Annotated in this window: 52 protein-coding genes and 1 tRNA gene (1 of these 53 running past the window's edge); 31 read left to right on the top strand and 22 right to left on the bottom strand. The window is 59.0% G+C overall.

Annotation, left to right across the window (positions count from 1 at the left end; all coding sequences use genetic code 11):
- The 3 genes from QSJ36_RS12045 to purN form a co-directional block, all read right to left on the bottom strand.
- On the bottom strand, positions 1-3,765 hold the 5' portion of the coding sequence (locus tag QSJ36_RS12045) for an autotransporter-associated beta strand repeat-containing protein (protein WP_285468730.1). Its footprint begins 5,412 nt before the window's first position; 3,765 of the gene's 9,177 nt are visible here — the first part of the coding sequence; the start codon lies at positions 3,763-3,765; its stop codon lies beyond the left edge, outside the window.
- A 306-nt stretch (positions 3,766-4,071) separates the two neighbouring features.
- Positions 4,072-4,905, bottom strand: a complete 834-nt coding sequence (locus tag QSJ36_RS12040; RefSeq protein ID WP_102728383.1) for an FKBP-type peptidyl-prolyl cis-trans isomerase N-terminal domain-containing protein — start codon at positions 4,903-4,905, stop codon at positions 4,072-4,074.
- 140 nt (positions 4,906-5,045) lie between these two features.
- Positions 5,046-5,633 (bottom strand): phosphoribosylglycinamide formyltransferase, encoded by a 588-nt coding sequence (gene purN / locus QSJ36_RS12035; RefSeq protein WP_102726386.1) that lies wholly within the window; start codon positions 5,631-5,633, stop codon positions 5,046-5,048.
- A gap of 81 nt (positions 5,634-5,714) precedes the next feature.
- Between purN and QSJ36_RS12030 the strand changes: the two genes are divergently transcribed.
- The 5 genes from QSJ36_RS12030 to QSJ36_RS12010 all read left to right on the top strand — a co-directional run bounded on the left by QSJ36_RS12030 (position 5,715) and on the right by QSJ36_RS12010 (position 11,030).
- Positions 5,715-6,824, top strand: a complete 1,110-nt coding sequence (locus QSJ36_RS12030; protein WP_285468729.1) for an aminopeptidase — start codon at positions 5,715-5,717, stop codon at positions 6,822-6,824.
- The gene (yaeI, locus tag QSJ36_RS12025; protein ID WP_102722754.1) at positions 6,821-7,675 is read left to right on the top strand and encodes a phosphodiesterase YaeI; all 855 of its coding nucleotides are present in this window, start codon (positions 6,821-6,823) and stop codon (positions 7,673-7,675) included. Before QSJ36_RS12030 ends, yaeI begins: the two co-directional genes overlap by 4 nt.
- Positions 7,676-7,693: 18 nt before the next feature.
- Positions 7,694-9,421 carry a cation:proton antiporter gene (locus QSJ36_RS12020; protein ID WP_022396032.1) on the top strand — a complete coding sequence of 576 codons (1,728 nt, stop codon included), beginning with the start codon at positions 7,694-7,696 and terminating at the stop codon, positions 9,419-9,421.
- Positions 9,422-9,424: 3 nt separating this feature from the next.
- Entirely contained in the window at positions 9,425-10,099 is a 675-nt protein-coding gene (locus tag QSJ36_RS12015; RefSeq protein WP_253232372.1) for a TatD family hydrolase, read from the top strand.
- Between the two features lie 94 nt (positions 10,100-10,193).
- Positions 10,194-11,030 carry a hypothetical protein gene (locus QSJ36_RS12010; protein ID WP_285468728.1) on the top strand — a complete coding sequence of 279 codons (837 nt, stop codon included), beginning with the start codon at positions 10,194-10,196 and terminating at the stop codon, positions 11,028-11,030.
- A 100-nt stretch (positions 11,031-11,130) separates the two neighbouring features.
- Here the strand turns inward: QSJ36_RS12010 and QSJ36_RS12005 are convergent, their stop codons facing one another.
- A complete protein-coding gene (locus QSJ36_RS12005; protein WP_022396029.1) occupies positions 11,131-11,931 on the bottom strand; it encodes a LamG-like jellyroll fold domain-containing protein in 801 nt (266 codons plus the stop codon).
- Between the two features lie 361 nt (positions 11,932-12,292).
- Positions 12,293-12,838 carry a GNAT family N-acetyltransferase gene (locus QSJ36_RS12000; RefSeq protein ID WP_285468727.1) on the bottom strand — a complete coding sequence of 182 codons (546 nt, stop codon included), beginning with the start codon at positions 12,836-12,838 and terminating at the stop codon, positions 12,293-12,295.
- Positions 12,839-13,038: 200 nt separating this feature from the next.
- On the opposite strand from QSJ36_RS12000, the gene QSJ36_RS11995 reads away from it, so the two are divergent.
- From QSJ36_RS11995 to yidC, 17 genes are all read left to right on the top strand, one after another.
- Positions 13,039-14,019: a hypothetical protein gene (locus QSJ36_RS11995; protein WP_285468726.1), complete on the top strand. Its 981-nt coding sequence runs from the start codon at positions 13,039-13,041 to the stop codon at positions 14,017-14,019.
- A gap of 23 nt (positions 14,020-14,042) precedes the next feature.
- Positions 14,043-14,291 (top strand): hypothetical protein, encoded by a 249-nt coding sequence (locus tag QSJ36_RS11990; RefSeq protein WP_102728378.1) that lies wholly within the window; start codon positions 14,043-14,045, stop codon positions 14,289-14,291.
- Positions 14,288-14,872 carry a hypothetical protein gene (locus QSJ36_RS11985; protein ID WP_102728377.1) on the top strand — a complete coding sequence of 195 codons (585 nt, stop codon included), beginning with the start codon at positions 14,288-14,290 and terminating at the stop codon, positions 14,870-14,872. Before QSJ36_RS11990 ends, QSJ36_RS11985 begins: the two co-directional genes overlap by 4 nt.
- 130 nt (positions 14,873-15,002) lie before the next feature.
- On the top strand, positions 15,003-15,824 hold the full coding sequence (locus QSJ36_RS11980; protein WP_285468725.1) for a hypothetical protein: 822 nt from the start codon (positions 15,003-15,005) through the stop codon (positions 15,822-15,824).
- An 87-nt stretch (positions 15,825-15,911) separates the two neighbouring features.
- Complete coding sequence (gene trxB, locus QSJ36_RS11975) at positions 15,912-16,841, top strand: thioredoxin-disulfide reductase (RefSeq protein ID WP_285468724.1); 930 nt, start codon at positions 15,912-15,914, stop codon at positions 16,839-16,841.
- Positions 16,842-16,910: 69 nt separating this feature from the next.
- Entirely contained in the window at positions 16,911-18,290 is a 1,380-nt protein-coding gene (locus QSJ36_RS11970; protein WP_102722766.1) for an L-serine ammonia-lyase, read from the top strand.
- Positions 18,291-18,391: 101 nt separating this feature from the next.
- Positions 18,392-19,081 carry a hypothetical protein gene (locus QSJ36_RS11965; RefSeq protein WP_102722767.1) on the top strand — a complete coding sequence of 230 codons (690 nt, stop codon included), beginning with the start codon at positions 18,392-18,394 and terminating at the stop codon, positions 19,079-19,081.
- 155 nt (positions 19,082-19,236) lie between these two features.
- A complete protein-coding gene (locus QSJ36_RS11960; protein ID WP_022396022.1) occupies positions 19,237-20,247 on the top strand; it encodes an aspartate-semialdehyde dehydrogenase in 1,011 nt (336 codons plus the stop codon).
- A gap of 37 nt (positions 20,248-20,284) precedes the next feature.
- Positions 20,285-21,181, top strand: a complete 897-nt coding sequence (locus QSJ36_RS11955) for a polyprenyl synthetase family protein (protein ID WP_022396021.1) — start codon at positions 20,285-20,287, stop codon at positions 21,179-21,181.
- 15 nt (positions 21,182-21,196) lie between these two features.
- On the top strand, positions 21,197-22,060 hold the full coding sequence (gene nadC, locus QSJ36_RS11950; protein ID WP_022396020.1) for a carboxylating nicotinate-nucleotide diphosphorylase: 864 nt from the start codon (positions 21,197-21,199) through the stop codon (positions 22,058-22,060).
- Between the two features lie 20 nt (positions 22,061-22,080).
- Positions 22,081-22,719 carry a pyridoxamine 5'-phosphate oxidase gene (gene pdxH, locus QSJ36_RS11945; protein WP_022396019.1) on the top strand — a complete coding sequence of 213 codons (639 nt, stop codon included), beginning with the start codon at positions 22,081-22,083 and terminating at the stop codon, positions 22,717-22,719.
- The gene (locus tag QSJ36_RS11940; protein WP_022396018.1) at positions 22,716-23,552 is read left to right on the top strand and encodes a D-hexose-6-phosphate mutarotase; all 837 of its coding nucleotides are present in this window, start codon (positions 22,716-22,718) and stop codon (positions 23,550-23,552) included. The genes pdxH and QSJ36_RS11940 overlap by 4 nt, the downstream gene beginning before the upstream one ends.
- 283 nt (positions 23,553-23,835) lie before the next feature.
- Complete coding sequence (locus tag QSJ36_RS11935) at positions 23,836-25,947, top strand: glutamine synthetase III (RefSeq protein WP_102722798.1); 2,112 nt, start codon at positions 23,836-23,838, stop codon at positions 25,945-25,947.
- Positions 25,948-26,157: 210 nt separating this feature from the next.
- Positions 26,158-26,343, top strand: coding sequence for a 50S ribosomal protein L34 (gene rpmH, locus QSJ36_RS11930; RefSeq protein ID WP_012420297.1), 186 nt, complete (start codon positions 26,158-26,160; stop codon positions 26,341-26,343).
- A 62-nt stretch (positions 26,344-26,405) separates the two neighbouring features.
- Entirely contained in the window at positions 26,406-26,777 is a 372-nt protein-coding gene (gene rnpA, locus QSJ36_RS11925; RefSeq protein ID WP_180970901.1) for a ribonuclease P protein component, read from the top strand.
- Entirely contained in the window at positions 26,774-27,022 is a 249-nt protein-coding gene (gene yidD / locus QSJ36_RS11920; RefSeq protein WP_022396015.1) for a membrane protein insertion efficiency factor YidD, read from the top strand. The genes rnpA and yidD overlap by 4 nt, the downstream gene beginning before the upstream one ends.
- Positions 27,023-27,076: 54 nt before the next feature.
- Positions 27,077-28,972: a membrane protein insertase YidC gene (gene yidC, locus QSJ36_RS11915; protein ID WP_285468723.1), complete on the top strand. Its 1,896-nt coding sequence runs from the start codon at positions 27,077-27,079 to the stop codon at positions 28,970-28,972.
- A gap of 866 nt (positions 28,973-29,838) precedes the next feature.
- Here yidC and ispF read toward each other — a convergent pair.
- The 6 genes from ispF to QSJ36_RS11885 are packed head-to-tail and all read right to left on the bottom strand — an operon-like array spanning position 29,839 to position 36,688.
- Positions 29,839-30,348: a 2-C-methyl-D-erythritol 2,4-cyclodiphosphate synthase gene (gene ispF, locus QSJ36_RS11910; RefSeq protein ID WP_102728374.1), complete on the bottom strand. Its 510-nt coding sequence runs from the start codon at positions 30,346-30,348 to the stop codon at positions 29,839-29,841.
- A gap of 26 nt (positions 30,349-30,374) precedes the next feature.
- Positions 30,375-31,139: an inositol monophosphatase family protein gene (locus tag QSJ36_RS11905; RefSeq protein WP_285468722.1), complete on the bottom strand. Its 765-nt coding sequence runs from the start codon at positions 31,137-31,139 to the stop codon at positions 30,375-30,377.
- A gap of 30 nt (positions 31,140-31,169) precedes the next feature.
- The gene (locus tag QSJ36_RS11900; protein WP_285468721.1) at positions 31,170-32,960 is read right to left on the bottom strand and encodes a transglycosylase domain-containing protein; all 1,791 of its coding nucleotides are present in this window, start codon (positions 32,958-32,960) and stop codon (positions 31,170-31,172) included.
- 24 nt (positions 32,961-32,984) lie between these two features.
- Complete coding sequence (locus QSJ36_RS11895) at positions 32,985-35,417, bottom strand: tetratricopeptide repeat protein (protein ID WP_285468720.1); 2,433 nt, start codon at positions 35,415-35,417, stop codon at positions 32,985-32,987.
- Positions 35,414-35,860 (bottom strand): biopolymer transporter ExbD, encoded by a 447-nt coding sequence (locus QSJ36_RS11890; protein ID WP_022396008.1) that lies wholly within the window; start codon positions 35,858-35,860, stop codon positions 35,414-35,416. Before QSJ36_RS11890 ends, QSJ36_RS11895 begins: the two co-directional genes overlap by 4 nt.
- Before the next feature lie 36 nt (positions 35,861-35,896).
- A complete protein-coding gene (locus tag QSJ36_RS11885) occupies positions 35,897-36,688 on the bottom strand; it encodes a MotA/TolQ/ExbB proton channel family protein (protein ID WP_022396007.1) in 792 nt (263 codons plus the stop codon).
- A gap of 112 nt (positions 36,689-36,800) precedes the next feature.
- Here QSJ36_RS11885 and QSJ36_RS11880 point away from each other — a divergent pair, with 112 nt between their 5' ends.
- A complete protein-coding gene (locus QSJ36_RS11880) occupies positions 36,801-38,369 on the top strand; it encodes an excinuclease ABC subunit UvrC (protein ID WP_257228106.1) in 1,569 nt (522 codons plus the stop codon).
- 6 nt (positions 38,370-38,375) lie between these two features.
- On the top strand, positions 38,376-38,813 hold the full coding sequence (locus tag QSJ36_RS11875; RefSeq protein WP_022396005.1) for a 23S rRNA (pseudouridine(1915)-N(3))-methyltransferase RlmH: 438 nt from the start codon (positions 38,376-38,378) through the stop codon (positions 38,811-38,813).
- Between the two features lie 4 nt (positions 38,814-38,817).
- On the opposite strand, the gene QSJ36_RS11870 is transcribed toward QSJ36_RS11875, so the two are convergent.
- From QSJ36_RS11870 to rplM, 3 genes are all read right to left on the bottom strand, one after another.
- Positions 38,818-39,252 (bottom strand): hypothetical protein, encoded by a 435-nt coding sequence (locus QSJ36_RS11870; RefSeq protein WP_102726367.1) that lies wholly within the window; start codon positions 39,250-39,252, stop codon positions 38,818-38,820.
- Positions 39,253-39,369: 117 nt separating this feature from the next.
- A complete protein-coding gene (gene rpsI / locus QSJ36_RS11865) occupies positions 39,370-39,765 on the bottom strand; it encodes a 30S ribosomal protein S9 (protein WP_022396003.1) in 396 nt (131 codons plus the stop codon).
- Between the two features lie 15 nt (positions 39,766-39,780).
- Complete coding sequence (rplM, locus tag QSJ36_RS11860; protein ID WP_022396002.1) at positions 39,781-40,209, bottom strand: 50S ribosomal protein L13; 429 nt, start codon at positions 40,207-40,209, stop codon at positions 39,781-39,783.
- A 584-nt stretch (positions 40,210-40,793) separates the two neighbouring features.
- Here rplM and infA point away from each other — a divergent pair.
- The 3 genes from infA (at position 40,794) to radC (ending at position 43,322) form a co-directional block, all read left to right on the top strand.
- Complete coding sequence (gene infA, locus QSJ36_RS11855; protein WP_031930865.1) at positions 40,794-40,994, top strand: translation initiation factor IF-1; 201 nt, start codon at positions 40,794-40,796, stop codon at positions 40,992-40,994.
- A 95-nt stretch (positions 40,995-41,089) separates the two neighbouring features.
- Positions 41,090-42,580: an NAD(P)H-hydrate dehydratase gene (locus QSJ36_RS11850; RefSeq protein ID WP_285468719.1), complete on the top strand. Its 1,491-nt coding sequence runs from the start codon at positions 41,090-41,092 to the stop codon at positions 42,578-42,580.
- 1 nt (position 42,581) lies between these two features.
- Positions 42,582-43,322: a DNA repair protein RadC gene (gene radC / locus QSJ36_RS11845; RefSeq protein WP_102726468.1), complete on the top strand. Its 741-nt coding sequence runs from the start codon at positions 42,582-42,584 to the stop codon at positions 43,320-43,322.
- A gap of 87 nt (positions 43,323-43,409) precedes the next feature.
- Here radC and QSJ36_RS11840 read toward each other — a convergent pair.
- From QSJ36_RS11840 to QSJ36_RS11825, 4 genes are all read right to left on the bottom strand, one after another.
- Positions 43,410-43,502: transfer RNA gene (locus tag QSJ36_RS11840), tRNA-Ser, on the bottom strand.
- 82 nt (positions 43,503-43,584) lie between these two features.
- Positions 43,585-43,791: a hypothetical protein gene (locus tag QSJ36_RS11835; protein WP_146018184.1), complete on the bottom strand. Its 207-nt coding sequence runs from the start codon at positions 43,789-43,791 to the stop codon at positions 43,585-43,587.
- A 73-nt stretch (positions 43,792-43,864) separates the two neighbouring features.
- Positions 43,865-44,680, bottom strand: a complete 816-nt coding sequence (locus tag QSJ36_RS11830) for a hypothetical protein (RefSeq protein ID WP_022395968.1) — start codon at positions 44,678-44,680, stop codon at positions 43,865-43,867.
- Positions 44,681-44,727: 47 nt separating this feature from the next.
- Positions 44,728-45,477 (bottom strand): hypothetical protein, encoded by a 750-nt coding sequence (locus tag QSJ36_RS11825; protein WP_102722916.1) that lies wholly within the window; start codon positions 45,475-45,477, stop codon positions 44,728-44,730.
- 246 nt (positions 45,478-45,723) lie between these two features.
- Here QSJ36_RS11825 and dnaX point away from each other — a divergent pair, with 246 nt between their 5' ends.
- From dnaX to QSJ36_RS11810, 3 genes are read left to right on the top strand one after another with little or no spacing between them, the layout of a single operon-like run.
- Positions 45,724-47,937, top strand: a complete 2,214-nt coding sequence (gene dnaX, locus QSJ36_RS11820; protein WP_285468718.1) for a DNA polymerase III subunit gamma/tau — start codon at positions 45,724-45,726, stop codon at positions 47,935-47,937.
- A gap of 34 nt (positions 47,938-47,971) precedes the next feature.
- Complete coding sequence (locus tag QSJ36_RS11815) at positions 47,972-48,286, top strand: YbaB/EbfC family nucleoid-associated protein (protein WP_215443634.1); 315 nt, start codon at positions 47,972-47,974, stop codon at positions 48,284-48,286.
- Positions 48,287-48,298: 12 nt separating this feature from the next.
- The gene (locus QSJ36_RS11810) at positions 48,299-49,339 is read left to right on the top strand and encodes an endonuclease/exonuclease/phosphatase family protein (protein WP_022395972.1); all 1,041 of its coding nucleotides are present in this window, start codon (positions 48,299-48,301) and stop codon (positions 49,337-49,339) included.
- Positions 49,340-49,450: 111 nt separating this feature from the next.
- Here QSJ36_RS11810 and QSJ36_RS11805 read toward each other — a convergent pair whose 3' ends face one another.
- The 3 genes from QSJ36_RS11805 to pyrF form a co-directional block, all read right to left on the bottom strand.
- Entirely contained in the window at positions 49,451-51,142 is a 1,692-nt protein-coding gene (locus tag QSJ36_RS11805; RefSeq protein ID WP_285468717.1) for a putative manganese-dependent inorganic diphosphatase, read from the bottom strand.
- A gap of 21 nt (positions 51,143-51,163) precedes the next feature.
- Positions 51,164-51,937: a TonB family protein gene (locus tag QSJ36_RS11800; RefSeq protein ID WP_285468716.1), complete on the bottom strand. Its 774-nt coding sequence runs from the start codon at positions 51,935-51,937 to the stop codon at positions 51,164-51,166.
- A 125-nt stretch (positions 51,938-52,062) separates the two neighbouring features.
- Positions 52,063-52,848: an orotidine-5'-phosphate decarboxylase gene (pyrF, locus tag QSJ36_RS11795; protein WP_257997002.1), complete on the bottom strand. Its 786-nt coding sequence runs from the start codon at positions 52,846-52,848 to the stop codon at positions 52,063-52,065.
- Between the two features lie 121 nt (positions 52,849-52,969).
- On the opposite strand from pyrF, the gene QSJ36_RS11790 reads away from it, so the two are divergent.
- Positions 52,970-54,838, top strand: a complete 1,869-nt coding sequence (locus tag QSJ36_RS11790; RefSeq protein WP_285468715.1) for an OPT family oligopeptide transporter — start codon at positions 52,970-52,972, stop codon at positions 54,836-54,838.
- A 70-nt stretch (positions 54,839-54,908) separates the two neighbouring features.
- Here QSJ36_RS11790 and QSJ36_RS11785 read toward each other — a convergent pair whose 3' ends face one another.
- Positions 54,909-57,422 (bottom strand): alpha-N-acetylglucosaminidase, encoded by a 2,514-nt coding sequence (locus QSJ36_RS11785; RefSeq protein ID WP_285468714.1) that lies wholly within the window; start codon positions 57,420-57,422, stop codon positions 54,909-54,911.
- Positions 57,423-57,671: the final 249 nt, after the last annotated feature.

The following is a 57,671-nucleotide window of genomic DNA, read 5'->3' as shown; positions in this document are numbered from 1 at the left end:
GTTGTATTCATTACGGCCGATGAAACTTCCAGCCGTCAGGGAAGCGCCGGAATCCAGCGTCCAGGAAGCAGCCGCATTCGCACCCGCCATCAAAGTATAGCTTCCCGTGATATTGACATCACCCTGTAAAACCGTTGTGCCGGCAGCAGATATCAGAGAACCGGCGCCGGTGATCGTGTTTCCGTAAGTTCCGGCGGAAAGCGTCAGGGTAGTTCCCGCGCCCACATCATATTTGACGCCAGTCAGCGCGGCCGTCGTCGTGCCGGAGGCATTCCCGCTCAGCTTCAGCGTACCCGTGGAATTGGCATTCAGGCGCGTGCCCAGGCCGTTCCACGTGCCCGTGGTCAGCTCCAGAATGGAATTGCCCTGGAGGAGAACCGTGCTTGTGCCCAGCGCGCCGGCATTGCCGACGACGAGCTTGCTGCCGTTATACAATACGGTGTTTCCGCTATAGGAGTTGGCATTGTTGATGGTCAGGGAAGCTCCGTCCAGCAGATTCAGCGTCGTATCCCCGGTAATGGAGCCGTCACCAGCAAAAATGAAATCCGTGCCGGAAACATTAATTTTACCCGGAGCAACATTCCCGACGATCGTTACAGTCTTGTTCACGTCCGCACCATCGGAGAAATACACGGTCTGTCCATCGGCGTAAGCCGTGGGAGTGCCGTCAAGGTCCCAGGCGGTATTGGAGGTGTCCGTGTTCCAGTTGCCGCTCTTCCATCTCAGCAGGCCGTCCTTGTCGGACAGGGAGACGTACAGCGTATCATCGCTGACGGTGAATGTAGCCTTGTAAAGTTCAGCCGCGGAGCCGCCGAGCGTGAACATGGACGTATCCGTCATGCCCGTTCCGTGCAGGAGGGCATATTCCGTATTGGCGGTGACGGAGGAAAGGCCTATCTGGAGAGCCGTAGCGCCGGTGCCCGCCACTGAATTGACGGTTAATGCCGCGGTATCCGTACTCAGGGCTCCAAAGCTCAGGGAGCCTCCGTTCAGGGTCAGAGCAGCCGCCAAAGTAGCGGTGCCCCCGTCAAGATTGATGGTTCCCAGCGTAGAGCCGGCATCCAGGGAATAACCGTCTGCGGAAGTCACGGCTACGGTCAGGCCGCCGTTGATAAGAAGGGTCCCCTGCCCGATGACGCTGGAGTCCTTCACGGTCAGCGCGCCTTCCCTCAATTCCACCGTGCCGGTGAAACCAGGAACGGCGGCGGTTTCACCTTCCGCGGGAACCGGAACCTTGGCAGCTCCATTGAGCACCAGGGTGCCGGCGCCGATCTTCGTGAGCTTGCCGCTGCCGGTCAGGCCGGTATTAAAGGTAATGGTTCTTCCGGTTGTCTTGTCCCCGGCGTCCAGGGTATCCACATAACTTCCGTTGGAAGCCGCCAGCGTGATATAGGAGGGAGTGAACTCGTTATTGTAGGTCACGGACCAGTTGGCCGTGGCTCCCAGCGTTCCCATGCCGAGCGTAATTTCACTGCCGCTGGCAAAGTTAACGATGTTGCCGCCAAAGTTGACGCGGGCCGTTCCGGCCGTTGCGCTTCCCAACTGGAATCTCCCGCGGAATACTCCATTGCCATTGGCCCAGAAGTCCAGGCCGCCCAGGTTGGCCGTGCCGCTGGAAGCAAGGAAGGTCCCCGTTCCGCTGTACCCGAGGTTCAGCGCAGCGGAGCCGGTAAGAAGCCCCCCGTTAAGAGTAAGGGTGCTGCCGTTGTCCACGATAAAGCTGCGGCCGGTTCCGTGGTCGCTGTTGGTGCCCGTGACATTCAACTCGGCGCCGGTGTTGATGGAAAGGGTCCCGTTCTTGAGGAGCCGCACGTTCGTAGCGTTGACGACGGAACCGGAGTTGACCTGAATGGAACTGCTCGCCCAGTTGCTCGACATGCTGAGGGTTCCGATGGTGGCCTGCGAATTGGTGAGGGTGAAGCCCCCGATGCAGTAATTGACGGCCAAGCCGCCCAGGTTAACCGTATTGTTCAGGAAGGTTACACGGGGACCGTAACCGCCGGAAGCCTGGTCCAGCTGCATGGTTCCTGCATAGTCAACGTTGCCGGAGATATTCAGGTTGAGGTTTTCACTGCGGCGGAAGGTGATTGAACTATCCTGGGTGACGCCCGCTCCTCCTACGATGTCGGAGGCGATCGTGACCGTATCCGCGGCATTGTGGTTCATCAGGACGTACATGCCGCCTTCAACGACGATGCGGTCCGAAGGACGAATCGTTCCCGCTCCGGGGCGAATGATGAAATTGGCGCCGTTGCCGATATGCAGGGTTGCTCCGTTGAGCGTGTCCGCCGCAGGCTGGCTGGCCGTATTGGCGGCGTAATTGCCATATACGGTGATGTCCTTCAGCGTGGATCCAGGAGAAAGGGTGACGCTCCCGTCCGTATTGCCGAGCCAGACGGAAAGGGAGGAGTTCGTCCCGCCCATGACGGTGGAGGAGAAGGACTCCATGAGATGCGTGGCGTCTCCCAGCGTCAGGGAAGCGTTGTTCCCCAGCGTGAAGGTATTGCCCGTGCCGAAGGTGATGGAAGAAGCGATCGCTGCGGTCTTCCCTTCGGAAACGAGGAGGCCCGCATTATTGCCGAGCGTGAAGGTTCCCCCCGTAATGGCGGCGTCCCCAAGCGTAAGCGTCGCCTGGCTGCCGAGGGAAAGGGCTTCCGCCTGAAGGGAATCCCCGGCTCCCATGTTCAAGGTGTAGTTCGTCCCGTCCTGGAACGTTACGGTACCGGCGATAATGTTGCCGGTCAACGCAATGGTTTTAACCCCTTCCGCAGCCGTGAAAATAACGGAGTCATTGTTCAGGAAGGAAGTATCCGTCTTGCCTCCATCTCCACTCTTGTACCAGCCCGTTCCAGTGTTGCTCCAGGTACCGGTAGTGGAATTCCAGACAAGCGTTTCCATATTGTAGCCTGTTCCCTGATACTGCACGGACATGCCGGAACCGTTGGAGACAAGCACGAAATTGCCGGCTCCCAGCTGGTCGGCGGAATCGACTCTCGTCAATGCCTCATAGGTGTCCTCCCCGGTTTGCTTCCAAATAAGAAGGGAATCCAGGGAAGCCCCCAGATCAGCCCCGGTGGACATGAAATAGCGGGTCAGCAGGGCATCGTCCACCAGCTCGCGGTTGGTAACCGTCAGCGCTTCCATGGCGCCCGCAACCACTACCTCTACATTCCACGTCCGGTCATTCTTGGTCACTGTAGTGGTATTTGACAGGTTGATCATCCCGTCAAGCCCGATGTGCCAGTAGTGGCTGCCGGAACCGGTACCGTTGTCAAAGTTGAGATTGCCTCCCGGAGTGGTCAGGTTCAGCGTGCCGTCCACATAAATATTAGCGTGCCCCTCTGCCTCCATGCTCTTGATCTGGTTGCTGAAGGTGGTGGAAAGAGTGGATCCGGCGCCTACGTAAACACTGCCGCCCCATTGTCCCAGGCTAACGGACACATTGCTGTTCCCCGTCACGGAGATGCCGCCGCCATCCGAAGTGTTGGGAGGAGTGCCCGTAACCGTAACGTCTACATCATTAAAAATCAAATGCGGGCCCTTATTCTCCTGGCGGGAGGGGGCGGCGTCCCCTTCCCAGTTGCCCGCCGTATCTACGGCATCGCCTTCCCCTGCCCCCGTCCACGTAAAATCAGGACCGCCAAACGCGGGAGCCTGCCAGAAATCCGCCGATGTGGCGGCATGGGAGTAAGAGTAAAAACCGGAGAAGGAAACCAGGGATGCAAGAAGGGCGGAACGCAAAGAAGGGGGGAGATGAAGTCTCATATTGTATCAATGATATTATGACCAGTAATACCCGGATTTATAATCCGTTGGCAAGCCTATTTTCGTTAATGACTCTTCTTAAGCAAATCATGAAGGGGAATAAAACAGGCTTCTTTAAACTATCTCTCCATCCATTTCAAAAATTATTAATGCAATACTTTTAATACAAGCAAGATATGGAAGTTTAAAGAAGAAGAAGGATTATAAATTCCCAGATTGACCGTTCACCCTCCTGATGAAGGCGGTACCTGCAAAAACAAAAAGGCCGTCCCCTCACGGGAACGGCCCTGGCTTGGAAATCTTACCTTATTGCTGCTGGGCGCCGCTCTGCTTGAGCATCTCCTGGAGCTGTTCCGGGGAAATGCTCATGGGACCGCCCTGGGGAGCCGGGGCTTCCGAAATGCCGTCCAGTTCCAGATCAAAGATGAGCGGGGAATTGGGCTCGATCGGAGCGCCGGGGGTGTTTTCACCGTAGGCCAGCTCGGAAGGGATGTACACGATCCACTTGGAGCCGACGGGCATGGTGGTCAGCGCCTCGGCAAAGCCGGGGATGACCTGGAGGGGAAGTTCCACGGATTTGCCCTTGGTGTCGTCAAACACGGTGCCGTCCAGCAGCGTGCCCTTGTACTTCACCTTGAACATGGGGTTCTTGAACTTCTTCTCGTCAAATTTTTCTTCGCCGCCCTTGTTCACCACCTTGTACTGGAGGCCGGATTTCGTGGTGGTCACGCCTGCCTTCTTGCCGTTTTCCTCCATGAACTTCTTGCTGGCTTCCAGATTGGACTTGGCCTTGGCGGAGATGCGTTCGTCAATCTGCTTCTGGAACGCGTCCAGGGCGGGTTTCAGCTGTTCCTGGTCCTTGGCGGGCTTGCGGACCATGCCGTCCTTGATGCCCTGAAGGAAGGATTCCTGGTCCAGGTCGTCAAAGGTAAGGGTGGGAATGGAGCCGAGCTGCTGTCCGCTCTGGAAACCCAGAAAATAGCCCAGGTCCTTTTTCATCTGTTCGGGAGACACAGTAATTTCTTTCTCTTGTTTGGGTTGGTCGGCCGCCGGAGCTTCGGCAGCCTTTTCTTGCGCGCCCGCCACACCCGCCAGAAGGGCGGAAACGGCAAACAGGGCGATGGAAGGGTTCATCTTCATGGTTGTTTTTTATCCTTTGTTTGAAAAGAGGACTCCTTTTTAACGGATTCCGTTCACAGAACAAGACAAGAGAATCAGTCATCCTGTCATCCGTTCCTCCAGGAGCGGCGGAACGTCCTCCGGTCAAAAGACGCAGCGGGTTATGCAAGCGTTTCCAGAACGCGGGCGATCATGGCGGGATAAAGGGCATGCTCCTGCACCTGAATGCGGGCGTGCAGGCTTTCCGGCGTATCCCCCGGCAGCACGGGCACGCGCGCCTGCCCCAGGATGGGGCCCGTGTCCATGCCGTCATCCACGTAGTGAACGGTGCAGCCGCTTTCCGCCGCGCCGGCCTTCACGGCCTGCTCCCAGGCATGAAGGCCGGGGAAGGAAGGAAGGAGAGAAGGATGAATGTTCAGAATGCGGGAAGGGAATTCCTTCAGCAGCGGATGCTTCACCAGGCGCATGAATCCGGCCAGGCAAACGCAGTCCACGCCGTATTCCTTCAGGCGCGCGGCGACGGCGGCCTGGGACGCCTCCGGGAATTTGGTTTTAAATCCCCCGCAGTCGATCACCTCCGCCGGGATGCCCCAGGAACGGGCGCGTTCCAGAATGTAGGCGTCCGGATTGTCAGACATCACCACGGCAATTTCCGCCCGGAGGGAGCCGGACCGGATGGCGTCATAAATGGACTGGCAGTTGGAACCGGAACCGGAACCGAGTATTCCTAATTTGGGCAACTTGGACATCCGGGGGATGAAACCACAGTTTTTTGCCCGTGGCAAGTCTCCGGCTTGACAAAAAGGCCCCGGTATTCGCCTAATAAAGGCATGAGAGACACCCGTTTTCAGGCCCTGGCGGCCCAGCTTGCAGGGTATTCCACCACCCTGCGTCCCGGAGACCGGGTTCTGCTGGAATTAACGGATATTCCGGAGGAAATGGGAATAGCCCTTATCCGGGAGGTACGCGCCGCAGGCGCAATGCCCTTCCTTCGCCTGAACCAGTCCCGGCTGAACCGGGAAATGCTCTCCGGAGCCACGGAGGAGCAATACGGCATCATCGGCCGCCACCGCCTGGCGGAAATGGAGGAGATGGACGCCTATATAGAAATACGCGGCGGCGGGAACGCCTTTGAGCTGTCCGCCGTTCCCCAGAAGAATATGGCCGTTGCCATGAAGGCCCTGAACCCCGTCTCCCAGAGGCGCATCCGCTACACGCGCTGGTGCGGGCTGCGCTGGCCGTCAGAGGGAATGGCCCAGCAGGCCGCCATGAGCACGGAAAAGTTTGAGGATTTCTATTTCCGCACCTGCCTGATGGATTACGGCGCCCTGCGCCCCGCCATGCAGAAGCTGGCCGCCATGATGGAGGCGGCGGAACACGTGCGCATCACCGGACCGGGAACGGACATTTCCTTTTCCATCAAGGGGCTGCCCGCCATCCCGTGCGCGGGGGAATGCAACCTGCCGGACGGGGAGGTGTTCACCGCACCCGTCATTGACAGCGCCAACGGCCGCATTTCCTTCAACACCCCGAGCCTGTTCCAGGGCATTCCCTTTGACAACATCAGCCTGACGCTGGAAAACGGCCTGGTGGTGCATGCGGAGGCGGGGGACAAGACCGCGGAGCTCAACTCCATTCTGGATACGGACCCCGGCGCGCGGCGGCTGGGGGAATTCGCCTTTGGCGTCAATCCGGCCATCACCCGCCCCATGCGCAACATCCTGTTTGACGAGAAAATCTCCGGCTCCTTCCACCTGACGCCGGGACAGGCCTACCACGTGGCGGACAACGGCAACCAGTCCCGCATCCACTGGGACATGGTATGCATCCAGACGGCAGCAGCCGGCGGAGGCGATATTTACCTGGACGGCGTCCTGGTGCGCCGCAACGGCTTGTTCACCATGCCGGAACTGGCTATTCTCAATCCCGCCCAATCATGACTACGGACTCCACCCCCTCCAAAAAACGCTCCCTGCTCCGCAAACTCCTGTACGCAGCCGCGGCAGTCATTCTGCTGGGGTCCCTACTGGCCTCCTACATGAACTGGGAGGCCAACCATCTGGAATTCAGTGAAAACACCGCTCCAGCGGGCTGCGTTCCGGGACTTTCCGGACTGCGCATCCTGGTGCTGTCAGACGTCCACACCAATCTTCCCCTGCTGGAAAAAGCGGCGGCCATGGCGGAACAGGCCAGGCCGGACATGATCGTGTTCCTGGGAGACCTGTACACGGATTTTCTGCGGGCCACCCACGCAGGAGACTACATCACGCAGATGAAACGGCTCTCTTCCATCGCCCCGGCCTACGCGTGCCTGGGCAACCATGACATGGCCCTGGTGGACAACGTGGAGCGCATCCTGAAGGAAGGCGGTTTCACCCTGCTGAGGAATTCCGCAGCCTTCGTCACCATCCCCAGGCTGGGGAACGCGGAATTCAAGCTGGTGGGACTGGGAGACCTGCGCGAGGGGGACTTCTTTCCGGACCGGTGCATGAGTCCGCGGGAATTGGGGGAAGAATCCGTGATGCCCACCATCGTCCTGAGCCACAACCCCAAGGGGAGGGAATTGCTGGGCGGCTATCACTGGAACCTGATGCTCTCCGGCCATACGCACGGCGGCCAGATCAAACTGCCCTTCTTTTCCACCCCCCTGCTGACGTCGGAGGGGGAAACGATGTACTCCGGCTTCCATCCTTATGAAGACAAGCAGGTCTTCGTCACCCGCGGCATAGGCTACATAGGGCCGGGACGCTTCAACTGCCCGCCGGAAATCAACCTCATCACCATTCCATAGCCCCTTTTCCCGACCGCCATGGTTCTCTCTCTGCTGGCTTCCGGAGGCCCCAACGCCGCGCCTCCCTTCTTCACCCTGCTCACCGTCGTCTTCATGGGCATCATTGCGATTGCCCTCATTCTGGCCCATTTCCGGCAGTCCCTGCTGGCGGGCTACTTCATCTGCGGGGTGATTCTGGCCAACTGCGGCATCCTGGACCACATCCCCAATTCCGACGTCAGCATCCAGGCCCTTTCCGAGGTGGGCATCATCCTGCTCATGTTCACGCTGGGCCTGGAATTTTCCATTGACGAGCTCAAGCACCTGCGGAAAACGGCCCTGGTCGGCGGCGGCATTCAGATGTTCATCTGTACCGCCGCCTTCGGCCTGGGGCTCCATTACGCCACGGGCATGGATATGAGCCATTCCCTGACAGTCGGGGCCATCATGGGCCTTTCCTCCACGGCGGTGGCGCTGAAATCCTTCCAGGAATTCGGCCTGAGCGGCACCTCCGGGGCAAAAATGGCGGTAGGCATCGCCCTGTTCCAGGACATTGCCGCCATCATGCTGGTAGCGATCATGCCGCAGATCTTCGCCGCCACGCCCGACTCCTGGGAAACCGCTCTCAACATCGGCATGGCCGTCCTGCGGGGACTCGTCTTCCTGGGGGCCGCATGGCTGATCGGCCACTACCTGCTCCCGCGCATCATGCTGGCCGTGGCCCGGACCAAGAGCCGGGAGCTCTTCACCCTGATGGTCTTCGCCATCTGTTCCGGCATCGCCATGCTCGCCAGCCTGCTGGGCCTGAGCATTGCGCTGGGGGCCTTCACCGCCGGGCTTTTCGTCAGCAGCTCCTACTACAGCCACCGCGTCCTCAGTGAAGTGCTCCCCTTCAAGGACCTTTTCCTGACCATCTTCTTCGTTTCCGCCGGGCTGCTGATTGACATTGACGACCTGTGGGAGCACATCGGCCATGTGGCGACCTTCGCCGCCTTTGTCCTCGCGATCAAATTCGTGGCCTGCATCGTGGCCGCAAGCTTCCTGAAAATCCCCGGTCGCATGGGCATCATGGCCTCCACCGCGCTGACCAACGTGGGGGAATTCTCCCTGGTGCTCATTCCCTTCATGCAGGAAATCACCCCCATTCCGGCGCTGGTGACCACCAATGTGTACGCCATTGCCGCCGTCTCCATGGGCATGACGCCCCTGCTGATGAAGGCGGCGCGGAAGCTCACCCCCCTGCTGGTGCGCATTCCGGGCCTGAAGACAAAAAGGGAACGCCTCAGCGTGGAAACCATGATCACGCGCGTGGAGGGAATCAAGAACCACGCCATCATCTGCGGCTACGGCCCCGTAGGCAGGCGGCTGCATGAAAGCCTGTCCCAGTACGGCATCCCCTGCATCATCATCGACCTGAACGCGGACACCGTCAAGACCCTGCTCAATGACGGCCATCTGGCCTTCCTGGGGGACATCCAGCACCAGATCACCATGGACCTGGCGGGAATCCGCACCGCGCGGCTGATCGCCTTCACGTTCCCGGACCCCGCCCCGGCCCTGTCCACCTACATGCAGATCAAGGGCGCCAACGCGAACATCACGGTGATAGCCCGCGCCAAATTCCGTTCGGAAGTGGCTTCCCTGCATCATGCGGGCATCGCCAACGTCATCCATGATGAAATGGAAACGGGCGCCGCCGCGGTGCGCCTGGCGAAGCTGAGCTTTGATATTATTGAACCCGCAGACGCGCCCACGCTGTCCCATTAAACAATGACGAATCTTCCGGACGCCCACACCCACCCCGCTCCTGCCGCACCCGGCACGGCGCCGCGCTTCATCTGCGGCACCTCCCCGGCGGACTGGGAGCAGGTGGCCCTTCTGGCGGAACGGGATAAAAACGTCACGCCTTTCTTCGGCATTCATCCCTGGCGCCTGAACCCGGCTGCATGGAAGGAGGAAATGCGCCTGCTGGAATCCTTCCTGAAAAAATTCCCCCGTGCGGGCATTGGGGAAACGGGGCTGGACAAGTGCCGCCGCGGCATTCCGGGGCTGCCCCTACAGCGGGAAGCGCTGAAACAGCACCTGGAGCTGGCCGCGCGCCTGAACCGCCCCGCCGCCCTGCACTGCTGCCGCGCGTGGGGCACGCTGGCAGGAATGCTGAAGGAATATCCCCGGCTGAAAGCCGTGCTGCACGGCTGGACGGGTGCCCTGAACCCCGGCGCGCAGCTCCTTTCCGGCAACTGGCTTCTCTCCGTGGGGCCTCGTGAAATGGATCGCCCGGGCCTCCTTTCTTCCATCCCGCTCCATCGGCTGGCGCTGGAATCGGACGAACACCCGGAGGCCTTGCCGGAGCTTTACCGGAACGCCGCGCAAGCCCTCTCCATGAAAGAGGAAGAACTGGCCGCCCTGGTTGCGGACAATATGGAGAGAATCTCCGCCCGCTAGCCGCCGGAAGGCGCAACGCCCTGCCGGAACGCGGGTGGCAGGAAACAGCGGCTTTTTTCCTTGGCAGGCTCCTGCCGCCGGCTATCATGCGGGCATGGGCCTTTTTCAGGATCAAACCAGTTCTCTGTCGGAAATCAAGCGGCTTGCCGCCCTCGTCATGGATCCCTCGCGCAGGGATGAAATCGGTCCGGACCAGTGGCCCCTGGCCATGATCGCCTATGGGCTGGTCACCTGCAATGAAATGGGCAGGGAAGAAGAAGGCGTCACCATTTACAACATCTTCCAGTCCTGCTGCGCACCGGACGCGCGGCGCAAATGCGCGCTGCAACTGGCCACCTTCATCCGCCAGCGCAAGGGGGACGGATGGCGGGCCCTCCTGCCCTTCGCCATGACGGATGAGGCCCCGGACATCCGCCGTCAGGCCTCCTTCCTGATTTACACGCTGGCCTCCCCCAAACCGGAGGAACGCTTTCCCGGAATCGCCGGGCTGGCAGACATCATCTGTGCGAATCCGCTACCCGGCCAAGCGAGCATGGCCCCAGCGCTGGACGCCCTGATGAGCCTGGGCGACATGCGGTTTGCCCCTTATCTGGCCTCCATCTCCAAAAAACTTCCTTCCGAACGCCTCGCGGACCTGCTGGCCGGAACGGAAGCCATTCCCACGGACCTGGGCTGCGGATGGCTGCTGGATGTTCTGGACGAACGTCCGGAGCTTTCCTCCGCCATTGCAGCGGTACTGGCCGGAATGCCGTCCAGGGCCGGAGAAGTCCTGGATGTGGTGGTGCCCATCCCCTCCTGGCAATTCACCAACTCCGCCGTTCAGCCGCTCCATTCCTGGAGCATTCCCGAATACAGGCTGCGCATGAGGGAACGGCTTTCCAGGCGCCTTGGACCGGAAGAACAGGAAGCCGTTGACCGGGCATGGAGCTGATTCTCCGTGCCCTGCGGACCAGGACCCACTTCGTTTATAAATTAAAAAGCCGTTCCACGGAAATGAGGAACGGCTCTTTTAATGTTCAGAAAAACCAAGCTCAGGCACGTTTGCGGCGCACCAGGAGCGCCGTCAGCCCGAGAAGCCCTAGCGTAGCGGTGGCCGGTTCCGGGATGGACAAGGGCATGCCGTGCGTATCCAGGTAGGCAAAATCGTTTCCGTTCAACACGCCGTCGTACACAGCCAGGTTATCGACGAAAAGGCCGTTGGCCCCAGGATTGTGATCCCCGCTCCCCTTGATGCTGGTAACCTTGGAATCACCGGAAAGACTCGTCGTGACCGTTTTGACAAGCTCGCCATCGTGGTAAACCTGCATCTCATTTCCCTTGAACGTCAGTCCAAGGTAGTTCCATGTATCATCAGAAGCAGCAAACAACTCGGTTCCGTCCGGAATTCCGATATTCCCCCCGTTGTAAATCACCCATTTATTGGCGGCCGTCATCTCCACCCTGATCGTCGTGCCCGCTATCGTCATGGAAAAAGCATCCTTCCAGTCAGCACTGGAAGAACTGTAATACATGTGGATGCCCACGCTGAAACCGGTGGCAAAATTCAGGCCGTCAATGCCATTGGTGCTGGTGATGTTGAACGTTCCACCGTTGGGACAGTGGGAATAACCGCCGTCCGTCATGGGTGTAATACTATTACTCCAATTGATGTACCCGGTCGTTTTTGAAATGGCAGTGGAACCGCTTCCCAGATTGATGAAATTCTGATTGCTCCCAAGCTGGTTGAAATCCAGTCCGTACAACAGGGAAGAAGCCTGTACGCCGGAAATGAGGCATAAGGCTGCCGCCACTGCCGTTCCCTTGAAAGTTAAATGGCCATGGGGATTGAACATGCGTCCACTGAAACGGATAACAAATCCGGTATTTGAAAAAAACAAGCAGTAAATGATGAAATAAATTGAAATAGAACAAGAAACCGCCTGTTCTTTTTCTTAAAGAAGCGGTTTTAAGGAAGGCCGCCGCTCTATTAAAAGAGAAATATAAATCTTTACTTATCAAAAATACACGCTTGACACCGGATTTGTTATCCGTTGGCAAATCATTCCCCATCATACTCAATCCTCCCGGCATTTTGAACGCACGGAAACGATGTGACAGGATCAGGAAATAAAAACCAATACGCTAAAACGGAAAGGAAGAAGACGCCGAATTCAACAGCTCTTTTTCCGGCGGGCCCTTTTCCCGGAAATGCGCCTACCTCGCCACCACGTGATTGTGGTGGAAATCAACAAAGCTCCGGTACGTTTCCTCGTCCAGCAAGGTTTCATGCGTCATCAGCAGGAGGGGGAAAGGCTTCCCTTCATCCGTATAAGGGGGATGAATGTAATCAAACTGGGGATTGGGCACAAAGCCGTGCCGCTGGTAAAACCCCAGGCGGCGGCGTGAAATCCCGTCCTCCGGAGGATCAATCTCCAGAATAACCTTGTGGGGAAAAGCTTCCCTCAATTCTTCCAGAATCCTTTGGCCGGCGCCCTGTCCGCGCAGGGAGGCATCCACGGCGAAATATTCCAGATACACGAATGCCTCACGCTGCCAGCTCACCAGCATGGCAACCACCCGGCCTGCCCCGTTTAAAAATACCTCATAACAAAAACCCGGGTCTTGAAACGCCAGCGGAAAATCCTGGACGCGCCGCTGTTCGTGCACCGGAAAACTTGTCCGGTAAATATCCAGGGAATTCAGGAATAGAGGATCATCCACTCCCGTCGCACGGTGCTTGGTCAGCGATTCAGGCTTCATGCCCCATATCCAACCACACCCGTCTTCCTTCGGCAAGGCTCCCGGAAAAACTTCCCCAGTCATGCAACAACGCGGCCAGACTTAACCCATTCACCTTCCAGACGATTCACTACTTTTCTAACATATTATATAAACCGTTGACAATAAATAAAATAAGAAGATAGAGTGATAAGAGTGCAGAAATAGTTCATCCATCCTCCATGTTTACACCGATTCTCCGCCTTTTATTTCTTCTGCTGTTCCTGATATTTCCGGGAGGCGCCAATACGGTTCTTCATGCGGAAGAAACTCCAGACATGGACGACTGCTCCCTGTATATTGAATCAAAGACGGATGTGGCGTCCGCCCAATGCATGATTGACGGAGGAAACCAGGAGGACGACAAAAAACGGACTGATGTGGGTATTGGAGAAGAAGTTGAACTGACCTTGACCGGGAAGCGGTTAAAAGAGGTGGATTTGGATTCCATAGAATGGACCATGGAACCGGATAATCTGGCCACCGTTGAAAAATCGGAGGATGGAGATAATCAGGCAATTCTAACCATCAACAAGGATATTACTGAAAACAAGATTCTTACAATCCGAGTCAAAACAAATCTCGACGAAGAACTGCCGGAGAGAAAACCTCTGATTCTTCATATTTTTATTCCATCTGAAATCATGGCAGTACATACGGGGAAACGAATGCCCAAGTGTGCAGCAGATGGAGAAAAAGACCATGCGGGAGCATCCACCGTCCTGGATTTAACCCTGCATCCATTAAAAGTGAGTTTCAGTAATATCGCCTTCATTGAACGGGCGAATGATCCGGAAGGATTCAAACCGGAACATGATCCCGGCGCCGTTTTGTTCCGCCCCAACGCCAAAAACAAGGCAATTCCCAGTGACTATATCGGATGGAAGTTTAAACCCGGAATTCGATTGCCCCAATCGCAGGCTTCCAATCTTCCCAAGCCCTTTTCATGGGCATGCGGCTGGCATGTCCGTTCCGGTGACAAGGACTGCCTTCTGATTCATGGCAAACCCTATCCCCAGGATTTTAATTTCACTTATGACGGAGAAGAAACCGATGAGAATTCTCCAACCAAAGGATTACAAAACGTCAAAGTAACCGTCTCCAAATTCCGCCGCACCGTGACACGCAGTACGGCAGGCAAAGCGCTTCATACCAACTCATAAATAATCCTTTTCCATATCATTCCATGAACCCTGTTTATGTACCTATTCTCCTGGCTTGGACGGCCCTCCTTTTGTTCCATTCTCCCGCTTTCTCCGATATCCGCCTGCCCATTCCCTCAGCCACCAGGAACCTTAACAAGCAGAACACGAAACTGCTCCAACTTAAAAGACTGCTCGACGAGGACAGCATCATTCCCTTCTACCAGGAAGCCGACAAAATGCTGAAGGAGGCCAGCCTTTACAGAAAAAAAATGTCACTCCACAGGAATTGACCGACGGCCTCTTCCTGTGCCGCCTGATTGCGACCGCGCCATTCATCGACGTTAACCGGCACAGCAACGTCATGTGGCTGATGAACCACACTAACCTGGACTATAAAGTTAAAGATTTCATGTCCCGGAGCATGCCGCTAGCCGCCTTAACGGACAAGCATTCCACCTTGCCGGAAAAGGAGGAAGCGCTGCGGTTTTTTCTAACAGCGAGAGCACTGGTTCTCCAGCAATTCCGGAGCAGTTTCGATCACGCCTTTGAGGCCACCTGGATCTGTTCGGAAATGCTTCTGGACCATGCCCCCCAGCTCACCGGCGACCGGGAAGCAGCCGGCGAATTCGCCAACAGGCTCGCGACCAACGAGGCAAGAAACAATAAACTTAAGAACATCATACCCAGAAGGGAAAGAATATTCGTCCGCGAATTAATGCAGTGCTTCCCGACCAAAGCGGTGGAAGTCAAAAAATACCTCCGCATGGCCGGCTACGGCGACAAGGATATCCCCGCCCTGCTTGACAGAACCGTCGGCAGGATTCCTGAAGCCCGGTACCTGTACAAGGGTTTGCCGAAACGGAAGGATTGAACGCTTCCCCTTCATCTCCATTCAATTCACGTTTTACCTGATGCATAAAGAGAAGTGGCGTGCTTCATGAAATCCATTTGAAGTTTCATTCCGGAAACATTAGAATTCAGCTAAAGCCATGATGCCGCCCATGAAAATTTTCCCGCTGCTGTTTTTCACCTGGGCAGCTTTTCCCTGCACCCTCCAGGCGCAGGAAAAACCGCAAGGGGAAAGCCCCTGGCCACGCTGTGCCCCTGCACGTTCCGGGAGCCATATTCTTTTCCTGGGAAACAGCTATACGTTTTTCAACCGCATGCCCGCCATGGTCAAGGCCATGGCTGACACCAAAGGACTGCGGCCGGACGTGCACATGCACGCGGCTCCGGCAGCCTCCTTCCAGTCCCACTGGAATGACGGGCGCGCCCGTGAAAAGCTGGAAGGAACGGCCTGGGACTTCGTCATTCTCCAGGACCAGAGCGCCACTCCCGTCGTGGCCCCGGAGCGGACCATGGAATTCGGCGGCAAATGGTGCTCCCAGGTACGCGCCGCCCAGGGAACGCCCGTCCTGATGCTGACGTGGGGAAGAAAGGACGCCTCCGGCGTTCCGGACCCGCAGGAGCAAAAAGCCCTCCTCGCCACGTATTTGAATCTCGCCCGGAAGGAAAAAGCCGCCGTGGCTCCTGTGGGAATTGCCTGGGAAAACTGCCTCAAACGCCATCCCGGAATTGCCCTGTACCAGGCGGATGGGAAGCACCCAACGGAGGCGGGAAGCTACCTGGCGGCCTGCGTGATGTACTGCACCCTGTTCGGAAAGTCTCCGCTGGGTCTCCCGGCCAAACTGTCCCTGAAAGGAGTGCGGCTGTGCAGCCTTCCCGCAGACAGGGCCAAAATACTGCAAACCGTCGCCAGGGATACGTGCAAACAGCTCTTTTCCTCTTCTGCCGGAAGCCGCCCCGGAACCGCCGGACCATAGGCCGCCGCTCTGCTGCCGCATAGCGCAAAATCTACTCGCAAAACGGGCGCCGTTCCTTTAACCTTGCGGCGATCACTTACACATATTATGAGCGAACAAGTCATTATCATCGGCGCAGGCTGCGCAGGCTACACGGCGGCCATTTACACCGCCCGCGCCAATCTCTCTCCGCTTCTCATTACGGGCTCCCAGATCGGCGGACAGCTGACCACCACCACGGAGGTGGAAAATTTCCCGGGCTTTCCGGACGGCGTGATGGGGCCGGACCTGATGTTCCTGATGCAGCAGCAGGCGGAAAAGTTCGGCACCCGGTTTGCGTATGAGGACGTCAAGAGCGTCATCAGGGATGAAGCCACCGGGCTGTTCACCGTGAAGACCAGCGGCCAGAATTACGAAGCCCGCAGCATCATCGTGGCTACGGGAGCTTCCGCCCGCTACCTGGGCATTCCGGGAGAGGAAGGGCTGGTAGGCCACGGCCTCACCGCCTGCGCTACCTGTGACGGAGCCTTTTACCGGGACGTGCCCGTGTGCGTGGTGGGCGGCGGTGACAGCGCCTGTGAAGAAGCCATGTTCCTGACGCGCTTCGCCTCCAGGGTGTACCTGATCCACCGCCGGGACACGCTCCGCGCCTCCAAAATCATGGCGGAGCGCACGCTGTCCAATGAAAAGATTTTCCCCATGTGGAATTCCACCATCGTGAGCTACAAGACGGACGACAAGGGAGAACTGGAGGCCGTCATGCTGAAGGACCTGGTGGAAGGGGATGTAACGGAACTGCCTGTCAAGTGCGTCTTCATGGCGATCGGCCACACGCCGAATACGTCTTTCCTGGGAGATCTGGTGGACCGGGACAACGCCGGCTACATCATCCGGGAACCCGGCCTGATGGCGACCAAGACGCCGGGCCTGTTCGCCGCCGGAGACGTGGCGGACCCTCACTACCGCCAGGCCATTTCCTCCGCCGGCATGGGCTGCGGCGCCGCCATTGAAGCGGAACGCTACCTGCTGGGGCTGTAAGCCCATCTTCCGGAACGGGGCGGAGTTTCCGCGGGAAATTCCGCCCCGCCCCGCTACAGGAAAACGGACATGCACCATTACAGCATTTTTGAGCTTTTCAGCATCGGGATAGGCCCCTCCTCCTCCCATACCGTAGGCCCCATGCGGGCGGCGCACCGTTTTCTGGAACAGATACGCCATTCCCCCCGGCTGCCGGAAATTACGGGCATCCGCTGTGAATGCTACGGCTCCCTGGCGGCCACCGGCCACGGGCACGGCACGGACACGGCCATCATGCTGGGCCTGCTGGGGGAAGAGCCCCACACGGTGGAGCCGCGCAGCATTCCCGGAAAAATCGCCCGCCTGCACCAGCAGGAAACGCTCCCTGTCACGGAGGAAAAAACCGTCCGTTTCTCCCCCACCCGGGACCTGGACCTTTCCCACTACCAGCCCCTGCGCCTGCACCCGAACGGGATGCTGTTCACCGCAGTCAACCAGGAGGGAGAACCGGTGGAAGACGCCGTGTTTTATTCCACGGGAGGCGGCTTCGTCGCTTCCGAGCAGGAGCTTCTGCATCCGGAGGAACCGGACCGGGAACCCTTCCCCCTCCCCTATGAATCCGCGGAAGAACTGCTGCGCATGGCGGATGAACGGGAATGCCCCCTCTCCTCCATCGTCATGGCCAATGAATGCGCCCTGCTTCCGGAACGGGAAGTCCGTGAAAAGCTGGACCTGATCTGGGCTACCATGAAGCAGTCCATTTCCAGCGGCATGAGCGCGCGCGGCAACCTGCCGGGCGTCCTGCAAGTGCCCCGCCGCGCCAAGACGCTCCGCAAATCCCTTCTGGTGCATGGAGAATCGGCCCTGAAAGACCCTCTCTCCATCATGGACTGGATCAACCTGTACGCCATTGCCGTGAGTGAGGAAAACGCGGCCGGCGGCCGCATCGTCACCGCCCCCACCAACGGAGCGGCGGGGATTGTTCCGGCGGTTCTCAACTACGCCACCAAATTCTGCGTTTCACCGTATCCGGACGCCGTGCACCGCTTCCTGCTCACCGCGGGTGGCATCGCCATCCTGTACAAGAAAAACGCCTCCATCTCCGGCGCGGACGTCGGCTGCCAGGGGGAGGTGGGCGTGGCCTGCTCCATGGCTGCGGCCGCGCTTGCGGAGTACCTGGGAGGAACGCCCCACCAGGTGGAAAACGCCGCGGAAATAGGCATGGAACACAATCTGGGCCTCACCTGCGACCCGATCGCTGGGCTTGTCCAGATACCCTGCATTGAACGCAACGCCATCGCCGCCATCAAGGCCATCAACGCCGCCCGCATTGCCCTGGGCGGCACGGGCGCCCACTTCGTCCCTCTGGACAAGGTCATCCGCACCATGCTGGATACCGGAAGGGACATGCAGTCCAAATACAAGGAAACCGCCCAGGGCGGCCTGGCCGTGAACGTGGTGAATTGCTAAAGGGAAACGGAAATCATCCCATGGGATTCCATGTGCGTCTGTTCCGGTAAAAAACACTCCGGCGGGTTGACAGACACGGGGAGCAAAGGTAGGGTGCGGGCATGTTTTCACGCCTTTTTCTCGCTCTGGCCCTGCTGGCGGGCGGCACGGGACTGTCCCAGGCCGTCCACGTCGTCATGTGCGGCGGTCCCGCCCTCAGACAATGGGAAGGACTGAGAATACAGCCTGACAGGCATGACAACTGGTGGGCCAACTTTGTAAGGGCCTCCACCATCCGCATCGCCCAGATCCAGCAGAAGGACCCCTCCGCCAGAATCACCTGGATCGTTTACCGTCCGGGCTATGCGACACGGGGCAGGGAGGACGGCAAGCCCTATACCCGCTGGATTGCCGACCTGGCTTCCAAGTACAAGATCAAGCTCGTCTGGGTGGACAGCGCGGACCAGGCCATCCGGGCGCTGAATTCCTCCCCGCGCTTCCGCGGAGACTTCGTGGAATCCTTCTACTACTTCGGCCATTCCAACTGTTTTGCATGGATGCTGGACTACGGCAACAACATCATGGCCGTCTCCACGGAATGGATTCATGAAACAGACCTGAACCGCATCCGCCGGGACATTTTCACCCCGCGGTCCGACTGCTGGAGCTTCGGCTGCTACACGGGGGCCAGTATGTCCGGCTGGTGGAAGCGCATCGTGGGCGTTCCCCTCTGGGGCAACACGGAATCCACCCGCTACGGCCCTGTCTCCGACGGCAGGCTGCCGGAAGGCGTGGGCAAATGGGTTAAATAGGCATGTAATAGTTAACAGTAAATAGTTAATATTGTTTATACCTTGCATATTGACCTGCGCTGTTCATCTGCTGCCGATCCCGTATTGCCTTTCCGGGAAAAAACCTTTATCATCATACCCATGCGGACCGAATTCCGCCATTTTCTGACACAACCATGAACCAAGCACCCCATGTTGCCATCGTCGGCGCCACCGGAGCGGTGGGCGTTGAGATCCTGTCCTGCCTGGAAACACGCAACTTTCCCGTAGGCTCCCTGAAGCTTCTGGCCTCCGCCCGGTCCGCCGGAAAACAGGTCGCCTTCCGGGGAGAAATGCTGACTGTGGAAGAATTGACGGAAAAATCCTTTGACGGCGTGGACATCGCCCTGTTCAGCGCAGGCGGCGGCATTTCCCTGAAGTTCGCCCCCATTGCCGCGGCCGCGGGCTGCGTGGTCATCGACAATTCCTCCGCCTTCCGCCAGGACCCGGACGTGCCCCTGGTGGTGCCGGAAATCAACCCGGAAGCGGCCCTCAACCACCCCCGCAACATCATCGCCAACCCGAACTGCACCACCATCATTACGCTGATGGCCCTCTTCCCCCTGCACCAGCGCTTCGGGCTGAAAACCGTCATCGCCTCCAGCTACCAGGCGGTTTCCGGAAGCGGGCAGCACGGCATTGCGGAACTGGAATCCCAGGTGCGCGCCGTGGTGGACGGCCATCCCGTGGTGAAAAACGTTTATCCGCACCAGATCGCCTTCAACCTTCTTCCCCAGATCGACTCCTTCACGGAAAGCGGCTACACGAAGGAAGAGCTTAAAATGCTCAATGAAGGCCGCAAAATCCTTTCCCTTCCCGACCTCAAGGTGACGTGCACCTGCGTGCGCGTGCCCGTGTACCGCTCCCATTCCATTTCCGTGACTGCCCAGTTTGAGCAGCCCGTGGATGTGGAAACGGCCCGCCGCGCCTATGACGGAAAACCCGGCGTCGCCGTGATGGACAATCCCTCGGAAGGCGTGTGGCCCACCCCGCTGGACAGCACCAACGGGGACACTTGCTACGTGGGGCGCATGCGCATGGACATGGCGATCGACAATGCCCTGACCCTCTGGGTCGTGGGCGACCAGGTCCGGAAAGGGGCAGCCCTGAACGCCGTACAGATTGCGGAACTTCTGGTCGGCCGCTGAACTATATCTACTATCCCCGCACCTATTCCTTAACGTCATGTGTGAAGAACAATCCCTGAACGACTACATTACAGAACAGTGCGCCTTGATTGACGCCGCGCTGGACAGGCTTCTGCCCGCAGAGGACGAAAGCCCTGAAACCATCCACAAGGCTATGCGCTACAGCATGTTCGCGGGCGGCAAGAGAATGCGTCCCGTGCTCTGCCTGGCGGCCGCGGAAGCCTGCGGCGGTCTGGCGGTGAACGCCCTGGTGCCCGCCTGCGCCGTGGAAATGATGCACACGTATTCCCTTATTCATGACGACCTGCCGGCCATGGACAATGACGACCTGCGCCGCGGCAAGCCCACCAGCCACAAGGCCTTCGGGGAAGGGGTAGCCATTCTGGCGGGAGACGCCCTGCTGACGGAAGCCTTTGCCGTGATCGCCCAGGTGGACGACACGGAACGCTACACTGTCCGGGATTACGTCCGGGAACTGGCGGCTACCGGCGGCAGCACGATGCTCATCGGCGGCCAGATTCTGGACCTGGAAGGGGAGCACAAGCAGCTCTCCGAACCGGAAGTGCGCGCCGTGTACGAAGGGAAGACGGCGGCCCTGCTGACCACGGCCCTCCGCTTCGGCGCCATGTCCGCGAACGCCACGGAAGCCCAGTTGGAAGCCGTCACGGACTTCGGCTACAACCTTGGCCTCGCCTTCCAGGTAATTGATGACATTCTGGACCTGACCGCCTCCACGGAAAAGCTCGGCAAGACCGCCGGCAAGGACGTGAACGCCCAGAAATCCACCTGCCCGGCCCTGATAGGCATGGACGGAGCCCGTTCCGAAGCGAAATGCCGCACCCAGGCGGCCCTGGACGCCCTGATGATCTTCCCGGAAGAACGCCGCACCCGCCTGGTGGAACTGGCCAACTATCTCCTCAACCGCGAATATTAAGCCGCATTTTCTTTCATGCCCGCAGAAACCGTATCCGACAACGTGGAAACCCTGATCAATCTGGCGCTGGCCGAAGACTTCGGCCCCGGGGATGTGACTTCCACATACTTCGTCCCGGAACACCTGACCGCCAGAGCCATTCTGACGCCCCGGAAAAAGGGCGTTCTTTCCGGCGTCAACGTGGCGGCGGAAGTCTTCCGCAAGGTGGACCCCTCCCTGAAGGTGGAAGTCTACCTGCATGACGGGGAGGCCGTGGCGCCCGGCGCCGTGGTGATGCTCATTGAAGGGTCCGCCCGCTCCATCCTGGGAGCGGAACGCACCGCGCTCAACTTCATCCAGCGCCTTTCCGGCGTAGCCACGCTCACCAGGAAATACGTGAAGGCCGTTTCCCACACCAGCGCCCGCATCCTGGACACCCGCAAGACCACTCCCGGCTACCGCCTGCTGGAAAAGGCAGCCGTGGCCCACGGCGGAGGCACCAACCACCGCATGGGCCTTTATGACCGCGCCATGGTGAAGGACAACCACCTGATGACGGACGGCAACACGGAACACCTCCAGCAGTGCATCAACAGGCTGCGCGCGGAAAAGCCCGGCGTGGAAATCCAGCTGGAAGCGGACACCCTGGAACAGGTGGAAGCCTTCCTCAAGCTGGAAGGAGTGGACCACATCCTTCTGGACAACATGACGCCGGAGATGCTGAAGCAGGCCGTCGCCATGCGCGGCGACCGCGCCACGCCCCTGATGGAAGCCAGCGGGGGCGTCAACCTGGACACGGTGGCCGCCATTGCGGAATCCGGCGTGGACTTCGTTTCCGTGGGCTACGTCACCCACTCCGCCCCCTCCCTGGACCTGGGGCTGGATTTCAGCGTGGAATAACACTTACCTTTCACCCTATCATGGACCTGTCCAATTTCAGAGAAGAATACCTCAAGGGCCAGCTTCACAGAAAAGACCTGGCGGAAAACCCCTTTGAACAATTCCAGACCTGGTTTGAACAGGCCTTGAAAGCGGACATTCCGGAACCCAACGCCTTTTCCCTGGCTACGGTGAACGCCCACGGCAGGCCCTCCCTGCGTACGGTGCTGCTCAAATACTTTGACCAGACAGGCTTCGTCTTTTTCACCAACTACGGCAGCCACAAGGCCCATGACATTGAAGAAAACCCGCAGGTCTGCATGATGCTGCCATGGGTGATGCTGGAACGCCAGGTCATCATTTACGGGAAGGCCGTCAAGGTTTCCCGCGCGGAATCCCTGAAATACTTCCTCACCCGTCCCAAGGAATCCCAGCTCGGCGCGTGGGTCTCTCAGCAAAGCTCCGTCATCTCCGGAAGAAAACTGCTGGAAATGAAGCTGATGGAGCTGAAAAACAAATTCTCCAAGGGAGAAATCCCCCTGCCCTCCTTCTGGGGCGGCTACCGGATCATTCCGGACACCTTTGAATTCTGGCAGGGCGGCCCCGGCCGCGTTCACGACCGCTTCATGTACAAGCTCCAGGAAAACGGTTCCTGGACGATCGAACGCCTCCAGCCATGATTACCCGGCGAGCAACAGACCAGGGAGTTGCTTTCCTGGACGTGGAAACACCGCTCTGTACAGCCACCCTGTGCCTGCAAGGGGCGCACCTCACGTCATGGAAGCCGGAGGGGCAGGAAGAATGCCTCTTCCTTTCCCCCAATGCGGTCTTTGCGCCCGGCAAAGCTATCCGCGGCGGCATTCCCGTCTGCTGGCCCTGGTTCGGTCCGCGAAAGGGCGAACCGTCCCACGGCGTGGCGCGCACCTCGGAATGGCGCCTCCATCACCAGGAGACGGACAAGCGGGGGAACGCCCTGCTTTCCCTGGCCTTCTATCCGGAAGACGAATCCTACCCCGCCGCCATCCTGCGCCTGGCGCTGGGCCGCACGCTGGCCATGAAGCTGGAAACCACCGCCCGCATGCAGCCCTGCAAGCTCACGGAAGCCTTTCACAACTACTTTGCCGTCGGCAACCTGACCAAATGCCGCGTACACGGGCTGGACGACGTACCGTTCCGGGAAGAAGCGCCCCAGCCCATGAAGCACGGAGAACGCCCGCTGGCCCCCCTGGGGTGCCTGGACCGCGTTTACGACTGCCCGGCCTGTTCCGGGAAAATCGTGCTGGAAGACTTCGTGCTGAACCGCGCCATCACCGTGGAGCGGGACCACGCCTCTTCCGTCATCATCTGGAACCCGGGACAGCAGGGAGCCGGAAACATGGCGGATCTGGGCGCGGAATCCTGGAACAAATTCCTGTGCGTGGAAATGGGCAATGCCGGTTCCCGCTGCATTCCCCTCGCCTCCGGACAATCCCACACCCTGTGCCAGAAAATCACGGTGGGACCGCTGGAATAGCAGGCATTCCCCCTCCCTTCCGCCTCCGGATGAACGGACGGCTGGCAGGAAACCCCATGCGCGGGGAATGACCTCCCAGGCCGTTCCGTACCGCTTCCGGACAGGGGAGCATGAAGAACGGCAGCCTTTCCGTCCTTCCCTTCAAAAGGTGAAATTGGACTCCTCCGGAACTTTTGTTCCCTGAATCATCCCTCCGTGGAGCTCTCCGGCAGGATTCGGCTTGCAAAAACCCCCCTTTTAAGGTTTGGTAGATTCCGAGCCTTTTGGCGCGTTCCCTACCAAGATGCATACAAACCCACCTTCCGATGTTGGCAATGCCGCAACCTTCATTGCGGAAATTTACGGTCAGGATGTCTTCAACATGGAGACCATGCGCAACTACCTGCCCCGTCCCGTCTACAAGAAACTGCTGGCTACCATCCGCAAGGACGAAAAGCTGGACCCGGACATTGCCAATGAAGTGGCCCAGGCCATGATGACGTGGGCTCTGGAAAAGGGCGCCAGCCATTACACCCACTGGTTCCAGCCCCTCAACGGAAGCACGGCGGAAAAGCATGACTCCTTCGTGGACGTGGACCCGGAAGGAAACCTGGAACTCAAATTCTCCGGAAAGAGCCTGGTTCAGGGCGAGCCGGACGCCTCCAGCTTCCCCTCCGGCGGCCTCCGCGCCACCTTTGAAGCCCGCGGCTACACTGCCTGGGATCCCACCAGCCCCGCCTTCATCAAGCGCACGGAAAACGGCGCCACTCTCTGCATCCCCACCGCCTTCTGCTCCTATAAGGGACAGGCGCTGGACAAAAAGACTCCCCTTCTCCGCTCCATGACCGCCGTCACCCGCCAGGCCAGGCGCCTGCTGTCCTGCTTCGGCGGCCCGTCCAACATCCACGTCAGCGCCGATCTGGGCGCGGAGCAGGAATACTTCCTGGTGGACAAGCAGCTTTACGCCCTGCGCCCGGACCTGATGATGTGCGGCCGCACCCTCTTCGGCAACGTCCCCCCCAAGCACCAGCAGATGGAAGACCACTACTTCGGCTCCATCAAGGACCGCGTGCTGGAATTCATGGTGGACGTGGACGAAGCCCTCTGGAAACTTGGCATTCCGGCCAAAACGCGCCACAATGAAGTTGCGCCCGGCCAGTTTGAAATTGCGCCCATCTTTGAAAGCCAGAACCTGGCCGTGGACCACAACATGCTGGTCATGGAAGTGCTCCGCAAGACCGCCAACAAGCATGACATGGTCTGCCTGCTGCATGAAAAGCCCTTCTCCGGCATGAACGGCTCCGGCAAGCACAACAACTGGTCCCTCTCCGCCCCCGGTTACGGCAGCCTGCTCAACCCGGGTTCCAGCCCGCAGGAAAACGCCATCTTCCTCACCCTGCTCTGCGCCACGATCAAGGCCGTGGACGAACACGCGGACCTGCTGCGCGCCTCCGTCGCCAAATCCGGCAACGAACACCGCCTGGGCGCCCATGAAGCGCCTCCGGCCATCATCTCCATCTTTCTGGGGGATCTGCTGGATGAAATCATTGAGCAGATTGAAAAGGGCGGCACCAAAAAGGCGTGCACCCAGAAAACCATCAACATCGGCGTGGATACCCTGCCGATGTTCCCCCTGGACGCCTCCGACAGGAACCGCACCAGCCCCTTCGCCTTCACGGGCAATAAATTCGAATTCCGCGCCGTAGGCTCCTCCCAGACCTGCGCCTGGCCCATGACGGTGCTCAACACCATCGTGGCGGAAAGCCTGGATGAAATCTGCACCATCCTGGAACCCGTCAAGGACAAGCCGGAGGAATTCCATGCCACGCTGAACAAGCTGCTTCAGAACATCATCAAGAAGCACAAGCGCATCCTTTTCAGCGGAGACGGCTACGGGGAAGCCTGGATTGAAGAAGCGGAACGCCGCAAACTGCCCAACGTTCCCGGCACCATTGAAGCCCTGGCCGCGCTGGAAACGCCCAAGGCCAAGGCCCTCTTTGAAAAATACAAGGTGGTCAGCCCCGTGGAGCTCCACGCCCGCCATGAAATCCAGACGGAAATCTTCCACAAGGAAATCAGCATTGAAGCGGAAACCGCCCTTCTGATGGTGGAAACCCTCTACATCCCCGCCGTGACGGAACAGCTCACGCAGCTCACCACCGCCATAGCCCAGATGAAAGCCGCCGGAATCAAGGCGGGCATGAAAGCCACCGCGGACCGCGCCAACCAGATCGGCACGCTGCTGGACCTTCTCCCCACCCAGGTGCAGGAACTCCGCTGCGCCGTGGACAAAGCCGAGACGAAGGTCATCCAGACGGGCATGGACAATCTGAGAAGCACCATCGACATGCTGGAAAGCCTGACGGACGCAGACCTGTGGCCCGTTCCCACCTATGCGGAACTGCTCTTTCTGTAAAACAAAGGGCTCCCTCCGGAACAGAAAATAACTGGCTATCAACCATAAACATCACTTATTCCAGTACCTTCCCCAAGAAAAAGGGCAAATTAATCGCCTGACGGATTGACAAAACAGCCAAAATAGTTATCCTTTCCGTCCGGTTGTGCATAGGCCGCTTAGACGGACGGCACTGAATCTAGTAATTCACAAGAAGCATCTTTCAACATCATGAGCAAGAGGACTTATCAACCATCCAAGCGTTGCCGCAAGCGTCAGTTCGGATTCCGTGCACGCATGGCTACCAAGAACGGAGCAGACATCATTCGCCGCCGCCGCGCCAAAGGCCGCAAGCGCCTGCTTCCCAAGGGAGCCGAAATCCAGTACAAGCGCCATACCATCCAGCACGGCCGTTAATTCAGCCGCCAGGACTTGGTTAACGCCTCCTTGGAACTTTTTCACGGGCCGACCCGCGGGAGATGCGTCTTACTCGTCAACAAAGCATGACCAGGGCATTCCAATTTGCCCGGGTGCGCAACGAGGGACCATCCGTAGCAGGTCGGCTTATTGTTTTAAGTGCAGCCCCGCTGGAACATCCGGAGGAACCCTCCAAATTCGGCATCATCTGCACGAAAAAAATCGGCTGCGCCGTCGTCCGCAACAAGCTGCGGAGACGCGTACGGGAAATCCTGAGGGCGCACGGAGCCCCCTTTGAACACGGCGTGCACCTGGTGTGCGTCCTCCGCTGGCGGGCCGTGGAAGCCAGCTATGCAGACCTGGAGCGGGACTGGCAGAAAGCCGCCCGCAAGCTCAAACTTCAACTTCTTTCCCGGGAACAAGACAAAGCATGATGAAATGGCTGCTCATTGCCCTGGTACGGGGCTACCAAACCTTCATCAGCGCCCCCCTGCATGCGCTGGGGGGCCCCGGCAGCGGCTGCCGCTATACTCCCTCCTGTTCCCAGTACTTCATCCAGGCCGTCCGGGTCCATGGAGCCTGGCGCGGCTTTCTTCTTGGCTCATGGCGCATTTTAAGATGCAATCCGTGGGGCGGTTCAGGGTATGATCCCGTGCCTCCGGCCCGCACGCCGCATTAAATTACCTTTCTCTCCCCTCCCTCCCAACCAACTTCAATCAAGCTATATCACATTATGGATCGCACAGCATGGATCGTCATAGGCGTTTGCGCCGCCCTTCTGGGCCTGAACATTTACATGGGCAACAATAAAAAGGAAGAGCCCGTCCCCGCCGCCCCCGCTCCCGTCCAGCAGACGGCCGCCGCTCCGGCAAGCATCCCGGCTCCCGGAGCACAGGCGCCCGCCGCTCCCAGCGCCCCGGAACAGCCTTCCGCCAGCAAGGCCCTTGAAGAAGACAAGACCAGCCCGATCACGCTGACGGCCACGCAGGAAGCGGACGGCAAGCAGGAACCCTTCATCACGTACACCTTCAACCGCATCGGCGGCTCCATCGGCGCCGTTACCCTCCACAACGACATTGTGGACTCCCAAAAAGTCGCGGACCACAACATCACCATCAACGAAGCCCAGCAGAGGGGCATTGGCGAGCTCGTCTTCAACATGGACGCCACCCAGGACCCGTCCTATGACAACACCGTGTACAAGGAAGTCAGCCGCACGGCGGACTCCGTCACCCTGGAGGGCTATGATCCCGCACGGCAGCTCTTCATCTCCAAGACCTACACCCTGCACCCCGTCAAGAATCTGGAAGGAAAAGTACTGCCCGGCAGCAAATACCTCATCCGCCTGACCGTCTCCCTGCTCAACAAATCCCCCAACGTCCAGGATCTGCGCTACATGGGCATCTTCGGCGGCAGCGCCTACCCCATCGCCAAGAGTGAACCGAAGGATACCTACACCCACTTCTTCTACCATGCGGACGGTTCCCTGGAACAGGAAGTGCCCTCCTACTTCACAGGCGGCTTTTTCAGCACCGCAAAGGCCCGCGTCCTGGAAGGCCCCTTGCAGGACCTGACCTATGCCGGCGTGATGAGCCAGTACTACGCCACCATTCTTCTTCCCCAGAACGAATCCAAGGGCTCCACCGTGTACGCCACCCGCCAGGAATTCCCGCTGGAGCATGAAAACAACACGCTGGTGCCCGGCGTCACTGTAGCCATGGGCATCCCCAACCTGACCATGGCGCCCAACGAAATAAAGACACTCACCTACGACATCTACACCGGTCCCAAATTCAACGCCTACCTGCGCGACCTGAACCTCACCTACCCCGCCATCAGCGACATCATGGCGTACGGCTGGCTCGTCTTCCTGAGCGTGCCGATGAACTGGCTGCTCAACCTCTTCCACGGATGGTTCGGAAACTGGGGCGTGGCCATCATCTGCATGACCATCGTCGTCCGCGCGCTCATCTGGCCGCTGCATAAGAAATCCTACATGGCCATGAAGCGCATGTCCCTGGTTCAGCCGGAGATGGCCAAGCTCAAGGAAAAATATCCGGACGACCCCCAGAAGGTGAACATGGAGATGATGAAGCTGTACCAGAAATACGGCATCAACCCTGCCAGCGGCTGCGTGCCCATGCTCATCCAGATCCCCATCTTCTTCGCCTTCTACCGCGTGCTCCAGTATTCCGCGGAGCTGAGGGGGCAGCCCTTCTGCCTGTGGATGACGGACCTGTCCCTGCCCGACACCGTAGGCCACCTGTTCGGCATCCCGATCAACATCCTGCCCCTCATCATGGCCGTGACCATGATTGTCCAGATGCGGATGACCCCGCAGGCGGGCGAACGCTCCCAGCGCATCATCATGAACCTGATGCCCCTGATGTTCTTCCTGTTCTGTTATAACTTCGCTTCCGCCCTGGCCCTGTACTGGACCACGCAGAACCTGATTTCCATCGGCCAGACGGCCCTCATCCGCCGCCTGCCCATGCCCGTGCTCTCCGCCGCCAAAAAGAAGAAGCCCGGCTTCTTCCAGAGGATGATGGACCAGCAGCGCGTGGCCCTGGAGGAACAGCAGCGCAAGGCCAAGGGCCGCAACATGCGCAACATAACGCCCAAGAAGTAGGGGCGCGCCTTTACTCTCTCTTCCCTGCAAGTGCGGCTGTTCACACGGCCGCACTTTTTTATTGGGGCGGATGATGGAAAGAAAATCCCCCCCATGACAAGCGCTGGAAGAAAAGGGAAATTTCCATACGGCAGCCCCCTCAAAAAAACCGGACCCCTCCACTCGGAGAAGCCCGGTTTTCCTCGTCATATATTCTTTGTGTAGCTAATTGGAGCGGCCCGGCAGAAAATGCCAAACACCCACCAGAATCAACTTAGCGAATTTGGAATCCGGTATGGATTCCATAGCCGGAAATACTGCCCTTCGCTATGCTCCAAAACGGTCCAAATTGACGCTCCGCCAACATTTCTTCCATCTCCTATTCACAGCCGCATATCGCCCCGGGAGCCAGGGCATCCCGGTCCTGATGGACCGCCTGTGGAGAGGCCCGGGGGCTATTGGATAAGAAGCTTCCGCTGCGCTACAGAAAGAGTTTCAACAACGAAAGGAGGGAGCCTTCCGTTCCCAGGCCCCGCAACCGCAAAACCGCCCTCCATCAATATTCCACCGTTCCCTTTCACAGCCGCATACCGTCCGGGAGACAGGGCACCCGGCCCTGATGGCTACCGCCGCCGAAGTGTAAAGACGGTTATTAATGATTGCCGGAACGAAAAGAAGGCCCGTCACATCAAGAATTCCCTATGGCAATTCCCAGGATATTGGCAAGTTCAACCCCCTGAAAACGTTTTTCTTTCAGTTTTGTAGGCTTGACTCCGGATTCCAAATCCGTCTGCCGCTCTAAAGCCTGAACCCCAGCCTGCGGCACAGCCGCCCCCGCACCCCTTCTGAGAAAAGAGCCCAAAAAAGGAAATATGGCGGACGTCTTCTTACGGCGCAGTCAAATCTTCCGGCATCAGAATAGCCGCCACGGCAAAGGCGGCGATGCCTTCCCGGCGGCCCAGCGCGCCGAGCTGTTCATTGGTGGTGGCCTTCACCCCCACGCGTGCCGGAGAAATGCCCAGGGCGGTTCCCAGGGCGCCCTTCATCTGTTCCAGGTAGGGGGAGATGCGCGGAGCTTCCGCAATCAGGGAGGAATCCACGTTCACCACGCGGCCGCCGCGCTCACGAATCAGGGAAACGGCCTTCGCCACGATGTCCAGGGAAGAAATATCCTTGCAGCCAGGGTCTCCCGGCGGGAACCAGTAGCCGATGTCCGGCAATCCGGCCGCACCCAGCAGCGCGTCTGCAATGGCGTGGCACAAAACGTCCGCATCGGAATGGCCGTCCAGCCCGCGGGCGGAAGGAATGTGCACGCCGCCCAGCATCAGGGGACGCGGAGCTTCCGCAAAACGGTGGATGTCATATCCCAGCCCGGTCAGTGCAATCATGTCTTTCATACAATACTGCGGCAATATCGTTCAAGTTATTCGTCCAGCGCTTCCATGATCGGAATGCGGCCGTTCCAGGCGACGATGGCGAATTGTTCCGGATTGCCCTCCTTCGGTTCCAGGACAACCTTCCCTCCCGCGGCTTCCACCAGCAGAACCCCGGCGGCGATGTCCCAGATGGAAATGACGCTTTCCACATAGGCGTCAAACCTGCCGCAGGCAATATACGCCAGAGCCAGGGCCGCGGAACCGTTGTTGCGCACCTTGCGTACCTGCCAGGCGATTTTTGCGAAGCGTTCGATTCCCTTTTCCTTGGAACCGTCCGTCTTGCCGTGTCCCACGAACACCACGGCCTCCGCCATCTTTTCCCGGCGGCTGCAATGCATGGGATGGTCATTCATGTACGGAATGCCTCCCTTTTCCACATGCCAGCATTCGTCCATCATGGGATCGTAAATCACGCCCAGCACTATTTCCCCGCGGCGGCGCAGGGCGATGGAGACGCAGAACCAGGGAATGGTGTAAAAGTAATTCACCGTCCCGTCAATAGGGTCCACAATCCATTCATATTCACTGTTGCGGTCTCCGGTATACCCTTCCTCGCCCAAAACGGCGTGGGTGGGGAACACGGAGAGGATTTCCTCCGTAATCAGTTTCTGGGAGAGCTTGTCCAGCTCCAGCTTGATGTCGTTCTGGCTGGCTTCATCCACCTTCTTCTGGTCGTAAAAATGCTTTTTCAGGAAGGCTCCGGCGGATTTGGCGGCCAGGATGGCCGCGGTCATTTCAGGTGAGTGGTTCATGATATTCTATTAATGGAAAATTGGATGCCATCAGGTGTCCTGCTCCGCAGGAGCTTCCTTCTCCCGGCGCTCCCGGACGTCTTTGCGGCGGTTTTCCTCCGCCCGGTCATATACTTCCCCGGCCAGCGCGGCGGAGGTCTTCGCCAGTGCGGAGGCAACGCCCTTCTTTTTATAGACGGCTTCATCCGGCTCGTCGAAGCCCACCCAGACAAAGACCGTGAAATAACGCCCCATGACGGCGGAGAAATGCCCCGTGTTTTCCGGCAGCCTGACATTGACGGACGTCTTCCTGGAGCGTTCGTCGTAACGGAAGGGAGGAAGGGCCGCTACCAGGTGGGCGGATTCCCGCGGCAGGATTTCCCGCCGGCTTTCTTCCGGAGAGGGAGCGTTCACCATCACCAGGTTTTTCTTGGTGGTGCCCACCTGCCTGACGGAGGAAATCTGCACGTTGCGCCCGTCGTTGCCGATGAGGTACAGCGCATTGACGGCATGCGAGAGAGGCGCGCGGAACCTGCCGGCATACAAATCCGGGGAACGCGGAAGGTCCCCCTTGTACCCGGCCTTCTGCGCCGTTTCTATCACCGTATTGAACCCTACCCCGCGCCCGGTCACTTCAGGACTGCTGCGAATAACAGTCCTGCGCTGGTCCACGGCGCACAGGTTGACGACGGGGGTAAACAGGTCGCCGGGCATCACCATCGTCTGCCACCGGTCCACGCCGTCCAGCGCAGAGCGCCCCCCCGTCACGGCCAGCAGGTCCCCTTTGCGGGAATCCACGCACAGCACGGCTGCCTGCACGCAATTCTTCAACTGGTTGTCCACTCTCCTGGGCAGTCCGGCCCACACGGGGGAAGCTTCCAGCGCGGTCAGCGCAGGCTCGCTTATTTCCTCCACCATCCGCTGGAATTCCAAATCCAGCGTAGTCATTACAAAAATGCTGGAAGTTCCCTCCTGCTCGTCGCAGCAGTCCAGGTCACTCAGCTCACGGGAAATGACCAGGATGGGATAGGAGCCGGGACGCGCTTCCCGTTCTCCCGCCACCGTCATCGGTTCGCGGGACGCCTGCCATAGTTGTTCCTGGGTGATGAATTCGCACTCAAACATCCTTTCCAGCGTCGCGTTGCGCACCTTGACGGCCGCCTCCGGACTATAAACCGGGTTGTAAATGGAAGGTCCGCGCACCAGCCCGGCCAGCGTGGCGCATTCCGCCAGCGTCAGGTCCGCCACTTTTTTGCCGAAGTACAAATCCGCCGCCTGCGCAATGCCGTAGCACTGCTGTCCGAAGTAAATGCGGTTCAGGTAGGCCGTCAGAATTTCATCCTTGGAGTATTTGCCTTCTATGCGGCGCGCCACGGCCATTTCCAGAACCTTGCGGTCCAGGGTCTTCCCCCCCAGTTCATAGCAATTCCGCGCCAGCTGCATCGTGATGGTGGAAGCCCCCTGCGCATAGGACAGCGTGGTCAGGTTCCGGCAAATGGAGCGGATGATGGAGGAATACACGATTCCTCCGTGATCGAAAAAGGCCTCGTCCTCCCGGGCAATGAAGGCATTCACCAGGTTGTCAGGAAGTTCATTGCGGGCCACGTACACCCGGTCGTGGTCCGTCAGGGTGCCTATCCACTGGCCGTTGCGGTCATACGCGGCGCAATTTTCCAGTGGGGCCAGCACCTCGTCCAGTTCATACTGGTCCGCCCTCCAGGCGTAAACGAGCAGGACGATGATGAAGGCAATAGGAATGAGGCCCAGCCACAGCAGCAGACGGCCCAGATTGCGCGGCAGCAATCCGAACAGATCATACCATCTTTTACGCCTGTTCTCCATTCCGGTTCCGATCCTTGGGGACGCCTAGCGGGCATCCGGGGGCAGTGATTCGTCATCCTGCTTCCAATCCGGGAACTCCTTCTGCAGGCGCGCCCGGTACTGGGAAGCCTCCGACTTGCGGCCGGCCTTGTCCAGCGCTTCCGCCGCCTTGAACAGGGCCTTGGGTTTCAATTCGGCGTCATTGACGAACAACTCGGCCGTGACGCCGTAATGCTTGGCTGCTTCATCAAACTTTTTCTCCGCATAGGAAATGTCCCCCAGAACAATTTTCAGGGAGGCCATCAGGGGGCCTTCCACTCCCAGGGCCAGCGCTTCCTCCGCCGTCTTCCGGGCGTCCGCGTACTTGCCCAGCCCCAGCAGGATGGAGGCCTTGTCCAGCATGCCGTCCGCACGGCGGTAGGGCTGGTCCTCATCCTTCAGGAAGTTGTTGGAAGCCACCAGGGCGCGGTCATACTTCTTGAGCGCCAGGCGCACCTTCGCCAGGTTGCGCCAGATCACTTTCTTCACATTTTGAAGCTGGTCGTTCTGCGTAGCCCAGGTCATGTACTTGTCCGCCGTTTCCAGGTCCTTCATGCCATAGGCCTGAAGGCCCAGCCATGCGGGGATTACGTCCGGCACGCGGGCCACGGCGGAGGGGTTTTCCTTTTGCAGGGTTTCCAGGACCTCCTTCAATTTATTCACGTCCTGGAGCTTGTGATAGGACAGAACGGAAAGCACATTGACCTGTTCCCCGTACTTCTGGGGGTCCAGCGTCTTGGCTTCCGCCATGTGGCTGATGGAGGATTTGAAGTCTCCCTGGTCAAACGCCGCACGCCCCAGCAGGAAATGAGCTTCCGCCAGAGCGGCGGGGGACGCCTTCGGGAAATTCTGAATCAGGCCTTCATAATACTTGGCCATGTTCACCATATCCTGGCGGCCCGCATAAATCTGGGCGGCCCGCTGCCACGCGGCGGCGGCGGATTCCGCCTTCGGCCAGCGAGCGATCACCCGGTCAAAATCCATCAGGGCCTCCGCTTCCTTCTTGGTCTTGGCGTACATGTCCCCGCGCAGGGTCAGAGCCTCGCAAATGCGCGGGTCCCGCGGGAAATCGTTGATGAAATCCGTCAGCAGTTTGGCGGCCACGCCCCGGTTCCCGGCCTGGGCGATCGCCCACGCGCTCTTGTACAGGATATCCGCGCGCATCCTGGGGGGCACCTTGTCAAAATCAATGCTGGCGTAAAACCGGGCGGCATCCGCCGGATTGGTGTTGAACAGGTTCTCCGCGGCCATCAGGCGCACCATGTCGTGCAGTTCGCTGGTCGGAAAGGCCTTGGCGTAATGGTTCAGGAAGCTCTGTGCCCGCTGGGGAAGGTCCTTCTGCTTGAGTTCATTATAGCACAGCAGACGGTAAAAGGAGGCCTGCATGGCTTCCTGCGTATAGGGAACGGCCTTTTCCGCCTCCAGGAAGAAATCCGCCGCCTTCTGGTACTCCTTCAGCTTGTAGGCAGACTGGCCCAGAAGCATCAGCAGGCGCACCTGGCCGTCCTTGGTCGGCATCTTCATGTCCTTCTGCTGCTCGTGCTGGGAAAGGATCTCCTTGTACTTGCCCATGTTGTACAGCCCCAGCAGCAGCCCCATGCGGGCTTCCGGCGCCATTTCCTTCAGGGATTCGTCCTTCAAAAGCCGTTCATAAAGGTTCTGGGCCTCCGCGGTCTTTTTCAGCCTGGTTGCCAGCATGGCGGCCTGAAGGGTGGCGATGCCCCGGTTCCTGTCATCCACGCCTGGCGTTTCCAGCACCTTGCGGTATTCGGAATAGGCTTCACCCAGACGGCCCGTATCCGCACACAGGGCGGCATACCCCATCCGGGACACCAAAACAAATTTCGCATCCGCTTCCGGATTGCCTATCACCGCGCAGAACATGGTGGCGGCGGCGTCCGGATTCCCGCTGGCAAGAAACAGACGTCCCAGGCGGTACTGGGCGTCCACTTTCAAATCATTCTGTTCCGCATTGCGGACCACGAGCTGGTAATACTGGATAGCCTTGTCCGTTTCCCCGGCAGCGGAGGCGTCCGTCGCCAAGCGGTAGGCGGAAGCGGCAACCAGAGCCGGGCCGCCCGTCTGGGTCAGCCTGCGGAACAGGGTGTGCGCGTCCTCCTTCCTGCCGAGCTCCTCCAGGCACATGGCGGCGCGGTACTCCGCCAGGGGAGCCTGGGCGGACTGAGGGAAACGCTGGGCAAATTCAAGATACTTGCGCAGGCTCAAATCAAGCAGGCGGCCATATTCCTGCCGGTTCGCCTTCGTCGCCGGTTCCTGGGCCTGCTTGTACAGCATGTCCGCCATGTCCAGGGAATCCTGCTCCGGATTGGCGACCAGCGGACCGTCCGCAATGGGAGCGGCATCCGGAATGTTTTCCTGCGCGACGGCGAACGCCGCCAAAGTCATTAAACCTGCATTGATGAAAAATAACGCTTTCATGAAGCCTGGGGGTTGGGAACATTGACGGAAGAGGGAGCCGGAGGCCGCGTGGAGAAGGAAACATTGTTCAGCCCGGCCTTCAGGCAGGCGTCCATCACATGCACCACCACGCCGGATTCCGCCTTCTCATCCACGCGGATGCGGACGAGCATGGTTTTATCCAGCCGGGCGACGGAAAGAAGCTTGTCCTCCAGCTGCGGCATGGTATACGCCTGGCGGTTGATCACCACGGTGCCGTCCTTCCGGATATTCACGATGATTTCATTGGAAACGTTTTCACCGGGCTTGGGAGTCTCCGCGGAGGGGAGGTTGATGGAAAGGTCCGGCTCGTCATCCTCAAACGTCTGGGTCACGATGAAAAACACCAGCAGCAGAAACACGATGTCCAGCATGGGCGCGAGCTGGAACCCGATGGGGCTGGGCATTTTATAGTGGAATTTCATACGTTCTTCCGGTGTGGTGGGGATGGCCGCTTCCGGCTAAAGCCCGCGCACGTCGCGCAGGGAGGTGGGGTCAACGGGAACCCTGGGAAGTTCTTCCTCATGGAAGGCTCCGGCTACGCCGGCACGCGGCTTCTGGAGCTGGGTGGCTACTACGGAAACGCTGTGCGTCACGGCGGCTTCCAGGTCCCCCACGCGCTTGTGAACGCGGCTGCGGAAGTACACATAGGCCAGGATGGCGGGGATCCCCAGCATCAGGCCGCCCGCGGTCGTAATCAGGGCTTCCGCCACGCCGCCCGCCATGTCGATGCGCTGCTTGCCGCCGGAGAAATCACCGTTGGCGATCTCAAAAAAGGTCTTCATCATCCCGACTACGGTTCCCAGCAGGCCCAGCATGGGAGCCAGGGCGCCGATGTCCGACAGCCAGGAAATCTGGCGGCTCAGGAAGCCCGCCTGGCGGCCGCCTTCCGCGGCGGCTATTTCCCTCACCTCCTCAAACTGGGCGGAAGGATTGCGCAGCATGAAACTGGCCACCGTCAGCATTACGCGCGCGTAGCAGGAGTCCCCATCCTTGCAAAGGATGGAAAGGCCCGTATAATCCCTCTTGCGGATGAAGGATTCCGCCTGCTCCACCAGCTTGGTGGGCAGAACGGCGGAGGCGCGGGTGGAAAAACAGCACATGACCAGCACCACCACCCCGGCGATGGATAACAGGAGCAGCGGCCACATGATGAAGCCGCCTTTCATAAACAGCTCGGAGAGGGGATAATTTCTATCTCCCACCACAAAGTCCATGGCGGCAGCCAGCGTGGTAAACGGTACAGGATTCATACAAAAGACGTAGGGGATTATACAGAAGAAGTCTTCCTAGGCAAGCCAAGTAGCCGTAATGCAGTACGTTTCCGCAGTTTCATTTCTTGCCGCATATGGCATAATAATCCCCGTGGCAGATCGTGAGAAACCATCTCTGAAGGAACTCTGGAGGCAAACTCCGCATAAACCCGGCGTTTACATCATGAAAGACGCCCTGGGGAATACCATTTACGTGGGCAAGGCCAAGGACCTCCACCGCCGCCTGGGCAACTACTTTTCCCCCACGGGGGCCACCCTGTCCAACCACAAGACAAGGGCGCTCATCAATGCCATTGCGTCATTCGACTACTTTGAAACCAGGAACGACCAGGAGGCTTTTCTGCTGGAAAGCAAGCTCATCAAGCAGTACCGCCCGCATTACAACATCCAGATGAAGGATGACAAGCGCTATCCCCTGCTGAAGATTCCCAAGGGGGAAAAACTGCCGCGCTTCCAGCTGGCGCGGGTGCGCAAGGACGACGGAGCGCGCTACTTCGGCCCCTTTGTCCACTCCCAGGCGCTTTACGCCACGCAGGAATGGCTGAACCGGCATTTCCGGCTGCGGACCTGCAAGGCCAAAAATCCGGGTCTCCACGAGTTCAAGCACTGCCATGCGGACGTGATACGCAACTGCTCCGCCCCGTGCATCGGGCGCATTTCCGTGAGCGACTATAACCGGAACTTCGACCAGGCGGCGCGCCTGCTGGAGGGGACCGGCAAAAAAAGCACTCTGGACGAGCTCACCCGGGAAATGATGCAGGCCTCCGACGAGCTGGACTTCGAGCGCGCAGCGTACCTGCGGGACATCCGGGACAACCTGGTCAAGGTTCTGGAGCCCGCGCGGCGGTTCCAGAAGGGAACGCCCAACCTGCCCGGCACCGTGCGCCCGGAAGAAGACATGAAGGAACTGGGGCTGGCCCTGGGCCTGGAAGAGCCTCCAGCCATCATGGAATGTTTTGACATTTCCAACGTCTCCTCCAACCACATCGTGGCCTCCATGGTGCGCTTCACCAACGGCAAACCGGACAACAAGGCCTACCGCCGCTACCGCATCCGCACGGTGGACGGGCAGAATGACTTCGCCTCCATGTCTGAAGTGATCCGGAGGCGCTACTCCCGCATTCTGGCGGAGAGCGACGCCGTAGCCTCACGGCCCGCGGACATGACCCTGTACCGGTGGCTCAAAAAGCTCAGCGGAGAAGGAAAAGCCCCCATCAAGGTTCCGGACCTGGTGGTGGTGGACGGCGGCAAGGGCCAGCTCTCCTCCGCCCTGGCCGATCTGGAAGCCATCGGACTGGGTGACATGCCTATCGTCGGCCTCGCCAAGCAGCGGGAGGAAATCTTCTTCCCCCACCAGCCACAGCCCCTCTGCCTGCCGCACAGCACGGGAGCTCTCAAGCTCATGCAGCGCATCCGCGACGAAGCCCACCGCTTCGCCAACGGCTATAACGAACTGCTTTACCGGAAGCGCATGCGGGAAAGCGCCCTGGACGACGCCCCGGGCATGAGCGCGGCAAAAAAAAGCATGCTGCTGGAAAAATTCAAGTCCGTGGCCGCCATCAAAAGGGCGGACCCGGCTTCCATCGCCGCCATCCGCGGCATTTCGGAAACCTGGGCCCGCAACCTGCTGAACTACCTCAATTCATCCTCCAATTCCTGACTTCTCATGCAATTCCTGATTCTGGCCGCAGGCAAGCCGGCCCTGGGCTATGCCCGGGAAGGCGTGGAACTCTACCTCAACCGCCTCAAGCCTTTCGGCAAGACGGAACTCAAACTCGTCAAAGACGGAAGCTCCAAAGACGTTTCAGAACGCCTGCTGGCCGCCAGCGAGGGCTGCCTGCGCATCGCCATGGACGAACGCGGAGAACTCTGGACCACGGAGAAGCTGGTCAAACTGGCGCGGGACTGGCAGATGCGTTCCGTGCGCCGCATCGCGTTCCTCATCGGGGCCTCGGACGGCCACACGGAAGAACTGCGTTCCCGGTGCGGCCATATCCTGGCCCTGAGCAAATTCACCCTCCAGCATGAGCTGGCGCTCGTCGTCCTGCTGGAACAGCTTTACCGCTGCCATACCATTCTGGCGGGAACGCCGTACCACCGGTAAACGGCTAAAGCTTTCCTCGCTGCCGCGGTGAGTCCATCAAGGCTTTCACCGTCACGGAAGCGGCCGCGAGCACGGCCACACCCCATGCCATGGAGTCGCCCGCAATTCCCGTGGCAAACGCCGGAAAAGGATTGAACGCCACCGCAAGGGAACCAAACACCCAGCCCCAGCCGGGAAAGCCTTTCTTAAAGGCCACGTAAGCCAGATAGAAATACAAGGCCACGCCTGCAAATTGAAACAAAGGGAAAGCAGGACCGTATTCTACCTTCCTGAGGCCGGAGACATTGCCCGCCATGCGATGGGAATGTTTCAGAAAAGAGGCTATCACCAGAAAAAGCGGCGCAAGCAGTAAAGGAGCAATAGGGAAAACGCTTCTTTCCGTTTTTTCTTCTTCCGGAGAAGAATCCGGAATTCCGTCCTGCTGCCGACCTTCTTCCATAATAATTAATCGTAACAGCAACCAGCTTCCCCTGCAACGAAAAAGGAGTACTCCGCAGGGAGCACTCCTTTTCCGAGAAAGAAATGGTAAAGCCAGTTCCTTCGCAGCCAGCCAAGCTTAGCGCTTGGAGAACTGGTAACGCTTGCGGGCGCCGGGACGACCGGGCTTTTTACGTTCCTTCATGCGGGAATCACGGGTCAGAAGACCGAATTCACGCAGCTGGGCGCGGGAAGCTTCATCAACCTGAACCAGAGCGCGGGCAATCGCCATGCGGATGGCGCCCACCTGGCCGTGAATGCCGCCGCCCTTGGTGACGACGTTCACGTCGAATTTGTTCATGGTGTTGGTAACCTGGAAGGGCTGGAGAACGGCGTTCTGCAACTGGACGGTGGGAAGGTATTCTTCAAAACCGCGACGATTGATCGTGATGCGGCCGGCACCTTCAGTAAGCCAAGCGTGTGCAATGGCGGTCTTGCGGCGGCCGGTGGCGTTGTATGGGGTTGTCTGACTCATGTCTGGGGAAATCAATTAGAGAGTGATGGCAGTGGGCTGCTGGGCTTCATGAGGATGACCGGCGCCGGCATAAACCTTCAGCTTGGTCATTTGCTGACGGCCCAGGCGGGTGTGGGGCACCATGCCCTTGACGGCCAGTTCCAGAAGAAGTTCGGGGCGGCGGGCGCGGATTTTCCGCGGAGTGTCCACCTGCTTGCCGCCGACGTATCCGGAGAAACGGGTGTAAATCTTGGCGTTTTCCTTGTTGCCGGTCAGCACCACCTTGTCCGCGTTCACGATAATGACAAAGTCGCCACAATCAACGTGGGGGGTGAAAATTGTCTTGTTCTTGCCACGCAAAATGTTAGCCGCTTCAACGGCAACACGGCCGAGCACCTTGTCGGCAGCGTCTATAACATACCATTTGCGCTCTACTTCTTGCGGTTTGGCTGAGAAGGTCTTCATGGTTCAATTCTTCGTTCTCGTTTTTCGGCATCCTGCCGTAATCTTCCAATTCGGGGGCGCATTCCTAATGATTATTCGCGTAAATGTCAAATACTTTTTCTCTTTTACTCCCCTTTTGCGGCCTTTTTTCCGTCCCTTCCGCAGAATCGCGGCTTAATTGCGGCGTTTCCACATTCAGGACTTGCCCTCGTGGAAATATGGCCTATTATTCGCCTGCGCGAAAATTCGTACACGCGCGTTCATTTTAACCTTACAAGGAGAATCCTATCAGCCCGAATCCAAGACCCAGCAACCGCCCCAGCGGCGGTCAGAATTCCCGCCCCGGCCCCAGGCCGGCAGGCAGCAGCACAAGACCGGCCGGCAACGCCAGCCGTCCCGGACAGCCCCGGCCCGCCGGGAGTGGCACCGGCCCGGCACGCCCGGCCGGACAGTCCGCTGGCCCGGGAGGCGCCAGAACAGGCGGAGGACCACGCCCCGGAGGCGGACCCAACCGGCCGCGCCCTCAGGGAGGCGGGGGCCGCCACACCAAGGGCAGGAGGCATTTCAGCAAATCGGCCCCCAAGGAAGAAAACTCCGAAAGCGAAATTGAAGTGGAAGGCACCATCTGCGCCGTGCTGGCGGGCACCATGTTCAAGGTGCGCCTGCCCAACGGGCACGAGGTGCTGGCCCACATTTCCGGCAAGATGCGCAAGCGCTTCATCAAAATCGTTGTGGGCGACAAGGTGCGCATGGAAATGTCCCCCTACGACATGACCAAGGCGCGCATCACGTTCCGCATCGGTTAACCGCCCCCGGATTCACTCCTTTTGCGAAAAACCTTCTCCGGCTTGCAGGAGAAGGTTTTTTAACGTACAGTGCACACTGATCCCATCAGCGCGCCATGAAAGTTTGCTCCACGGAAAATATGCAGATCGCGGAACGCGAGCTCATCATCAACGGAACTCCGGCCAGAACCCTCATGAAGCTGGCTTCCGCCGGCATTGCGGAAGCCGTCATGCAGTTCTTTCCCGTCCCCGGGTTATGCATAGCCTACGTGGGGAAAGGCAACAACGGCGGAGACGCCCTCACCGTCCTCAATATCCTGAAACAGCATGGCTGGGAAACAGGTTTCCGCGCCGCCTACCCGCGCGCGGAATGGGGGGAACTGCCCGCGCGGCAGCTCGCGGAAATATCTCCTCCGCCCCAGGAATACCAGGAAGCGCCACTGCCCCGTACGGGCAAGCCCATGATTCTGCTGGACGGCCTGCTGGGCATTGGAGCAAAAGGGCTGCTCCGCAAGGAAATCTCCGCCCTCTGCGCGGAAATGAACTACCTGCGGGACCGCTGCGGAGCCGTGCGCACGGTGGCGATCGACCTTCCCACCGGAGTTGACCCGGATACGGGGATGCCCCAGGAAAATGCCGTAGAGGCGGATTTCACGATGTGCATAGGAGCGGTCAAGCAGGGGCTGCTGGATGACGACGCCACCCTGCATGCGGGGCGCCTGGCCTGCATCGACCTTCCCGGCCTCCATGTGCAGGCGCTTCCCGCCACGGAACTCATCACCTCCTCCCGGCTCACTAAATTCCTCTCTGCAAGACCCTATACGGACTATAAGAACAAACGCGGGCACATCGGCGTCATTGCCGGATCGGAAGGAATGCTGGGCGCTGCCAGGCTCTGCTGTGAAGCCGCCCTCCGGGCCGGAGCCGGACTGGTGACGCTCCACGTCCACCGGAACGTCTATCCCCTCATAGCGCCGTCCATGCCGCCGGAAGTCATGGTCAAACCCGTGGACAGTTATGCGGACGTCTCCATCCGGACGTTCAGCGCCTTTCTCATTGGCCCCGGCATCGGCTCCGTATCGGAGGAAGACGCGGAAGCCATCCGCCTCATTCTGGAAACCGGCACTCCCACCGTCCTGGATGCGGACGGCCTTAATCTGGCCGCCGCCATGCAATGGAGCCTGGGAGAACATATTCTGGCGACACCCCACCATGGGGAAATCCGCCGTCTGCTGCCGGACGCGGACAACTGCGCCATCCGGGCGGACATCGCAGACTGCTTCCTGGCGGAGCATGAAGCGGCCCTGATTTACAAAGGGGCCCGCACCATCGTCACCCAGCGGGGAAAACCTCTCTTCTACAACATCACCGGAGGCCCCGGCATGGCTACCGCCGGCCAGGGAGACGTGCTGGCAGGCGTCTGCGGCGGATTCATGGCCCAGGGGGAATCCCTGCTGGTCTCCGCCGTTCTGGGAACCTATCTCTGCGGGCGAGCTTCTGAAATAGCCATCTCCGCCGGAGATTCCACCCAGCAGACACTGACGGCGGGAGACACGCTGCGCCATCTGCCCGCCGCCATTCTTTCCACCGCACGTCTCTGTTACTAAAATGGCCTACCGAAAACTCCAGGATCTTCCCTTCCAATCCCTGCCGCGGGAAAAGCTGCTCCGCCAGGGAAGGCACAGCCTCAGCAATGCGGAACTGCTCGCCATCTTCCTGCGGATGGGCATCAAGGGAAAAAACGTGCTGGACATGTCCTCGGACCTGATCCAGTCGGCAGGCTCTCTGGACGCCCTGGCCCACATGGAGGCCGCAGAAATAGCGGACATCTGCAAGGGAATAGGCATGGCGAAAGCGGCCACGCTGAGCGCCGCCTTTGAACTGGGAGCGCGGGCCCTCCGGGAAACGCTGGCCCGGCAACCCATCCAAACGCCGGAAGACGTCTATGACTACCTGGTAACAGCCATGCGCTGGAAAGACAAGGAGACGGTACTCGTCCTGCTGCTGGATACCAAAAGCCGTCTCATCAAACCCGTGGAAATTTCCAGCGGCACCCTGAACGAATCCATCGCCCATCCGCGCGACATTCTGCGTCCCGCCGTCATCCACAATGCCTACGGCTTCGTCCTGGCGCACAACCATCCCAGCGGGAACCCGACTCCCAGCCGCCCGGACGACCTCCTGACCGAACGCGTGCGGGAATGCGCCAAGCTATTGGGCGTCCGGTTCCTGGACCACGTGATCATCGGAAAACCTACCGAAACCGTTCGCAGAAACTATTACAGCTATAACCACCCCAACGGAGACCGGCTCCGGGAAGCCGACAAGGGCCTCCCTCTCTATCATTAAACAACCGTTCCTGCGAATTTTCTTCCGGAATGACGCCTGATAAAAACAAAAAACCCGTCTTGCGACGGGCTTTCTCTTAAAAAAAACTGGCGGAGAGAGTGGGATTCGAACCCACGGTGGGTTTTAAAGCCCACGTTCGATTTCGAGTCGAGTGCCTTAGACCAGCTCAGCCATCTCTCCGCTTGGAAATCGGGAGCGTTTGTATCCGGTTTGCGGGATGCTGTAAAGAACAGAATCACCGCCAACCGTTATTTGAACGCCTTTAACGTCTTGGCGAAGCCAGCGGTCCCAGCGTAGCTTCCGCTTCAAATCTCTGGGTCTTGTTATGGGGAAGAGCGCTCTTTTCCGGGCCGGGGGGCGGCTGCGGAACACGCTCCCGTTCCTTCGGCTCCATCAGCCAGGAGCAGGAAGAGACCAGAAGAAGGGAGAAAGACGTAAGCAAAAGGGAGGCTGTGAATCGTTTCATCATTTCCTTTTAAAAAGTTGAACCCCACTATGCCGGAGGGCACAGCGGGGTTCAAGGAAAATACGCGGCAGAAACCTTATTTGGCGGACTGCAACGGACGCAGAAGCTGCACCATGTCGCCGGGCTGGATGCTCATGCCGGCGGGCACGCTGTCCTTGACGATGTCAGCCACCGTCTGGTTCTTTTCCAGGGAGGTCACCTTCAGTTTGCCGATGCTGCGGCCGTCACGGGTAACGAGCAGAACCGTATTCGGATCAATGTTGCTGCCCTGCCCGGCGCCAATCACCACAAAGCCCCACTGCGGGTCCACGGACAGAACGGGATATTCATCTCCATTCTTGGCGAGGGCGGCGCGGTATTCGGCCTGTTCCTTCTGGCGTCCGGCCAGCTCGGTAGCCTGCTCGGCACGCTTCTTGGCGGCCACTTCCGTAGCGCTCTTGATCTGGTCAATGTCTTCCTGAAGCTTCTTGTTGGAGGCTTCCATGGATTCCATTTTCGCCTGGATTTCCTGCACGCTGGAAACGCCGAAGTCGTTCAGCTTGGCCTTCAGTTCATCCATCTGCTTGTTGATCTTGGACAGGTCCGCATTCAGCTGGACTTCTTCTTCCTTCAGCTCCGTTTCCTTGGAGAGCTGTTCGTCACGCTGCTGGGTCACGGAGGCCTTGTTGGAGGTCAGGCTGAGGTTTTCCTCCGCAGCCAGACCGCGGTTCTTGATCATGTCATTGCGCAATCCCGTCCAATTCCGGATTTCCTTGTCCAGAACCTTGCGGTAGGTGATCATCTCCTTGAAGTCCTGATACTGGCCGTTGACGCCGAAGAGGCCGCTGAGACCGGAGAACCAGGCGCCCGCACCTGCTGCAAGAATCAATAAAACTACTAAGACAGTTTTCATTGTGTATGTATGTGAGAGTGTATGGTGTGTATTGAACCGGGAAAGGACTAGGGACGAACGGATACAACGACGTCTCCGGCTTCAACACGTTCGCCGGCGGTTACCGTGCTGGGGAGAATGGTGGCCGTGGAAACACGGGATTCAACAGCGCTTACGTCAAGTTCGGCAATTTTGTTGCCGTCCCTCATCACGGCCAGCTTGGAGCCGGGCACTACGCCCAGGTCGGCAGCACCGCCGTCAATCACAACTACATTGAAATCATTAATCACCTGGGAAACCCGCGTTTTCAGATTGGGCGGGGAAAGGTGCGCATCCTGGTCCGCCTTGAGCTGGCGAAGGGCCGCATTGTTCACGACAAGCTGTTCCGTTTCAGCAACGATGGCGTCATGCTTGCCCTGCTCCGCCTGCTTGACTACTTCCAGCTGCTTGGATTCTTCTTCCAGTCCCTTGATCTTGTCCGCAATGGCCTGGATACTTTCCATGTCCTTGCTCTTGGACTGAAGTTCCGCCAGGGCTGTTTGTTGCGCCTGGAGGTCCGTCTTCTTGGCCTCATTGGCGGCGGCCAGCTCCTGGTTCTTGGCTTCCAGCTCGTCCTTCTGCTTGGTCAGGGCGTTGATATCGTTCGTCAAAGCCTCATTCTTCACCAGGAAGTCGACATATTTTGTCTTTTCTTCCGTAAACTCGCCGCGAAGACCGTTCAGGTTCTTATAACGGGAGACGCATTCCTTACGCTCCTTGGTTAGAGCTTCCTCGTTATCAAGATAATACATGGCTCCGCCGAGAAGAGCAATGACCAAGGCTGCTATTGATACTTTGACCCACATAGGAAATAATAGAGATGAGAAGGTTCCTGTTACTTTTGTGAGATTGGCATGAACATTTTCAGATTTCAACATCAAAATGTCATCCTCACTGTTTTCTTGATATTTTTTTCAGGGAAGCTCCGTAACAGGATACCGCAAGAGTTCTCTTATCAACATTTTAAAACAATTACGCTCTATTTTCTTTTCAAACACGGACTCATCTTCTAGTCTTTCTGAACCGTGAGTTACCAGGTCTTTGCCAGAAAATACCGTCCTCTGACATTCGATGACGTCCTTGGACAGGATCATGTCGTCCAGACGTTGAAAAACGCCATTGAGCACAACCGCCTCGCCCACGCCTACCTTTTTGTAGGCCCCCGCGGAACGGGAAAAACATCTACCGCCAGAATTTTTGCAAAAGCCTTGAATTGCAGCGGCGGTCCCAGGGTGGACTTTGACCCGCACGAAGACATCTGCGAGGAAATAGCGGAAGGGCGCAGCCTGGACGTCCTGGAAATAGACGGCGCATCCAACCGCGGCATCGACCACATCCGTGACCTGAGGGACAACGTGCGATTCGCTCCCAGCAGGGGCAATTTCCGCATCGTCTATATAGATGAAGTGCACATGCTCACCAAGGAGTCCTTCAACGCCCTGCTGAAAACGCTGGAGGAGCCGCCCCCCCACGTCAAATTCATTTTTGCGACTACGGAACCCCACAAGATTCTGCCGACCATCCTGTCGCGCTGCCAGCGCTTCGACCTGCGCCCCATTCCCTCTGAAATCATTGCGGAACACCTGCTTCACATCGCCTCTGCGGAAGGAGTGAGCCTGAGCCGGGAAGCGGCCTTTGCCGTCGCCAAGGTGGCGGACGGAGGCATGCGGGACGCGCAATCCATGCTGGACCAGCTTGTTTCCTTCTGCGGAGACCACATTGAAGAACAGCAGGTGCTTCACATCTTCGGCATCACGTCCCGGGAAACCGTAGCCCATGCGCTGGCGCTGATTCTGAACAAGGAGCTCCCCTCCCTCCTGCACCTCCTGCATGAACAGGCGGAAGCTGGAAGAGACATGGGCCAGTTCCTCTCTGAAATCATCTCCGCCGTGCGTGAAATCCTGGTCTCCAAGGTTGACCCGGAGGCCAGCTTCGATTCCCTGCCGGAATCCTCCAAGGAGGAACTTTCCGAACTCGTCAAACGCACCCAGACGGACAAAATCCTGCGCTTGGTGGAAGTGCTGGCGGAAACGGAAGACAAGATGCGCTGGTCCACCAACAAAAGGCTGCATCTGGAAATGGGCCTGATCAAGGCCGTTCACGCTCTCGCGGAAGCCAGCATCAGCGATATTATCATGGCGCTGGAAGGCGCCCCCCTGGCATCCTCCGTCCCATCCTCCTCTCCGGCACCCGCTCCGCGCCAGGAACAAGAGATGCCCGCGCCCGCCGCCCCGGCCCCTGCGCCGGAGCCTCCGGCAAACGCCCAGCCGCCCGTTCCTGCGGAAAATCCGGAGCCCGCTCCGGAAGAACACCTGATGGACCCGGTTCCGGACTTTTCCCCGGCCAACCCATTCCCGGCTCCCGCGGTACAGGCGAGCGAACCTGCCAGTGCGCAACCAGCCCCGGCTCCCGCAGAAGAACCCAAACCGCAGCCCACTGATCCCGCGCCGGAACCTCCCGTAACTGCTGCAAAAGCCCCCTCCCCCGCCATTCCGCAGGAAGAGCCTTCCTGTTCCGCACCTGAACCGCGGCCGGAGCCCACTTCCGACACCCCGGAAGAGCCTCAACGTCCCGCCTCTGCCATCTCCGATGCCCCGGTGGCTCCTCCGGATTCTCCGGAACCCACTTTCATGGACCCTGAAGAAAACCTCCCGCCGGAAAGGCGCACCAGCAGCTTCTTTGACAACCTGTTCGACACGGCAAGCGCTCCTTCCCGCACCCCTGCTCCCATGGTAAAAGAGGAACCGGAAGCCCCTGCCCCGCAATCCGGAAGAACCATCACGGAGGAGGACTGGAAAGCGGCGCTGGAACGTGCCGCCGCCAACTTCCCCCTCCAGGCGGACTTTCTGGCCAACAGCGTTTTCTCCGGCCATGACGGCGCATTCGTCGCCATCTCCTTTCATCCCTCCGACCATCAGGGAATGGACAGCCTCGGATCCGGCCCCCTGCGGGCGGCCCTGGAAGCGGACCTTTCCCAACGCGGCGGAGTCCCCGTCACCATTTCCATCCGCCAGGATTCCTCCGTGCCGGAGCCGGTTCAGGAAGAACTGGCCCCGCTGCCGGCGCCTCCCCCCCCCGCGGCCTCCGCACCTTCTCCCAAACCCCAGGCGCCGCGGGAAAAACCCGCCGCAGCCGTTCAGGAACCCGCCCGGGAGAAAGATGAAGATAATTCCTACTATACGGACCCCCTGATTGACGCCGCCATGGAGATATTCCGCGCCCGCATCATTTCCCAATAAACAACATCAACCCATACTTCCAAATACGACAGCCATGAACATGATGAAAATGATGAAGCAGGTCCAGCAAATGCAGGCCGGACTTGCCGCCGCCCAGGAAAAGCTGGCCTCCCAGACCGTTACCACGGAAGGCGCGGGCGGCAAGCTGAAAGTTACCGCCACCTGTGACGGAAACCTCACGGAGCTGGTGATTGATCCCTCCATCATCGACCCGTCCGATTCAGAATTCCTCCAGGACCTGCTCCTGCAAACCATCAATGCCGCCATAGCCAAGGGCAAGGAAACCGCGGCGGCGGAAATGAAAAAACTGACGGGCGGCATGGGCCTCCCTCCCGGCATGGGCCTTTAACCTACCACCACCGTGCATCGGCTCAGAAGACGCAAACATCTGGCGGAACCACTGCCAGCGTTATCCGGGGTCAACCACCTGGGAATAGCGCTGGGCGGCGTCTCTCTGTGCCTGTGGGTCATCGTCGTCACCATCTTCTGGACCGGTTCGGACACAATGGCCTTCATGACGTCACTGCCCACTTGGGCATGCTGCCTCATCTTCTCCTTCCCGGCGCTTATTGCATGGCTGGTCTTCGGTTCCCGGATAGGGCTGCTTGGCGTCATTATCTGGTTTGCGTACGGCATCGTCATTACGGACTTTCTTCCTCCCATTTCCAGAACGGGAATGGAGTATTACAAAATGCCGCCGGCTCCGGATGCCCGGCAAATCAGGGTTCTCACCCTGTACGGGGGTTGTGTGGAAAATCCGCCCATTGAACAAATCTCCAAACTCCGAGCAGACGTCATCTTCATCCAGGGATGCAGCAACCACAACCGGACACTCAAATTCGCCTACAGTATTTTCGGACGCACTTCCTACATCAAGCAGATAGGCAGCTGCGCCATCATCGTGCGGCACGGGCAGATTGGTCCGGCCCAAAGCATCACGGACACAGCCGGACTCATCGTGGACTGGATACCGGAAAATTCTTCCCTGGCGATACGGCTCATCAACATCAGCCTGGAGCCTTTTGAACACCGCTTTGACTTGTACTCCCCCGCCTGCTGGAAATACTTCCACACGCTCCGGTTCATTCACCGCAAACAGCTTCAATACCTGTTTGACACCCTGCGGGAGGTAGGAAGCCAGCACGGTGAACTGCCCATCATCCTGGCCGGAAACTTCAGCGCCGCGCCCCAATCCCCTATTTTCGCCAAGCTCAGCGCCGATTTTCAGGATTGCTTCAAACTGAAGGGAGCCGGATACGGAGCCACTCAACCCGTCAACTTCCCGCTGCTGCGCCTGGACCGTGTTTTCTGCACGCCGCCGCTCAAACCCGAGCGAGCCGCCACCGTGCTAATACCGGACACCGTCCGCCGCTCCATCCTGGCAGACATTGCCATGCCCTGATTCCCCTTTCCACACGGCCGCGCCATTCCGCTCCGGCAGAAGGAATTTCTCGATCCGCCTCCCCAAACGGAGGCGCTTTTACTTTACGGGGAAAGAATTTTCTCCGGAAACCTACAAGGTTTTCAGCGCACGGGAAATAGCCGGGAAAAGCTGCTTCTTGCGGCTGACCACATCGGCGGCGGAAAACAAGTTGGGGCCCAGCCGCTCGTACTCAATGTGCTCCAGCACCTCTTCATCCCCGACGGCCAGCAGCATGGAATCATGCGTGACAATGTCCGTGACCAACAGGCACGCCAGCTTCAATCCTTCCTCTTCCACCAGCTTCTGAAGCTCCTTCACAAGATCATCCTGAACTTCCTTCAGGCCGAACATGCCTATTTCCTCAATCTGTGAAATGCTGATCTTGTGCCCGTACTCGGTAAAGGTTTTCCTGTCCGCCTGGACAATCGCGGAGGGCGCCGTTTTGGAACGCAGCAGGGAACCGGTGGCAAAAAATTCCTCCGTGAACTTCTTGGCGTCTATCCTGGCAATGCCGGTCAGCCATTCCAGCATTTCCCGGTCCGCCCGCGCCGTCGTGGGAGACGTCAGGTTCAGCGTATCTGAAAGAATCCCGGCGCACAGGCAAATCGCCACCGCCTGGGAAGGCTCCGCATCACGGTGGTAAAACCTGCGCGCCACCAGGGTGGAAGTGGAGCCCACGGGTTCATTCAGGAAGCGGATCGGGTCCCGTGTGGAAAGCTGGGTGCCCAGGCGGTGGTGGTCCATCACCTCCACAATTTCCGCTTCCTCCACTCCCTTCACGGCTTGTGAAAACTCATTGTGGTCCACCAGGGCCACGCGCGTACGGGGTGGATCCACCAGATCCGTCTTGCTCAGCACGCCGATCATCTTGTTCGTCTTGATGCTCATCACGGGGAACAGCGCCTGCTTGCGCTTCACGGCGGCCTGCCTCAACTCGGGCAGCGGCATGTTCTCCGGGAAAACCGTGTAATCCTTGTGGACCTGTTCCCTCACCTTCCGGGAGCAGCGGATAAGCTGCCCCACGCTGGCCGTATCCCACGGGGTGCTTAAAATGCATGTACCCGTCGTCTGGGCCGTCTCAATAATATCCAGGGAAGGGAAAGCCCCGGACGTGGTCACCAGAGCGCGCACGCCGTGCTCCACGGCATACAGCTGCACATTCGGGCGGTCCCCGCAGATAACGATCAGATCGTGGACGATGCCCTTTCTCTTGTAATTGGCAAGCCTCGTCCGGACGCTCGGCTCGCTGGAAGCGCCCACCAGAAGAATATTCTGCGTTTCCTCCTCGCTCAGGGTCTCCCCGGTCAGGCATTTGCCGTCAATGGTGGTGGCAATGTTGCTCAGGCTGGAAAAAACGGAGCGCACATTCATCTCCGTCATGTTCAGGGGCATCAGCAGGCTCAGCAAATCAAAATAACGCAACAGGCCGTAAAGATTGTGGTCCGCGTCAATCACCGGAATGGTTTGAAGGGAGTTCTCCGTCATCCGGCGGTACGCCGTCAGGAACGTGTCGTCCGGACTCACGCTGATCACGTCACGGCGGCAGATGGTTCCCGCGGTAGGCGTCACGTCATGAATCAGCACCGGTTCCGGCACCCCGGCTTTTTCCAGCACCCAGGATGTCCTCAGCGTCATCTCCCCGCATCTGGCGGCAACCGCGTCAGGTTCGCCATGGGTTCTTAAAAACTCCGCATTCCCTATGGCGGAACAAATGGCATCCGTATCCGGATTCTGGTGGCCGATCACGTAAATGGGCCTTTTCTCTATTTTCTCCGGAAGCATCTCTCTTATCTCCTGCGCAGGTTAATCTATATTCAACCTGACGGGCACCACCACCTTGGAAGCAATGGGCGCGCCGTCTTTTTCTGCCGGATAGAAAGTCCAATTCTCTTTCACCCAGCGCATGAAAAGACGGTCCAGTTCCGCATTTCCCGTTGATTGAAGGAGATTGACGGATGAAGGTTCGCCACGGGGATTCACCCCCACCACTACTTTCACCACGGCATTCACCTTCCCGACTCTAGAAGAATTGACGGAATTGGGCAAGGACGGAGCATGTTTATAACGCACCTTTTTATCAGGAGTCACGTTCTCATCCGGGCTAAGCTGCCCCGGCAGGGAAACCGCCGGAGTCTTCACGGGACGCCTGGGCTTTACCTCCCTCATGGAAATCCGCATGCTGGAAAGCTCCTCCGGCAAATACTCCGTGGGAGTCTCCTCTGGAAGAAAATCCTTCATGTCGGAACAATCCTCATTCTCCGGCAGCTTCATCGCAAGCAGGTCTTCATCTGCGGAAATTTCCGGAACGGGGCTGACCGTGGAAGGGGCCGCGACCGGCTCTACGGGCACGGGCTGAACTTCCGCCAGCTCCTGAAGAACCTCCTCGGAAGGAAGCACAAACTCCATTTCCACCTCCCCGTTCTGCACGGCGGGCAGCCACAGCTCCTGAAAATGAATGGCTACCAGCACGGCGCACAAAGCCACCTGAACGCCCACGGCCACCGCCACCGCAATCAGCATGGCGGACTTGGAAGTGGAACGGGGCGTGAATCTTACAATTCCGGGCTTTTCATCCATAAAAAACGGGCAGGGAGAAGGGCAGTGCCCGTTTAATATACCAGCGCCCTTCCCTTTGACAAGCGCCTGCACCGCCATAAGCAGCCCGTTATCATTTTGTTATCTGCCGGAAAAACGCATGGACATCAATAACCCAATGCCTCCCGGATGCTCTGGGCGAATCTGCCGGCCTTTTCCGCAAAGCCAAGCTCCGGATTCTGGTACATGATGCCGCGGGACACGTTAATCAGGGGGGGGGCCGCATGTCCGGAACCGCTCAGGCTGGAAAGATCGCCGCCCTGGGCTCCCAGGCCGGGAATCAGCAGGGGAGCGTCCGGAATGCGCTCCAGAATGGAGGAATCCGCATTGGTCAGTCCCACCACCATGCCTACGGAAGTCTTGCGCCCTTCCTGCATGGAACGGCGCACCATGTCCCCCACCAGTTCATAAACCCTGCGGCCGTCGGCCAGCTCCTGCCTCTCCACGTCCGCGGAACCGGGATTGGAAGTGACCGCCAGCAGATAAATGCCCTTCCCTTCATAATTCAAAAAAGGCTCCAGCGTATCATACCCCATGAAGGGGCTCAATGTGACGGCATCCACGCCCAGGCGTTCAAAATACGCCTGCGCATAATACTTCTGCGTCTCCCCGATGTCGCCGCGCTTGGCGTCCAGCACCACGGGCACGTCTTTCGGCATATCCGGGAGCAACTCCTCCAGCATTTCCAAGCCGCGCAGGCCCATGGCCTCAAAATAGGCGATATTCGGCTTGAACGCCGCCGCATACGGAGCGGTTTCTTCCACGACCTTCCTCAACAGGGAGGGAACCGACTGCAAATCATCCATGACGGGGCGCGGGTCCAGCCCCACGCACAGGGCGGAACCGGTCTTTCTGATGCGGGCGGCAAGTTTATCCGTAAAAGATTGGCTCATGCCGTTCATTAAACCACGGGCTCCACGGGCAGGCAAGCCCCAAGCGGGGGGCGTTCCGGAGGAAAGGAAAAGGCAGATACGGCTTTTCCACCGCGCCCGCACATGCTATGTTCCGGCCCGTATGGCACCAACGGAATCCCAGTCTTCCCCCGCTCCTCTCTCCTGCCTGGAAAAACCGCTGCCCCTGGACGGCTTCCGGGGCACGCCGGATGAAATCGAACAGCAATGGTATGACCGTGTCTACCTGGGCTCCGGAGACAGAATGAAGCAGCTTACCTGGAGAGCCGTCATCGTAGGAATGCTCCTCGGCTCCATCCTCTCCCTCACCAACCTGTACGCCAACCTTAAGATGGGATGGTCCTTCGGGGTGGCCCTGACGGCGGGCATCATCTCCTTTGCCCTGTGGAACGCCTTCGTGCGCCTGGGCATCTCCAAATCCCCCATGACCATTCTGGAAAACACGTGCATGCAGTCCGCCGCCAGCTCCGCGGGCTACTCCACGGGAGGCACGCTCACCTCCGCGGTAGCCGCCCTGCTCCTGCTGACGGGGCAGCACATGCCGCTGGGCGTCACCTTCGCCTGGATATTCTTCATTGCCGTGCTGGGCGTCACCATGGCCATTCCGATGAAGCGCCAGATGATCAACATTGAGCAAATCAGGTTCCCGGACAGCATCGCCACGGCGGAAACCCTCAAGGTGCTCTATTCAGAAGGCAAAAAGGCGGCTGGGCAAGCCAAAGCACTCCTTTACTCCGCCCTCTTCGCCTCCGCCAACGCCATCGCCATGGCGGCGGGAGGGGAACAATGGCTGGGCGCCGCCCAGCAGCAAATCCTGGGCAACTGGTACCAGCGCACCATCTTCTTCAAATGGGACCTCATGTTCGTGGGCGCGGGCGCGCTGGTAGGCATGAAAACTTCCCTCAGCCTCTTCATCGGCGGTACAGTCTGCTGGGCTCTCTACGTACCGTGGCTGGAAAGCCAGGGACTGCTTCCCGCGGGAGCGGGCTACCGGGACAGCGTGGGCTGGACCCTGTGGGGAGGAACCGCCTGCATGGTCGTCGCCAGCATCGTGGCCTTCCTGTTCCAATGGAAAAGCATCGCCCGCTCCTTCTCCTCCCTGGGCGCCATGTTTTCCCTGACTAAAAGGCGTGAGCTGACGGACGTGGAAAAAATAGAAACGCCCATGAGCTGGTTCCTGGCAGGGCAGCTCGTCTCCCTGGCGGCCCTCGGCTACCTGGCCCATGTCACCTTTGACGTTCCGTACTGGATGAGCTGCATTGCAGTAGTCATCTCCTTCTTCCTGGCGCTGGTCGTCTGCCGGATCACCGGGGAGGCCAACATCACGCCCACCGGAGCCATGGGTAAAGTCACGCAGCTCATCTTCGGCGGAATCGCGCCGGGACACGTGACGGCCAACCTGATGGCGGCCAACATCACCTCCGGAGCATCCAGTTCTTCGGCAGACCTGCTCGTGGACCTCAAGGTGGGCTACCTGCTGGGGGCCAATCCCCGCAAGCAATTCATCGCCCAGTTCTCCGGAATCTTCCTGGGAACCCTCGTCTCCGTGCTCGCCTTCCGCTCCATGGTACCGGACGTGGACGCCCTCCAGGCCTTCAATGCGCCGGGGGCCAGAACATGGGCGGCCACGGCGGAAGCGCTGGGCATGGGCTTCAGCCACCTGCACAGCATCAAGGTTCTCTCCATCATCGCGGGCGGCATCCTCGGCCTCATTCTGGTGCTTGTCCCCCGCTACCTTCCCGCCGCGGGAAAATGGCTCCCCACCCCCATCGGCTTCGGGCTGGCGTGGGCCATCCAGTGGAACGACTCCTTCCTCTTCTTTGCTGGGGCCGTACTCGGCTGGGCTGCGGACCGCTTCTTCCGTGCCAAATCCAAGGAATATAAAATCCCCACCGCTTCCGGCATCATTGCCGGCGCGGCCCTGACGGGCATGGCCATCCTGATGTTCAGCATTTACCAGGCGGCACGCTAAATACCTTGACGGGCTCCGGATCTCCGGAAAAAAGCATATTCCAGAGATCCGGCCCAGGGTCGGCATCGCGTCAGCGGGCTTCCTTCTTCAACGTCATTTCACCCTTGGAATCCCCTTCGGAAACGCCGCTCACCTCCGCCTTCAAGGTATAGGAATCCAGGTTGGTCCGGTACTTCTTCAGGTCAAGCCTGTAGGAATTATCCTTATTCTCCACGCCGGTCCAGCCTTCATGATTATCTGCGGCCACCTCCCTGTTCCCCTCGTATAACTTGACGGAATGAATCTTCAGGGCGCTGGGGCCGTTCTTCCACTGGAAGGTGGCGGTGTACGTGCCTGGCCCGGTTACCTGGTCCGTCACGTTAAATTGCAGCGGGGATCCCTGTTGGAGGTCCCACGGCGTCCCCGCGGAATGCTTCTCTTCCGCGCTCAGGGCATCCAGCATTTCCCGGTGGGCACCCATCACGCGGTTGGCGACGGCCAGAGCATCTCCGGACGGCTTCGTGGAATACACCTTTCCATTTCCGGCAAAGGCCAGTTCCTCCCGGACCGTCTTATCCATGAAGGCGGCCTGGGCGGCGGCACGGTCCTTCTTTCCGGTCAGCACATCCAGCTGGGATTCAAAAAAATTCTTCCAGCGGGGCAGATAAAAATCGGCCACAAGCCCGGCCCACTGGCGGTTGGAATAATCATTCAACGCGCGGGGAGCCTGGTCAATCCACGTGGTAACAAGCATCTTGGCGGACTTGTCCATCAAGGCCTTCTCCTGCCGGGTGCTCCCCCAATCCAGCGCCTTCTTCTGCCAGGTTCCCAGCAGGAACTGGCTGTCCGTCGCCAGGAGGGCGTCCATATCCGAAACCAGGGACAGGAAAAGCTTCACCTGCTTCTTGTAGGCAGGTACGTCTCTGGCGTCAAAAGCGCTCCTGACCCGCTGGAGCTGGTAAAAAGCGGCGTCCGCGAGCGCCTGGCGGACGACATCCACCAAATCATAGCGGAAGGTCTCCTCCTTCACCAGGGACGGCTGGTCATTGGCCGCCTTCAAATAACCGCGGGCCGCTTTAACGATGTCGCCCAAATGGTAATACCTCTCTCCGCTGGACCACGTGGAGGCCTTGCGGACGTCCCAGGACGGACGGGCGCAGATGATGGACTCCGTACACCCCTCCTGCGAACGGGCGGGATTGTAAATGGAGGAAGACAGGATTTCCAAAGCCCGCACGACCGCTGCCGGAGCGGCGCCGTAACGCTGGCGCGCATACTTCCTGAGCCAGTCCCGGACGGGAATATCCTCCACCGTCCATAAACGGTCGCAGAAGAGGGCGTAATGCAGGGGATTCGTTTCCAGCCCTTCGGACAAGGTGCCCATTCCCACCAGGCCCTTGTCCCTGTAGCTGGCCAAATCATTCCCCAGCCGGGACAGAAGGGGAACCCCGCCGTACAGTCCCGTATTGCCGCCGAAGTTGGCCAGCTCGCACCAGACCCAGGGAATGCCGTCAAAAGTCCTCAAATTCTTCTCGCCGCCAGCCATGTCCTTGGTGAGCTGCAGCACAAGAGCATGCCTCGGGTCCGTACCGGCCAGCAGCTCGCGGGAAGGATTGCCCCCCCAGGCCTGGATCACCCAGGAAGAACCCGGTGAAGCCTTCTGCATGGCGCCCTGCACCGCCTGCGCCGCGCGCGTCACGTTAATGTCGCCCTTGCTGCCGCCTTCATGGAACAAATCCCCGCCGAACATCTTTCCGGAAATGCCGTATACCTTGCGGAGAGCCTTGTACCAGTCCGCGGCCAGCTTCGGAAAAGCCTCGCAAGTGGGGTCCACAACCCACGGCCTTTTGAAATTGACCCATTCCCCCTGCGGAATAAGCTTCAGCCCCTTCATCTGCACGTTCTCCGCAAAATCCGCAGGAACAAACCCCACATAACCCTGAAGGACGGGAGTCATGCCCAACTGCTCCATGCGGGACACGATGCGCCTACCCATCTGCGCCATCCTGTCAATCTGCTGCTGGGTCAACGGTCCTCCGTGTCCTTCCAGGTTGCCCATATTCCACCAGGCGGCAAAAGCGGGATTGGGGATGAAGCGGAGAGCCTTTTCACGGGGATATCCCAAGCCAATGAGGAAATCCTCCCAGGTCTTCTCCAGGCCTGCCGTCACCAGCGCGTGCGTAAACCCGCTCAGAGCCAGAAAATCAATCTCGCGCTGCCAGCGGTTCCAGTCCCAGAAAGCCGCCGTATAGGACAGCGTGCAGTAATTATACGCAAAAACGGTATTCCACGGGGACTCAATCGTGACAGGGGTGGACGGAGCAGGCAACGGAGAGGGAAGCGTTAGACGGTCTCCGTTCCATGAAAAATGTACCTTGGCAATATTTTTCAGATACCATCCGTACCCCGCTACCAGGCGGCGCACGTCAGATGCTTCCACCCGGATGCCTCCGGGAGCGCCAGAAATAGTAATCTTGTTGCCCATGGCCGGATTCAAGCGGAACGAGACGGCGCCTTTTGCAGATGGAGTCACACGAGCCACCACGCCTTCAGCAGCCGCTACGGGAGACATTTCCGCGGCAGAGACGCAAACAAGCGGGGACATGACCGTTCCCAGAACCGAACCGACTGCAAAAGCATGTGAAAGCATAGCACCAACTATACATGCAAAATCCGCGGTGTCTTTCAAGGAGTAATGCAATGGCGGGAAAAGCTGGATAGCCCCCCTTATTGATTTTTTACCGAAGAGCTTGGAGGAGGCAAAAGCGCGACGGCTCGGACAGGCGGCATGCACCAAATGTTCCACTTAGCCGGAGGAAGGAAGATCGTTCCATCAAGAAAAGAACAAGCCCCG

Source organism: Akkermansia sp. NBRC 115031, from assembly GCF_030268505.1.
Taxonomy (GTDB): domain Bacteria; phylum Verrucomicrobiota; class Verrucomicrobiia; order Verrucomicrobiales; family Akkermansiaceae; genus Akkermansia; species Akkermansia massiliensis.
Note: the sequence above shows the minus strand (reverse complement) of the source record. Positions and strands in the feature narration are given on the sequence as shown.

Bases quoted from the DNA above. Each gene is read 5' to 3' on its own strand.
- QSJ36_RS12040 (WP_102728383.1), bottom strand. From the start codon at position 4,905: ATGAAGATGAACCCTTCCATCGCCCTGTTTGCCGTTTCCGCCCTTCTG.
- purN (WP_102726386.1), bottom strand. From the start codon at position 5,633: ATGTCCAAGTTGCCCAAATTAGGAATACTCGGTTCCGGTTCCGGTTCC.
- QSJ36_RS12030 (WP_285468729.1), top strand. From the start codon at position 5,715: ATGAGAGACACCCGTTTTCAGGCCCTGGCGGCCCAGCTTGCAGGGTAT.
- yaeI (WP_102722754.1), top strand. From the start codon at position 6,821: ATGACTACGGACTCCACCCCCTCCAAAAAACGCTCCCTGCTCCGCAAA.
- QSJ36_RS12020 (WP_022396032.1), top strand. From the start codon at position 7,694: ATGGTTCTCTCTCTGCTGGCTTCCGGAGGCCCCAACGCCGCGCCTCCC.
- QSJ36_RS12015 (WP_253232372.1), top strand. From the start codon at position 9,425: ATGACGAATCTTCCGGACGCCCACACCCACCCCGCTCCTGCCGCACCC.
- QSJ36_RS12010 (WP_285468728.1), top strand. From the start codon at position 10,194: ATGGGCCTTTTTCAGGATCAAACCAGTTCTCTGTCGGAAATCAAGCGG.
- QSJ36_RS12005 (WP_022396029.1), bottom strand. From the start codon at position 11,931: ATGTTCAATCCCCATGGCCATTTAACTTTCAAGGGAACGGCAGTGGCG.
- QSJ36_RS12000 (WP_285468727.1), bottom strand. From the start codon at position 12,838: ATGAAGCCTGAATCGCTGACCAAGCACCGTGCGACGGGAGTGGATGAT.
- QSJ36_RS11995 (WP_285468726.1), top strand. From the start codon at position 13,039: ATGTTTACACCGATTCTCCGCCTTTTATTTCTTCTGCTGTTCCTGATA.
- QSJ36_RS11990 (WP_102728378.1), top strand. From the start codon at position 14,043: ATGAACCCTGTTTATGTACCTATTCTCCTGGCTTGGACGGCCCTCCTT.
- QSJ36_RS11980 (WP_285468725.1), top strand. From the start codon at position 15,003: ATGAAAATTTTCCCGCTGCTGTTTTTCACCTGGGCAGCTTTTCCCTGC.
- trxB (WP_285468724.1), top strand. From the start codon at position 15,912: ATGAGCGAACAAGTCATTATCATCGGCGCAGGCTGCGCAGGCTACACG.
- QSJ36_RS11970 (WP_102722766.1), top strand. From the start codon at position 16,911: ATGCACCATTACAGCATTTTTGAGCTTTTCAGCATCGGGATAGGCCCC.
- QSJ36_RS11965 (WP_102722767.1), top strand. From the start codon at position 18,392: ATGTTTTCACGCCTTTTTCTCGCTCTGGCCCTGCTGGCGGGCGGCACG.
- QSJ36_RS11960 (WP_022396022.1), top strand. From the start codon at position 19,237: ATGAACCAAGCACCCCATGTTGCCATCGTCGGCGCCACCGGAGCGGTG.
- QSJ36_RS11955 (WP_022396021.1), top strand. From the start codon at position 20,285: ATGTGTGAAGAACAATCCCTGAACGACTACATTACAGAACAGTGCGCC.
- nadC (WP_022396020.1), top strand. From the start codon at position 21,197: ATGCCCGCAGAAACCGTATCCGACAACGTGGAAACCCTGATCAATCTG.
- pdxH (WP_022396019.1), top strand. From the start codon at position 22,081: ATGGACCTGTCCAATTTCAGAGAAGAATACCTCAAGGGCCAGCTTCAC.
- QSJ36_RS11940 (WP_022396018.1), top strand. From the start codon at position 22,716: ATGATTACCCGGCGAGCAACAGACCAGGGAGTTGCTTTCCTGGACGTG.
- QSJ36_RS11935 (WP_102722798.1), top strand. From the start codon at position 23,836: ATGCATACAAACCCACCTTCCGATGTTGGCAATGCCGCAACCTTCATT.
- rpmH (WP_012420297.1), top strand. From the start codon at position 26,158: ATGAGCAAGAGGACTTATCAACCATCCAAGCGTTGCCGCAAGCGTCAG.
- rnpA (WP_180970901.1), top strand. From the start codon at position 26,406: ATGCGTCTTACTCGTCAACAAAGCATGACCAGGGCATTCCAATTTGCC.
- yidD (WP_022396015.1), top strand. From the start codon at position 26,774: ATGATGAAATGGCTGCTCATTGCCCTGGTACGGGGCTACCAAACCTTC.
- yidC (WP_285468723.1), top strand. From the start codon at position 27,077: ATGGATCGCACAGCATGGATCGTCATAGGCGTTTGCGCCGCCCTTCTG.
- ispF (WP_102728374.1), bottom strand. From the start codon at position 30,348: ATGAAAGACATGATTGCACTGACCGGGCTGGGATATGACATCCACCGT.
- QSJ36_RS11905 (WP_285468722.1), bottom strand. From the start codon at position 31,139: ATGAACCACTCACCTGAAATGACCGCGGCCATCCTGGCCGCCAAATCC.
- QSJ36_RS11900 (WP_285468721.1), bottom strand. From the start codon at position 32,960: ATGGAGAACAGGCGTAAAAGATGGTATGATCTGTTCGGATTGCTGCCG.
- QSJ36_RS11895 (WP_285468720.1), bottom strand. From the start codon at position 35,417: ATGAAAGCGTTATTTTTCATCAATGCAGGTTTAATGACTTTGGCGGCG.
- QSJ36_RS11890 (WP_022396008.1), bottom strand. From the start codon at position 35,860: ATGAAATTCCACTATAAAATGCCCAGCCCCATCGGGTTCCAGCTCGCG.
- QSJ36_RS11885 (WP_022396007.1), bottom strand. From the start codon at position 36,688: ATGAATCCTGTACCGTTTACCACGCTGGCTGCCGCCATGGACTTTGTG.
- QSJ36_RS11875 (WP_022396005.1), top strand. From the start codon at position 38,376: ATGCAATTCCTGATTCTGGCCGCAGGCAAGCCGGCCCTGGGCTATGCC.
- QSJ36_RS11870 (WP_102726367.1), bottom strand. From the start codon at position 39,252: ATGGAAGAAGGTCGGCAGCAGGACGGAATTCCGGATTCTTCTCCGGAA.
- rpsI (WP_022396003.1), bottom strand. From the start codon at position 39,765: ATGAGTCAGACAACCCCATACAACGCCACCGGCCGCCGCAAGACCGCC.
- rplM (WP_022396002.1), bottom strand. From the start codon at position 40,209: ATGAAGACCTTCTCAGCCAAACCGCAAGAAGTAGAGCGCAAATGGTAT.
- QSJ36_RS11850 (WP_285468719.1), top strand. From the start codon at position 41,090: ATGAAAGTTTGCTCCACGGAAAATATGCAGATCGCGGAACGCGAGCTC.
- radC (WP_102726468.1), top strand. From the start codon at position 42,582: ATGGCCTACCGAAAACTCCAGGATCTTCCCTTCCAATCCCTGCCGCGG.
- QSJ36_RS11835 (WP_146018184.1), bottom strand. From the start codon at position 43,791: ATGATGAAACGATTCACAGCCTCCCTTTTGCTTACGTCTTTCTCCCTT.
- QSJ36_RS11830 (WP_022395968.1), bottom strand. From the start codon at position 44,680: ATGAAAACTGTCTTAGTAGTTTTATTGATTCTTGCAGCAGGTGCGGGC.
- QSJ36_RS11815 (WP_215443634.1), top strand. From the start codon at position 47,972: ATGAACATGATGAAAATGATGAAGCAGGTCCAGCAAATGCAGGCCGGA.
- QSJ36_RS11805 (WP_285468717.1), bottom strand. From the start codon at position 51,142: ATGCTTCCGGAGAAAATAGAGAAAAGGCCCATTTACGTGATCGGCCAC.
- QSJ36_RS11800 (WP_285468716.1), bottom strand. From the start codon at position 51,937: ATGGATGAAAAGCCCGGAATTGTAAGATTCACGCCCCGTTCCACTTCC.
- pyrF (WP_257997002.1), bottom strand. From the start codon at position 52,848: ATGAGCCAATCTTTTACGGATAAACTTGCCGCCCGCATCAGAAAGACC.
- QSJ36_RS11790 (WP_285468715.1), top strand. From the start codon at position 52,970: ATGGCACCAACGGAATCCCAGTCTTCCCCCGCTCCTCTCTCCTGCCTG.
- QSJ36_RS11785 (WP_285468714.1), bottom strand. From the start codon at position 57,422: ATGTCCCCGCTTGTTTGCGTCTCTGCCGCGGAAATGTCTCCCGTAGCG.